At 69.3% G+C, this 57,671-nt stretch carries 52 protein-coding genes, 2 tRNA genes and 1 pseudogene (2 of these 55 cut by a window edge); 11 read left to right on the forward strand and 44 right to left on the reverse strand.

Features of this window, described 5'->3' with window-relative positions; all coding sequences use genetic code 11:
* Positions 1-882 carry the 5' portion of a 30S ribosomal protein S2 gene (gene rpsB, locus BMG523DRAFT_RS06540; protein ID WP_043590656.1) on the reverse strand. Its footprint begins 3 nt before the window's first position, so only the first 882 of its 885 coding nucleotides appear in the window; the start codon lies at positions 880-882; its stop codon lies off the left edge, out of view.
* 469 nt (positions 883-1,351) lie between these two features.
* On the opposite strand from rpsB, the gene BMG523DRAFT_RS25840 reads away from it, so the two are divergent.
* Positions 1,352-2,482, forward strand: a complete 1,131-nt coding sequence (locus BMG523DRAFT_RS25840) for a M23 family metallopeptidase (protein ID WP_235462913.1) — start codon at positions 1,352-1,354, stop codon at positions 2,480-2,482.
* Here BMG523DRAFT_RS25840 and BMG523DRAFT_RS06550 read toward each other — a convergent pair.
* The 26 genes from BMG523DRAFT_RS06550 to recG form a co-directional block, all read right to left on the reverse strand.
* Positions 2,467-3,552 (reverse strand): tyrosine-type recombinase/integrase, encoded by a 1,086-nt coding sequence (locus BMG523DRAFT_RS06550; protein ID WP_368671088.1) that lies wholly within the window; start codon positions 3,550-3,552, stop codon positions 2,467-2,469. The two genes, BMG523DRAFT_RS25840 and BMG523DRAFT_RS06550, sit on opposite strands and share 16 nt — an antisense overlap.
* A gap of 87 nt (positions 3,553-3,639) precedes the next feature.
* Complete coding sequence (gene dprA, locus BMG523DRAFT_RS06555; protein WP_043590682.1) at positions 3,640-4,980, reverse strand: DNA-processing protein DprA; 1,341 nt, start codon at positions 4,978-4,980, stop codon at positions 3,640-3,642.
* Between the two features lie 98 nt (positions 4,981-5,078).
* Positions 5,079-6,614: a YifB family Mg chelatase-like AAA ATPase gene (locus BMG523DRAFT_RS06560; RefSeq protein WP_043590659.1), complete on the reverse strand. Its 1,536-nt coding sequence runs from the start codon at positions 6,612-6,614 to the stop codon at positions 5,079-5,081.
* Positions 6,614-6,970 (reverse strand): YraN family protein, encoded by a 357-nt coding sequence (locus BMG523DRAFT_RS06565; RefSeq protein WP_011437962.1) that lies wholly within the window; start codon positions 6,968-6,970, stop codon positions 6,614-6,616. The genes BMG523DRAFT_RS06560 and BMG523DRAFT_RS06565 overlap by 1 nt, the downstream gene beginning before the upstream one ends.
* A gap of 300 nt (positions 6,971-7,270) precedes the next feature.
* Entirely contained in the window at positions 7,271-7,567 is a 297-nt protein-coding gene (locus tag BMG523DRAFT_RS06570; protein ID WP_011437963.1) for a DUF2469 domain-containing protein, read from the reverse strand.
* Entirely contained in the window at positions 7,564-8,286 is a 723-nt protein-coding gene (locus BMG523DRAFT_RS06575; protein ID WP_011437964.1) for a ribonuclease HII, read from the reverse strand. Before BMG523DRAFT_RS06575 ends, BMG523DRAFT_RS06570 begins: the two co-directional genes overlap by 4 nt.
* Positions 8,283-9,341 carry a signal peptidase I gene (lepB, locus tag BMG523DRAFT_RS06580; RefSeq protein ID WP_011437965.1) on the reverse strand — a complete coding sequence of 353 codons (1,059 nt, stop codon included), beginning with the start codon at positions 9,339-9,341 and terminating at the stop codon, positions 8,283-8,285. The genes BMG523DRAFT_RS06575 and lepB overlap by 4 nt, the downstream gene beginning before the upstream one ends.
* A gap of 184 nt (positions 9,342-9,525) precedes the next feature.
* Positions 9,526-9,882, reverse strand: coding sequence for a 50S ribosomal protein L19 (gene rplS / locus BMG523DRAFT_RS06585; RefSeq protein WP_011437966.1), 357 nt, complete (start codon positions 9,880-9,882; stop codon positions 9,526-9,528).
* Between the two features lie 220 nt (positions 9,883-10,102).
* Positions 10,103-10,915 (reverse strand): tRNA (guanosine(37)-N1)-methyltransferase TrmD, encoded by an 813-nt coding sequence (gene trmD, locus BMG523DRAFT_RS06590; protein ID WP_011437967.1) that lies wholly within the window; start codon positions 10,913-10,915, stop codon positions 10,103-10,105.
* 122 nt (positions 10,916-11,037) lie between these two features.
* Positions 11,038-11,577, reverse strand: a complete 540-nt coding sequence (rimM, locus tag BMG523DRAFT_RS06595) for a ribosome maturation factor RimM (RefSeq protein WP_011437968.1) — start codon at positions 11,575-11,577, stop codon at positions 11,038-11,040.
* A 47-nt stretch (positions 11,578-11,624) separates the two neighbouring features.
* Positions 11,625-11,858 carry an RNA-binding protein gene (locus tag BMG523DRAFT_RS06600; protein WP_011437969.1) on the reverse strand — a complete coding sequence of 78 codons (234 nt, stop codon included), beginning with the start codon at positions 11,856-11,858 and terminating at the stop codon, positions 11,625-11,627.
* Positions 11,859-12,305 (reverse strand): 30S ribosomal protein S16, encoded by a 447-nt coding sequence (gene rpsP, locus BMG523DRAFT_RS06605; protein ID WP_011437970.1) that lies wholly within the window; start codon positions 12,303-12,305, stop codon positions 11,859-11,861.
* A gap of 248 nt (positions 12,306-12,553) precedes the next feature.
* Positions 12,554-14,107 (reverse strand): signal recognition particle protein, encoded by a 1,554-nt coding sequence (gene ffh / locus BMG523DRAFT_RS06610; RefSeq protein ID WP_011437971.1) that lies wholly within the window; start codon positions 14,105-14,107, stop codon positions 12,554-12,556.
* A gap of 389 nt (positions 14,108-14,496) precedes the next feature.
* Positions 14,497-15,741 (reverse strand): signal recognition particle-docking protein FtsY, encoded by a 1,245-nt coding sequence (ftsY, locus tag BMG523DRAFT_RS06615; protein WP_043590661.1) that lies wholly within the window; start codon positions 15,739-15,741, stop codon positions 14,497-14,499.
* Between the two features lie 63 nt (positions 15,742-15,804).
* Positions 15,805-19,527 (reverse strand): AAA family ATPase, encoded by a 3,723-nt coding sequence (locus BMG523DRAFT_RS06620; RefSeq protein ID WP_043590663.1) that lies wholly within the window; start codon positions 19,525-19,527, stop codon positions 15,805-15,807.
* Positions 19,528-19,874: 347 nt separating this feature from the next.
* Entirely contained in the window at positions 19,875-20,072 is a 198-nt protein-coding gene (locus BMG523DRAFT_RS06625) for a hypothetical protein (protein WP_023840227.1), read from the reverse strand.
* Positions 20,073-20,285: 213 nt separating this feature from the next.
* A complete protein-coding gene (locus BMG523DRAFT_RS06630; RefSeq protein ID WP_035731396.1) occupies positions 20,286-20,597 on the reverse strand; it encodes an acylphosphatase in 312 nt (103 codons plus the stop codon).
* 407 nt (positions 20,598-21,004) lie between these two features.
* The gene (locus BMG523DRAFT_RS06635; protein WP_011437975.1) at positions 21,005-21,775 is read right to left on the reverse strand and encodes a DUF2786 domain-containing protein; all 771 of its coding nucleotides are present in this window, start codon (positions 21,773-21,775) and stop codon (positions 21,005-21,007) included.
* 206 nt (positions 21,776-21,981) lie between these two features.
* A complete protein-coding gene (mutM, locus tag BMG523DRAFT_RS06640) occupies positions 21,982-22,953 on the reverse strand; it encodes a bifunctional DNA-formamidopyrimidine glycosylase/DNA-(apurinic or apyrimidinic site) lyase (protein ID WP_011437976.1) in 972 nt (323 codons plus the stop codon).
* A 186-nt stretch (positions 22,954-23,139) separates the two neighbouring features.
* Positions 23,140-23,952, reverse strand: a complete 813-nt coding sequence (rnc, locus tag BMG523DRAFT_RS06645) for a ribonuclease III (RefSeq protein WP_011437977.1) — start codon at positions 23,950-23,952, stop codon at positions 23,140-23,142.
* On the reverse strand, positions 23,949-25,010 hold the full coding sequence (locus tag BMG523DRAFT_RS06650; protein WP_023840231.1) for a phosphate--acyl-ACP acyltransferase: 1,062 nt from the start codon (positions 25,008-25,010) through the stop codon (positions 23,949-23,951). Before BMG523DRAFT_RS06650 ends, rnc begins: the two co-directional genes overlap by 4 nt.
* Positions 25,011-25,016: 6 nt before the next feature.
* Complete coding sequence (gene rpmF, locus BMG523DRAFT_RS06655; protein ID WP_011437979.1) at positions 25,017-25,187, reverse strand: 50S ribosomal protein L32; 171 nt, start codon at positions 25,185-25,187, stop codon at positions 25,017-25,019.
* Positions 25,187-25,798 (reverse strand): DUF177 domain-containing protein, encoded by a 612-nt coding sequence (locus tag BMG523DRAFT_RS06660; RefSeq protein ID WP_011437980.1) that lies wholly within the window; start codon positions 25,796-25,798, stop codon positions 25,187-25,189. The genes rpmF and BMG523DRAFT_RS06660 overlap by 1 nt, the downstream gene beginning before the upstream one ends.
* 466 nt (positions 25,799-26,264) lie before the next feature.
* The gene (coaD, locus tag BMG523DRAFT_RS06665) at positions 26,265-26,753 is read right to left on the reverse strand and encodes a pantetheine-phosphate adenylyltransferase (RefSeq protein ID WP_011437981.1); all 489 of its coding nucleotides are present in this window, start codon (positions 26,751-26,753) and stop codon (positions 26,265-26,267) included.
* Positions 26,750-27,307, reverse strand: coding sequence for a 16S rRNA (guanine(966)-N(2))-methyltransferase RsmD (rsmD, locus tag BMG523DRAFT_RS06670; protein WP_011437982.1), 558 nt, complete (start codon positions 27,305-27,307; stop codon positions 26,750-26,752). Before rsmD ends, coaD begins: the two co-directional genes overlap by 4 nt.
* Positions 27,308-27,319: 12 nt before the next feature.
* Positions 27,320-29,515, reverse strand: a complete 2,196-nt coding sequence (recG, locus tag BMG523DRAFT_RS06675; protein ID WP_035958175.1) for an ATP-dependent DNA helicase RecG — start codon at positions 29,513-29,515, stop codon at positions 27,320-27,322.
* 252 nt (positions 29,516-29,767) lie between these two features.
* Here recG and rpmB point away from each other — a divergent pair, with 252 nt between their 5' ends.
* Together rpmB and BMG523DRAFT_RS06680 are read left to right on the forward strand one after the other, a co-directional pair.
* Entirely contained in the window at positions 29,768-29,956 is a 189-nt protein-coding gene (gene rpmB, locus BMG523DRAFT_RS22755) for a 50S ribosomal protein L28 (RefSeq protein WP_011437984.1), read from the forward strand.
* 138 nt (positions 29,957-30,094) lie between these two features.
* On the forward strand, positions 30,095-31,246 hold the full coding sequence (locus tag BMG523DRAFT_RS06680) for a D-alanine--D-alanine ligase family protein (RefSeq protein ID WP_023840234.1): 1,152 nt from the start codon (positions 30,095-30,097) through the stop codon (positions 31,244-31,246).
* 77 nt (positions 31,247-31,323) lie between these two features.
* On the opposite strand, the gene BMG523DRAFT_RS06685 is transcribed toward BMG523DRAFT_RS06680, so the two are convergent.
* A complete protein-coding gene (locus BMG523DRAFT_RS06685) occupies positions 31,324-31,938 on the reverse strand; it encodes a DUF3515 family protein (protein ID WP_011437986.1) in 615 nt (204 codons plus the stop codon).
* A 66-nt stretch (positions 31,939-32,004) separates the two neighbouring features.
* Positions 32,005-32,238 (reverse strand): Lrp/AsnC family transcriptional regulator, encoded by a 234-nt coding sequence (locus BMG523DRAFT_RS06690; RefSeq protein ID WP_011437987.1) that lies wholly within the window; start codon positions 32,236-32,238, stop codon positions 32,005-32,007.
* Between the two features lie 247 nt (positions 32,239-32,485).
* Here BMG523DRAFT_RS06690 and thiD point away from each other — a divergent pair, with 247 nt between their 5' ends.
* Positions 32,486-33,319 (forward strand): bifunctional hydroxymethylpyrimidine kinase/phosphomethylpyrimidine kinase, encoded by an 834-nt coding sequence (gene thiD, locus BMG523DRAFT_RS06695; protein WP_011437988.1) that lies wholly within the window; start codon positions 32,486-32,488, stop codon positions 33,317-33,319.
* A 109-nt stretch (positions 33,320-33,428) separates the two neighbouring features.
* Positions 33,429-34,850 carry a UDP-N-acetylglucosamine 1-carboxyvinyltransferase gene (gene murA / locus BMG523DRAFT_RS06700; RefSeq protein WP_011437989.1) on the forward strand — a complete coding sequence of 474 codons (1,422 nt, stop codon included), beginning with the start codon at positions 33,429-33,431 and terminating at the stop codon, positions 34,848-34,850.
* 42 nt (positions 34,851-34,892) lie between these two features.
* On the opposite strand, the gene BMG523DRAFT_RS06705 is transcribed toward murA, so the two are convergent.
* Both BMG523DRAFT_RS06705 and BMG523DRAFT_RS06710 read right to left on the reverse strand, forming a co-directional pair.
* Positions 34,893-35,903 carry an NAD(P)H-dependent glycerol-3-phosphate dehydrogenase gene (locus tag BMG523DRAFT_RS06705; RefSeq protein ID WP_011437990.1) on the reverse strand — a complete coding sequence of 337 codons (1,011 nt, stop codon included), beginning with the start codon at positions 35,901-35,903 and terminating at the stop codon, positions 34,893-34,895.
* Positions 35,900-36,157, reverse strand: a complete 258-nt coding sequence (locus BMG523DRAFT_RS06710; RefSeq protein WP_011437991.1) for a hypothetical protein — start codon at positions 36,155-36,157, stop codon at positions 35,900-35,902. The genes BMG523DRAFT_RS06705 and BMG523DRAFT_RS06710 overlap by 4 nt, the downstream gene beginning before the upstream one ends.
* 75 nt (positions 36,158-36,232) lie before the next feature.
* Between BMG523DRAFT_RS06710 and cofC the strand changes: the two are divergent.
* Positions 36,233-36,916, forward strand: a pseudogene (gene cofC, locus BMG523DRAFT_RS22760) (2-phospho-L-lactate guanylyltransferase); the annotation flags it as partial.
* 35 nt (positions 36,917-36,951) lie between these two features.
* On the opposite strand, the gene BMG523DRAFT_RS06715 reads toward cofC, so the two are convergent.
* On the reverse strand, positions 36,952-39,423 hold the full coding sequence (locus tag BMG523DRAFT_RS06715) for a bifunctional diguanylate cyclase/phosphodiesterase (RefSeq protein ID WP_043590665.1): 2,472 nt from the start codon (positions 39,421-39,423) through the stop codon (positions 36,952-36,954).
* Positions 39,424-39,737: 314 nt separating this feature from the next.
* On the opposite strand from BMG523DRAFT_RS06715, the gene BMG523DRAFT_RS06720 reads away from it, so the two are divergent.
* A complete protein-coding gene (locus tag BMG523DRAFT_RS06720; RefSeq protein ID WP_035731292.1) occupies positions 39,738-41,939 on the forward strand; it encodes an RNA degradosome polyphosphate kinase in 2,202 nt (733 codons plus the stop codon).
* A 21-nt stretch (positions 41,940-41,960) separates the two neighbouring features.
* Here the strand turns inward: BMG523DRAFT_RS06720 and BMG523DRAFT_RS06725 are convergent, their stop codons facing one another.
* From BMG523DRAFT_RS06725 to leuC, 3 genes are all read right to left on the reverse strand, one after another.
* Entirely contained in the window at positions 41,961-42,245 is a 285-nt protein-coding gene (locus BMG523DRAFT_RS06725; RefSeq protein ID WP_011437995.1) for an HU family DNA-binding protein, read from the reverse strand.
* Between the two features lie 517 nt (positions 42,246-42,762).
* Entirely contained in the window at positions 42,763-43,350 is a 588-nt protein-coding gene (gene leuD / locus BMG523DRAFT_RS06730) for a 3-isopropylmalate dehydratase small subunit (protein ID WP_043590667.1), read from the reverse strand.
* 83 nt (positions 43,351-43,433) lie between these two features.
* Positions 43,434-44,831, reverse strand: coding sequence for a 3-isopropylmalate dehydratase large subunit (gene leuC, locus BMG523DRAFT_RS06735; RefSeq protein ID WP_011437997.1), 1,398 nt, complete (start codon positions 44,829-44,831; stop codon positions 43,434-43,436).
* A gap of 91 nt (positions 44,832-44,922) precedes the next feature.
* On the opposite strand from leuC, the gene BMG523DRAFT_RS06740 reads away from it, so the two are divergent.
* Both BMG523DRAFT_RS06740 and BMG523DRAFT_RS06745 read left to right on the forward strand, forming a co-directional pair.
* Positions 44,923-45,630 (forward strand): IclR family transcriptional regulator, encoded by a 708-nt coding sequence (locus BMG523DRAFT_RS06740; protein ID WP_011437998.1) that lies wholly within the window; start codon positions 44,923-44,925, stop codon positions 45,628-45,630.
* A gap of 489 nt (positions 45,631-46,119) precedes the next feature.
* Positions 46,120-48,267, forward strand: a complete 2,148-nt coding sequence (locus BMG523DRAFT_RS06745; RefSeq protein WP_011437999.1) for a serine/threonine-protein kinase — start codon at positions 46,120-46,122, stop codon at positions 48,265-48,267.
* Between the two features lie 143 nt (positions 48,268-48,410).
* On the opposite strand, the gene BMG523DRAFT_RS06750 is transcribed toward BMG523DRAFT_RS06745, so the two are convergent.
* Complete coding sequence (locus BMG523DRAFT_RS06750) at positions 48,411-49,985, reverse strand: ATP-binding protein (protein WP_043590672.1); 1,575 nt, start codon at positions 49,983-49,985, stop codon at positions 48,411-48,413.
* A gap of 201 nt (positions 49,986-50,186) precedes the next feature.
* Here BMG523DRAFT_RS06750 and BMG523DRAFT_RS06755 point away from each other — a divergent pair, with 201 nt between their 5' ends.
* Entirely contained in the window at positions 50,187-50,462 is a 276-nt protein-coding gene (locus BMG523DRAFT_RS06755) for a hypothetical protein (RefSeq protein ID WP_023840241.1), read from the forward strand.
* Positions 50,463-50,581: 119 nt separating this feature from the next.
* Here the strand turns inward: BMG523DRAFT_RS06755 and BMG523DRAFT_RS06760 are convergent.
* The 3 genes from BMG523DRAFT_RS06760 to BMG523DRAFT_RS06770 all read right to left on the reverse strand — a co-directional run bounded on the left by BMG523DRAFT_RS06760 (position 50,582) and on the right by BMG523DRAFT_RS06770 (position 51,781).
* Positions 50,582-50,654: transfer RNA gene (locus BMG523DRAFT_RS06760), tRNA-Glu, on the reverse strand.
* A gap of 107 nt (positions 50,655-50,761) precedes the next feature.
* Positions 50,762-50,833: transfer RNA gene (locus tag BMG523DRAFT_RS06765), tRNA-Gln, on the reverse strand.
* Between the two features lie 168 nt (positions 50,834-51,001).
* On the reverse strand, positions 51,002-51,781 hold the full coding sequence (locus tag BMG523DRAFT_RS06770) for a fumarylacetoacetate hydrolase family protein (RefSeq protein ID WP_035941105.1): 780 nt from the start codon (positions 51,779-51,781) through the stop codon (positions 51,002-51,004).
* A 326-nt stretch (positions 51,782-52,107) separates the two neighbouring features.
* On the opposite strand from BMG523DRAFT_RS06770, the gene BMG523DRAFT_RS06775 reads away from it, so the two are divergent.
* Complete coding sequence (locus BMG523DRAFT_RS06775) at positions 52,108-52,371, forward strand: hypothetical protein (RefSeq protein WP_011438003.1); 264 nt, start codon at positions 52,108-52,110, stop codon at positions 52,369-52,371.
* A gap of 102 nt (positions 52,372-52,473) precedes the next feature.
* Here BMG523DRAFT_RS06775 and cimA read toward each other — a convergent pair whose 3' ends face one another.
* The 5 genes from cimA to BMG523DRAFT_RS06800 form a co-directional block, all read right to left on the reverse strand.
* On the reverse strand, positions 52,474-54,078 hold the full coding sequence (gene cimA / locus BMG523DRAFT_RS06780; RefSeq protein ID WP_023840242.1) for a citramalate synthase: 1,605 nt from the start codon (positions 54,076-54,078) through the stop codon (positions 52,474-52,476).
* A 235-nt stretch (positions 54,079-54,313) separates the two neighbouring features.
* Positions 54,314-54,991 carry a Crp/Fnr family transcriptional regulator gene (locus BMG523DRAFT_RS06785; RefSeq protein ID WP_035731281.1) on the reverse strand — a complete coding sequence of 226 codons (678 nt, stop codon included), beginning with the start codon at positions 54,989-54,991 and terminating at the stop codon, positions 54,314-54,316.
* A gap of 110 nt (positions 54,992-55,101) precedes the next feature.
* Positions 55,102-55,488 (reverse strand): cyclic nucleotide-binding/CBS domain-containing protein, encoded by a 387-nt coding sequence (locus BMG523DRAFT_RS06790; RefSeq protein WP_023840243.1) that lies wholly within the window; start codon positions 55,486-55,488, stop codon positions 55,102-55,104.
* A gap of 191 nt (positions 55,489-55,679) precedes the next feature.
* A complete protein-coding gene (gene ilvE / locus BMG523DRAFT_RS06795) occupies positions 55,680-56,606 on the reverse strand; it encodes a branched-chain-amino-acid transaminase (RefSeq protein WP_011438007.1) in 927 nt (308 codons plus the stop codon).
* Between the two features lie 242 nt (positions 56,607-56,848).
* Positions 56,849-57,671, reverse strand: the 3' portion of a protein-coding gene (locus BMG523DRAFT_RS06800; protein ID WP_011438008.1) for a 3-isopropylmalate dehydrogenase. Its footprint extends 206 nt past the window's final position; the window shows 823 of its 1,029 coding nt (coding positions 207-1,029); its start codon lies beyond the right edge, outside the window; its stop codon occupies positions 56,849-56,851.

The following is a 57,671-nucleotide window of genomic DNA, read 5'->3' on the forward strand; positions in this document are numbered from 1 at the left end:
GACCGCGGTGCCGACCGCGGCGTCCGGCCGTGTCCCGTCCGCGGGCTCCGCCGTCGCCGGCTCCACCGTCGCCGACTCCACCGCACCCGGGGCCTCGGCAGGTGCCTCACCACGCAGCAGGGCCTGCTCCCACTCGGCGAGCGGCTCCTCACCCGCGGACTGCTCGGGCTTGGCATCGGCAGAGCTCGAGGCGCCCGCACGGGCCATCAGACCGTCCGCGACCGCATCGGCGACCACCCGGGTGAGCAGGGCAGCGCTGCGGATCGCGTCGTCGTTGCCGGGGATCGGGTAGTCGACCTCGTCCGGGTCGCAGTTCGTGTCGAGAATCGCCACGACGGGAATGCCGAGCTTGCGGGCCTCACCGACGGCGATGTGCTCCTTCTTGGTGTCGACGACCCACACCGCGCTCGGCACCCGGCTCATGTCGCGGATACCGCCGAGGGTGCGCTCCAGCTTGACCTTCTCCCGGGTCAGCACGAGCTGCTCCTTCTTCGTGCGCACCTCGGTACCACCGGTCACCTCGATCTCCTCGAGCTCCTTGAGCCGCTGAAGACGCTTGTAGACCGTGGAGAAGTTGGTCAACATGCCACCGAGCCACCGCTCCTTGACGTACGGCATTCCGACCCGGGCCGCGTGTTCCTCGATTGCCTCCTGGGCCTGCTTCTTCGTCCCGATGAACAGGACCGTCCCACCGTGCGCCACGGTCTCCTTGACGAAGTCGTAGGCGCGGTCGATGTAGGACAGTGTCTGCTGCAGGTCGATGATGTAAATGCCGTTACGTTCGGTGAAGATGTACCGCTTCATCTTCGGATTCCAGCGCTTGGTCTGGTGCCCGAAGTGCACACCGCTCTCCAGCAGCTGCTTCATGGTGACGACGGCCATCGGACGTCGCTCCTTCCCGCCCGGCCTGGGCCGGGACGCCTCGGTTGTGACGGCGCCATCTGACGACGGCAGCCCCTGACGCCCGATTGGTCGTGGCCGCCGCTGTGCGGCGGACCGAGGAGACCCTTCCGATGATCAGATCCGGATCATCGACAGTGGGCGTGCGAACTGGGCCCGGTGGACGGGCCCTGCGATCGATGATACCCGCCGGGCACGAGGATCCATCGGACTACCACATCGGATCGGATCAACGGACCGGCCGGCGATGTCCACAGAGCGCGGGCATCGACAGCACCCGGCGGGAGTTATCCACAGATCACACGGCCGGTCTACCCAACGGCGTCAAAACGCCGCACCGTGGACGAGGCCGGTCCGCTCCCCCTTCGGACCGGCACAGCGGCGGCCGGACGAGCGGACCTGGACCGGATCCGGCCGCCGCGCCTCCCCCGGACCCGGAGGTGTCACCGTCATGCCCCCTTTGCCACGCTTCGACCCGCTCTGGCTCGTCATCCCGGCGGTCGCCATCCTGATCGCCCTGGGACGGCCCGTCACGATGCCGATCAAGCCACACGCCGACGGGCCACGCCTCGTCCTGGCGGCACGTGATCCGCAACGGAGCACCACCGCCTTGCCCGAGTCCTTGTCCGAGCCCGGGCGGTCTGCCCCGTCCGGTGCGACCGACTCCGCCGGTGGGCTCGGCCCCGGTGACGGGTTCGGTACCGAGCCCCGCCACGACGTCATCGAGCAGGCTCTGGGGGTCAGCCAGGTTCGGGCTGTGGTGAGGACCGCGGGCCCACCTCCTCTCAGGCTCACCCCCGGCACGTCGGCGGAACCCTCGACGACACCTGCTCCGTCCACGGCGCGGTCGACGCCGGCGGCACATCCGGCCCCCTCGCCCCCGGCCCCCGCGCCGAAGGCGACCTCGTCACCTCGACGACCGGCGACTCCCGCCGTCCGGCCTTCCTCCGCCCCACGATCCCTCCGGCCGGCGGCCCGCCGGGCCGGGGAACGAACGCGGCCGGCCGTGACCCCGCCGGCCGCTGGCCCGCTGGGCGGCGGAGAAGGGGACGAGCACCCGGACCCGCCACCCGGCGACGTCGGACCGGAGAACTCCGCGGCACCGCCGGCCCACGGCGGCGGGGTCCGGGCTCTGCGATGGCCGTTGTCGGGGGCCGTCACGGTGAGCCGCGGTTTCAAACGCCCGCCTTCGCCCTACGGACCCGGTCATCGCGGAGTCGACCTCAAGGCCTCTCCGGCCGCCCCGGTTCTCGCCGCGGCCGACGGGGTGGTGAGTTTCGCCGGGTCCGTGGCGAACCGCGGCATCGTCACCGTCACGCATGGCGACCTCCGCACGACCTACGAACCACTGACGCCGGCGATCAGCCCCGGAACCGCGGTCCGAGCCGGAGACCTGCTCGGCTGGATGAGCGATGGCCATCCAGGCTGTCCGGTGGCCGCATGCCTGCACTGGGGGCTTCTGCGCGGGATGGACTACCTCGATCCCCTGCTGTTCTTCCGCAGAACTCCGCCCCGCCTCCTGCCCCTCCTCCCAGCAGATCGCTCCCCTGGGTCCCCGGCCTTGTCTCAGGCTCGGGGGTGAGCCTGCTCGAAGGCCGCGCGCAACCGTTCCGGTGTCACATGGGTGTAGATCTGCGTGGTCGCGAGACTCGCATGGCCGAGAAATTCCTGGACGGAGCGCAGATCGGCCCCGCCTTCCAGCATGTGCGTCGCAGCCGAATGCCGCAGACCATGCGGAGTCAGGCCGGCCGGAGCGACACCGGCCGCCACCCTCGTCGTCAGAATCCGCCGTACCGTGCGCGGATCGAGGCGACCTCCGCGCAGGCCGAGGAGCAGCGCACGCCCGCTACGAGCGGTCATCAGCCGCGGCCGTCCCGTTGATCTCCAGGATCGTAGGGCGACCACCGCTGGCACACCGAACGGCACGCTGCGTTCCTTGCCGCCCTTACCGAGGACCCGCAGCAACCTTCGGTCGTCATCAATGTGCCCCAGGTCAAGACCGCACAGCTCGGACACCCGGATTCCGCTGCCATACAGAAGCTCGAGAACGAGTGCGTCCCGCAGCTCCACCGCCCGCCGTACGACCCGCTCGGAGTCTGCCGTCGAGTCCGGCAGCCCGGACGGCTGCGACGTGCCCGGGGGCGACACATCAGGCGAAGGGTTCTCAAGGAGCTGACGCGCGGCCGCGGCGGTGAGCACCTCAGGCACCCTTCTGACCGTACGGTTACCCACGAGCCGTGCGGCGACGTCGGTGTCGAGGAAGCCACGGCGCGCCGCATAGGAAGAGAAGACCCGGGCCATCGAGGCGCGCCGGGCCAGGCTTGCCGGCGCCGCCCCGGCGGCGCGCATCGAAGCGAGCCAGCTCCGCAAAAGCGCCAGATCGAGGTCGGCGAGGACCGAACAGCCCATCCGCTCCGCATGAGCGCGCAGGTTAGCGAGGTCGGCGGCGTAGGCACGCACGGTCTCAGGAGATCGGGCCAGCTCCGCGATGAGGTGGCGGAGAAAACCCGCGACCGCCGTGTCCCAGTCGGACTCGGGTGTCTCGACGATCTCGACTGGCCGGGCGTCTGATCCACACGTCGCTCGGGAGCGCTGCCGCGGCAGAAGCCGACCGTCGGCGGGCTCCTCGGCGCTCTCGCCTCGCAGGACCATGAGACGACCGTGGCAACATCGATGGTTCTCGTCAAGACGCCGCGGCGTCCGTGACACTGCACCCGGGGACATTGCATCCGGGCTGACTCAGGTCTCCCCGTCGGGGTTTTCGCCGTCGGGGTTTTCCCCGTCGGGTCCCGGATCCGCGGTACTGCGCGTCGGGGAACGATCCGCCTCGCCGTGGGCGGCACCCGGTTGGGTACCGGACCTCCTGCCGGACGTTGCGGGATGGGACGGGTTCGACGGCGCTCGGCCCAGATCCGTGAGGCGGTAACCGCCCGCCACGTTCTCGACCAGCCCCTCCACCGCGAGTGGGCCCAGCATCGCCAGCACCGCCTCGGGGCGCAGGCCGGTGCGGCGCGCCAGCACGGACACCCCGACGGCAGCGCGGGCCGGCATCGCGTCGAGAAGCTCGCGCACCGCCTCGGACAATCCGTCCCGCGGGCCATTCCCGCTCGCCGGCCGCTGTACGAGCGATCCGATACTCGCGATTTCCTCCCTGATGTCCTCGGCCCCGGTGACCAGAACCGTCTGTTCACGGAAGTCCCGGAGCAGCCGGTGACAGCCTGCGCTCATGGCGCTGGTCACCGGTCCCGGAACGACCATGACGGGACGACCGAGCCGACGGGTGTGGGCGACCGTGTTCAGCGCGCCGCTACGGTGGCCCGCCTCGACCAGGACCGTCCCCCGGGACAGAGCCGCGATGATGCGATTACGGGTGAGGAATCGGCGTCGGTACGGCGGCGTGCCCGGCGACACCTCGCTGACTACCGCCCCGGTACGGGCGATCTCCTCCAGCAGTTCCACATGGGCGGTCGGGTAGGGAACGTCAACACCCCCGGCGAGCACCGCCACCGTCGGTCCGGCTGCGGCCAACGCCCCCCGATGTGCCGCTGCGTCAATGCCGAACGCGGCTCCCGACACCACGGCCCATCCCTGTTCCGCCATCGCAAACGCGATCTCTCCGGCGAGGTGCAGCCCGTAGCTGGTCGCGGTCCGGCAGCCCACGACTGTGACCGCCCGGGGTGGGAGCTCGCTCAGGTTGACCGGACCGCGAACCCACAGAGCCAGTGGAGTGCCGATCACCGAACCATCCCCCGCGTCCCGAAGGCGGTCCAGGGCATCCAGTTCGAGGGGCCACTCGGCGTCCTGGGGACAGACCAGCCGGGCGCCGGCGCGCCATGCCGCGTCCAGGTCCCGAAGCGGATCGACACTCGGATGCGCCGCCCGGAGCGCGTTCCACACCTCGGACGCACCCCGACGCCTGACCTCGACGGCCGCGCGACGATGTTCCGGGCCGAAGACGCGAGCCAGGGCGACACGGGCCAACCGCTCGGGATCCGACCAGTCGCTGTCACCCGGTGCCACCCTCCCGGGCGCGGAAGCTGGATCCGCCCCCCGGGCATCCGGCGGAGTCGTCGAGCTCATGTCCCACTCCCTGAAGACGGCACCGGATGCGGCTTCTTCCTGCTGGGCGACACGGTTCACGTCACGGTCAGGAGCGTCCCCACGGGGGTCTCCCACGCTCATGCCGACCACCCGGGCAATCTCAGATCCAGAGCGGCACCGAACTGCTCGGGACCGGGCGTGCCCCGCCCGGCAAGATCGGCGAAGGTCCACGCCAACCTCAGGACACGGTCGAGACCGCGCGCGGTGAGCAGGCCTCTTTCGAATGCCCGCTCGGCCACGGCCGTCGCCCTCGCCGGCAGCGGCCACAGTCGGCGCATCGCCGGCCCCGGCACCTCCGCGTTGAGCCGCCACGGCGTTCCGGCCAGTCGGACCCGGGTCGCATCCTGGGCCGCGGCGACCCGCGCCGCGACAACCGCGGACGAATCACCCTGGCCACGGTCCGCCCATAGCTCCGCCCGGCTCGGAGCACTCAACGCCACCTGGATGTCGATCCGATCCAGGAGCGGCCCGGACAGACGGGCCAGATAGCGCCGACGGACCAGGCTCGGACATTCGCAGCCCGCCGCGCGCGGGCCGCGGGCCTTCGAACACGGGCAGGGATTCGCCGCCAGAACCAGCTGAAAGCGGGCGGGAAACCGGGTCGTCGCGCGAGCGCGGGCGATCTCGATCTCTCCGCTCTCCAACGGTTGACGTAGCGCATCGAGACTTTGACGGGTAAACTCCGCCGCCTCGTCCAAAAATAGGATGCCCCGGTGCGCCTGACTGGCCAGCCCGGGCCGGATCACCGTCGAGCCTGCCCCGACGAGTGCCGCCGGGGTCGCGCTGTGGTGCGGACTGCGATACGGCGGTCGGGTGACGAGCGGGCAGTCCGCGGGCAGTAGGCCGGCGACCGAATGGACCGCGGTCACCTCGAGAGCGGCCTCGGTACCAAGGTTCGGCAGCAACCCGGGCAGTCTGTCGGCCAGCATGGTCTTGCCACTGCCGGGCGGCCCCTGCATGAACAGGTGGTGGCCACCGGCCGCCGCGACCTCGACGGCCAGCCGGCCCCTGCTCTGCCCCGCCACGTCCGCCAGATCCCCGGCCTGACCGTCGGTGGAGGCAGCTTCGGTCGTGGGGGCCGCCACGGGCTCGGCGGCGATCTCTCCCCGCAGGAGCGCCAGCACACTGATGAGATCGACAGCGGGCTCCACCACCGCGCCCGGTACCAGCGCCGCCTCGGCGGCGTTGCCCGCCGGCACCACGACCCGTTCGACACCGGCAGCCACCGCCCGAAGTACCGCCGGGAGCACCCCGCGGACACCGCGCACCCGGCCATCCAGCGCCAACTCGCCGATGAGTACCCGACGGAGCAGGGCGGCGCGCGGCACCACGCCGGCCGCGGTGAGGATCGCCACCGCCATGGCCAGGTCGAAACCACTGCCCGATTTCGGGAGGGTGGCGGGGAACAACCCGAGCGTGATGCGCCGATCAGGCCACCGTTGGCCCGAGTTCACGATCGCGGCGCGAATCCGATCCCGCGACTCATGCAACGCGGCATCGGGCAGACCGATGAGAGTCAGCCGCGGAAGACCATCGGCGAGATCCGCCTCCACCTCGACGATGTGACCTTCGACCCCGACGACCGCCACCGCCCGGGCCCGCGCGAGAGCCATCAGAACGCTCCCCGGATGTGCTCGACACGAACCGGACCCGTCGAAGGACGGGACACCAGGAGGACGTCGAAACGCACCAAGGACGAGGCGTGGGGGTGCTCGGCGAGCCACCGGGCGGCCAGGCGTCTGATCCGAGCCGCCTTGCGACCTACGACGGCCTCGGCGGCCGATCCGTAACGCGTCCCGGATCGGGTCTTGACCTCGCAGAACACCAGGCTCTCACCGTCCTGCACAACGAGGTCGAGCTCGCCCTCGCGGCAGCGCCAGTTACGGTCGAGGATCTCGGCGCCGACCGCCGCCAGATGGCGGGCGGCGACATCTTCGCCGAACCTGCCCAGTGCGTCCTTTGCCCGCATCGCCGCTCCCGTTCGCCGGGGGACGGGTGCCCGCCGGTCGTGACCAGCGTGGACGTGGGCGGGCCGGAGAGCCATCCACATGATCGACATGTGGATGACGAGAGTTTCTCCACAGGAGCGAGCTGGGCGGACATCTCAGCGGGTCATCACGGACTTCGGTGACGGGTCGAATCGCACCGTCGATCCAGGCGACAGCCGACCGGAATGAGGTGCCGATCCGCCGAACATACCGCCGAGACGATCAAGATGCCGAGGCGATCAGGCAGCCGGGCCGGGAAAGCGTGACGCCGAGAGTCGGCGTCAGAGCTCGGCCTTGGTCAACTCCTCGACGTTGATATCTTTAAAGGTGACTACTCGGACATTCTTAACAAAACGCGCAGGCCGGAACATGTCCCACACCCAGGCGTCCCGCAAGATCAACTCGAAGAAGACCTCGCCGTCCGTGCTGTTCCTGACCTCGATCTGGTAGTCGTTCGCGAGGTAGAAGCGGCGCTCGGTTTCGATCACATACGAGAACAGCCCCACCACGTCGCGGTACTCGCGATAGAGCTGCAGCTCCATCTCGGTCTCATACTTCTCGAGGTCTTCCGCGCTCATACAGTCTCCGTGACGCCATGCCGGCTGGTCACAAGCACCCTGTCCTCCAGCCGCAACGATCGTGCTTCCCTCGTCGTCGCCGCATGCGCAGCCACGTTGACGTACGACATCCGATGCTCGTCACACGGTCCGCAGCGCGCCAGCGCCGCCGCGTGGGCCGCGGTGACGTATCCCTTGTGCTGCGCGAAATCGTACTCGGCATAGCGCGTGTGCAACGCACGCATGATCCGGTCCCTCGTCACCTTCGCCACGACCGAAGCTGCCGCCACGCACGCGACCACCCGGTCTCCCTTCACCACCGCCAACGACTCCACTCCGAAACCGGCGACCGCGAATCCATCCGTGAGCACGTAACCCGGGCGCGCAGACAGGCGCGCCACCGCGCGTCGCATTCCGGTGATGTTGGCCACGTGCAAGCCGACCCGATCGATCTCGGCCGCGGAGATGACGACGGTCGACCACGCCGCGGCGGCGGCCATCACGTCCTCGAAAACGCTCTCACGGATCTGCTCGGTCAGGAGCTTGGAGTCAGCCAACCGCGCCAGCCGCTGACGAGCCTCCGGAGCCAGAATCACCGCGGCGATGACCAGGGGTCCGGCGCATGCCCCACGACCCGCCTCATCGACCCCTGCGACCGGGCCGAGACCATGCCTGTTCAGGGCGCGCTCGTAACCGAACAGCCCGGCATCCCGGCGAAGAGCGACACCGTAGTGTCTCATGACGGACCGCGGCGGCGAGCCGTCCCTGGTGCGCGCGTGCGCGTGGATCCTCGTGGCATCCGGCGAGGCCGACGGGTGGCGGTCCACGCCGGAGGGATCAGCACGGCAAGGGCGAACAGGGATACGTCATCCGTGGCCGGGTAGCCCGGCAGCGGCACCACGGCGTCGCCGGTAGAAGACAGCGCGGCGGATGTGGTCGACCCGGCCGACGCACGAGGAGCCGGAGGCAGCACCGACGCGGCGGGAATCCCGGCGAAATCGTTCGGAACGCCCAGGAATCCGAACCGGCCAAGTGGCCAGACACGGACGAAGGCCCGTCCCACCACCGCATGCTTCGGGATCGGTCCGTTCTGCCGGGCATCCGAGGAGGCCCCGCGATGGTCACCCATCACCCACAGGTAGCCAGCCGGGACGGTCAGCGGACCGAACCGCTGATAGTCGTTCTGGTAGACGTACGGCTCGTCGAGCGGATGGCCGTTGACCGAGACTCTGCCCGCGGTATCGCAACACGCGACCGTGTCGCCGCCGACCGCTATGACGCGTTTGATGAAGTCGGTCTCGCTCGGGGCCCCGAGACCCAACAGGTTCTGCGCGCCACGAACGAACCTGCTGAACGCGTTGCTCGGCGGCGGGACGACGGACTCGGCATGATCGAATCCGGTTCCCTTGCCATTGAAGACGACGATCTCACCCCGGTGCACGTCGCGGAAGTGGTAGACGACCTTGTTGACGAGAACCCGGTCGTCAACCAGCAGCGTCCGCTCCATCGACTCCGAGGGGATCCAGAACGCCTGGACCAGAAAAGCCTTGATGAGCAGGGCGAGCAGAAAGGCGATCAGCACAAGGACCGGGAGCTCGCGGAGGAACGAGCCACGGCCACGGGTCCGCGCCGCCTCGGGCCGGGAAACCCGACGACCGGTGGCTTCCGGACCGTCGGGCTGTGCCTGGTCCTTCGGGCCGTCAGGCTCGGCCGCAGGGCTCGGCCACGCACCGTCCGGCTGACCGCCATCGGTTCTTCCCGGTACCCGAGGCCCACTGGGATCGGATGCATTCACGCCGCCACCTCGCAGAATCGACCGTCAAACCTCATCGGACCGGTCGACGTGCCACCAGCCGCACCTTGCGACAGCGTTGCGGACCGTGCCGCCTATCTTCGTCCATCAACGGCGGCGCCACCTGCACGGGCAACCGGCAAGTCGCGGATGGAGAATCCGGACGCGTCACGGGGTGGCGGTGGCCTCAGCGCGCGACCGGCTCACGCTTCTCCTTGATCTTGGCGGCCTTACCGCGCAGCTGACGCAGGTAGTACAGCTTGGCCCGTCGGACGTCACCACGGCTCACGATCTCGATCTTCGAGACGATCGGGCTGTGGAGGGGAAAGGTCCGCTCCACGCCTACGCCGAAGCTGACCTTACGGACGGTGAAGGTCTCCCGCACCCCGCCACCCTGGCGGCGGATGACGGCACCCTGGAAGACCTGGATGCGCTGACGGTTTCCTTCGACGACCCGCACGTGGACCTTGAGGGTGTCGCCCGGCCAGAACTCGGGCACGTCGGTCCTCAGCGACTCGGCGTCGAGGCTGTCCAGGGTGTGCATGGCAGTCGCTTCCTGAAGAGTTGAGATGGATGGTCCGCGGCCCCGGAACGCACCGAGGTGGACAATCCGTGGTCGAGGCCGACCCGGCCGGCATGGGTGGACGCAATCACCGCGAGGTGTCCCGCGGGAAAGACATGCGACCCGAGGCCGCCCGAACCGGTCACGAACCGACGGACACTGCATCCTACTGTGCCACACCCGGGAGAGAGAGCGGACCGCCCTACCCCTCGCCCGGCCCCTCGACGTCACGATGATGGATCAGGCCCGTCCCCTCGGTGGGGGCCGGCAGCATCCGCCCGGCCGCCTCGGCCGCGGCGGCAGCGAGTACGACTCGGTCCGCTTCGGCGAACTCGCGGTGTTCCAGGAGGTCCGGGCGCCGCAACAGGGTACGACGAAGCGCCTGGGAACGACGCCAGCGGGCGATCGCCTCATGATCGCCTGAGCGGAGAACGGGCGGCACCTCGGTCCCCCGCCATACCGGCGGACGGGTGTAGACCGGGCCCTCCAGCAAGCCGTCGGAGAAAGAGTCATCGGCGACTGAGGCGCTGTTACCGAGTACTCCGGGCAGCAGCCGCGTAACCGCTTCGAGAATCACCAGGGTCGCGGCCTCGCCCCCGGCCAGCACATAGTCTCCAATGGAGATCTCGTCATCGGCCCAGGTCTCGATCACTCTGGCGTCGATGCCCTCGTAGCGCCCGCAGCAGAACACCAGCCAGGGCTCGCGCGCCAGTTCTTCGGCGTGGCGCTGAGTGAACGGAGTCCCCGCCGGGGTCGGCACGACGACCCGGGGCCGGCTATCGGCCACTCGTGCGGTGATCTGCGACAACGCCGCGTCCCAGGGCTCGGGCCGCATGACCATCCCCGGGCCTCCCCCGTAGGGGGCGTCATCCACGGTGCGATGAACATCCGTGGTCCACATCCGCAGATCATGTGTATGGATCTGCAGGGTTCCGTGCTCCTGAGCCCGGCCCACGAGCGACAGACGCAGGGGCTCGAGATAGGCCGGGAAGATGGTGACGATGTCGGCGCGCATCGGCTGCTTTCAGAGATATCGGCTCTTTCAGAGATATCGGCTGCCTGCCCAGAAACCCGATCTACCCGCCAGCCGAAGACCGGGCCGAGGGCGCGCAGCCGACTTCCCGCCCAGGACCCGGGTTAATCGAGATCGAGCAGGCCGGGCGGCGGATCCACGACGATCCGGCCGGCGGGGGGGTCGACGGTCGGCACGATGTCACGGACGAAGGGGACGAGATGCTCGCCACCGTCCGGGCCGCCGATCGCGAGCAGGTCTCCCGCAGGGGAGTGAATGATGTCGGTGACGTGCCCCAACAACATGCCCGCCGTGGTCACCGCCCGCAGGCCGACCAGGTCCCGATCCCACCACATCTCCACGGCTTCGCCGTCACCGTCGGCGTCGTCGAGCGGCGATCCCGCCTGATCCGCGTCGATGGTCAGGAGCACGCCGCGCAGCGCCTCCGCGGCGCCACGATCGTCCACCCCGCGAAAGTGAAGCAACAGGCGGCCCGAGTGCCAATGAGCGCCGGAGACGGTGAGCGCAGTCCCCCCCCCTTCGCGACCGAGGACCGCCCCTACGACAAACCTGCGGTGGGGCACGTCGGTACGAATCTCGATCGTGACCTCACCGCGGATGCCATGCGGACGGCCGATCCGCCCGACGACGATCTCCTCAGCCACGACTTCTCGGGCAATCAGGACGAAGCTCGCGACAACGCCGACAGATCCTAACGATCCACATCGACGACGTCGATCCGAAGGCCCCGGCCTCCGACACCACCCATCACCGTGCGCAGCGCACGAGCGGTACGACCTCGCCGACCGATGACCTTCCCGAGATCTTCGGGGTGCACCCGCACCTCCAGGGTGCGTCCACGCCGACCGTTGTTCAGGTCCACCCGGACGTCGTCGGGGTGATCGACGATGCCTCGCACGAGATGTTCGAGGGCCGCCTCCAGCACCTACTGCCCCGCGGCCGGTGCGTCCGTGGCCGGGGCGGCTTCCGCTTCCTCTGCCGACCCGGACTTCTTGGCCTTCTTCGGCGTGGTCGCCGGCCGGTCCTCGGCGCCCGCGGCGGCCCGCGCGGCCGCCTGGAAGATCTCCCGCTTGTCCGCCTTTGGCTCGGCGACCTTCATCGGCGGGGGCGCCGGCAGGTTCTTGAACTTCTGCCAGTCCCCGGTGACCTTGAGGATCGCGAGGACGGGCTCGGTGGGCTGTGCACCGACCGAGAGCCAGTGCCCCACCCGCTCGGCGTCGACCTTGATGATGCTCGGGTCAGACTTGGGGTGGTACTGCCCGATGGACTCGATGACCCGACCATCCCGCTTGGTACGGGCATCGGCCACGACGATGCGGTAGTGCGGCTCGCGCATCTTGCCGAGACGCTGCAGTTTAATCTTGGTTGCCACGGTGGTCGAACGGCTCCAGACATGTCGATGACCACTGGTTTTCCATGGCTGCGCATGGAGCCCCGGTGGTGGGAAGCACCCGCGCCGGACAGCCACTCACACATCTCCCGCGCGACACCGCGAGGAATGAGGGCAGCCACACCGACGCTGGCAGGCAGGGCCTGTATTGAGCTTACAGTCTGCCAGATCGTGACCGCCGCACACGAGCGGGGAGCCCGTGCACCCGCCCCACGGCCGCATCGCGCGGGTCAACGGCCCCCGCGGGGGCCGCGCGGCGGCATCCCACCGAAGCCGTCCTGCTGCCGCATCAGCGCCGAGAGATCCGGCATGCCGTCCGGAAGCGCGGGGCCCTTCGCCGCCCGCTCCTGCGCAGTGGACTTCTGCGCCTTGGCCTGGGCCGCCCGTGCCGCCGGATTACCCTTGCGACTGGCTCCCTTGCCCTTCTTCGCGGCCTTGCGAGCCGAGGCGGCCTTCGCTCGACCCATCCCCCCCGGCATCCCCATGCCGCCAGCCATCTGTCGCATCATCTTGCGGGCCTCGGCGAACCGGTCCAGCAACTGGTTGACCTCGGTGACCGTGACCCCGGATCCACGCGCGACCCGAGCCTTGCGGGACGCCTGCAGGATCCTGGGATCACGCCGTTCCGTCGGCGTCATGGACCGAATGATCGCAACCACCCGATCGACGTCCCGATCGTCGACCTGCGCCAGTTGATCCTTCATCTGGCCCATCCCCGGCAGCATGCCGAGCAGGTTGCCGATCGGGCCCATCTTGCGGACCGCGAGCATCTGCTCGAGGAAATCCTCGAGAGTGAACTCGGAGGCGACCATCTTCGCCGCCATGGCCTCGGCCTGCTCGGCCTCGAACGCCTTCTCGGCCTGCTCGATGAGGGTGAGGACGTCACCCATGCCGAGGATCCGCGACGCCATGCGTTCCGGGTGGAAGACGTCGAAGTCGTCCAGGGCCTCACCGGTGGAGGCGAACATGATCGGCCGACCGGTCACCTGGGCGACCGAAAGGGCCGCACCACCGCGCGCGTCGCCATCGAGCTTGGTCAGGACCACGCCGCTGAATCCCACGCCATCGGCGAAGGCGCTCGCGGTCGCGACCGCGTCCTGACCGATCATCGCGTCCAGGACGAAGAGAATCTCATCCGGTGAGACGGCGTCGCGGATGTCGGCCGCCTGCCGCATCATCTCCTCGTCGACGCCGAGCCGCCCGGCCGTGTCGACGACGACCACATCGAAGACCTGCCGGTGCGCGTGCGCGAGCGCGTCGCGCGCGACGCGCACCGGATCCCCGACCCCGTTGCCGGGCTCGGGCGCGAAGACCTCCACCCCGGCCCGCGCCCCGACCACCTGCAGTTGGTTGACCGCGTTCGGACGCTGCAGGTCGGCCGCGACCAGCAGCGGGGTGTGACCCTGAGCCTTGAGCCAGCGCCCGAGCTTGCCGGCCAGGGTGGTCTTACCCGTTCCCTGCAGGCCGGCGAGCAGGATCACCGTCGGCGGGGTCTTGGCGTACCGCAGCGTCGTCGTGCCGCCGCCGAGGATCGCGACGAGCTCCTCATTGACAATCTTGATTACCTGCTGGGCAGGGTTCAACGACGCACTGACCTCGGCGCCGCGGGCACGCTCCTTCACCGCGGCCACGAAGCCACGGACGACCGGGAGCGCGACGTCCGCCTCGAGCAGAGCCACCCGGATCTCCCGCGCGGTGGCGTCGATGTCGGCATCGGTAAGGCGCCCTCTGCCACGCAGCGACGCGAAGACCTTGTCGAGGCGGCTGGAAAGGGTGTCGAACACGCGCACACACTCCGAGATCGCAGACGGACCGCAGGGACCAGCGTACGCACCCGACGACGAAGGCAGCACACCCCCGTGTCCGATCAACCGACGGCGTCACGCATCGGCCGATCGACGCGGACGCGACGTGCGCGGCCCGGCGAGGCATGCCCGCACGGACGCCGGCCTGGTCATTCACCTGCCGGGTCCGCCCTCTGCGCTGAGGAGGGCGAGACGCCTCGCCGGACGCTCACCCCCCAGCCAGGAGAACACCGAGGAACATGTCGCGGCTGACCGCGGAGCCCCACAGCTCCGCTCAGTGATGAAGCTTAGGTCACATGCCGAACGACCGGAAGGTCTTGACGCTGAGCACGTTGTGGTCTTCGTCGATCCGGCGGCCACTCGATCGATCAGCCGGCTTCGCCCAACAGCGCGTCGACGAACGCCTCCGGCTCGAAGGGAGCAAGATCGTCTGGACCCTCTCCCAAGCCGATCAGTTTCACCGGCATACCGAGCTCGCGCTGCACGGCGATGACGATCCCGCCCTTGGCCGTACCGTCCAGCTTGGTCAGCACGACTCCGGTGAGATCAACCGCCTGCGTGAACACCTGCGCCTGGACAAGCGCGTTCTGACCGGTCGTGGCGTCAAGCACGAGCAGCACCTCGTCGACCGGACCGTGCTTGCCCACCACTCTTTTAATCTTCGCCAGCTCGTCCATCAGACCTGCCTTGGTGTGCAGCCGGCCGGCGGTGTCGATCAACACGGTGTCCACGCCGCTCTGCGTGCCCTGTCGGACCGCATCGAACGCCACCGACGCCGGGTCACCCCCCTCGGCCCCGCGGACCGTGATCGCGCCGACCCGTTCACCCCAGGTCTGAAGCTGATCCGCGGCCGCGGCACGGAACGTGTCCGCCGCGCCCAGCACGACCGTACGCCCGTCCGCGACCAGCAGCCGCGCGATTTTTCCACAGGTCGTGGTCTTGCCCGTGCCGTTGACACCGACGACGAGCACGACGGCGGGACGATCCGGGGCCGTCGTGCGCAGCGATCGGTCGGTCGTCGTACCGATCTGGGCGAGCAGCTCGTCGCGCAGCATCTCCCGCACATCCGCGGGCGTGCGGGCACCGAGCACCTTCGTGCGTTCCCGCAGCGCGGCGACCAGCTCGGTGGTCGCCGTGACCCCGACGTCGGCGAGGAGCAGGGTCGCCTCCACGTCTTCCCACGCGTCCTCGTCGAGATTGTCGCCGGACAGCAGGGAGAGCAGTCCGCGACCGAGCGCGTTCTGCGAACGAGCCAGCCGCAGGCGCAGCCGGACGAGGCGGCCGGCTGCCGGCGGCGGTGCCTCCGGTGGGATCCGCTCCTGGACCGGGATCCCCGGCGCGGCCGGTATCTCGGCGGGCGGGGCGCCGACGCCATCGCTCTCCGTCGGGGATGGCGGCAGCACATCGGGAAGACCGATGTCGTCGACCGTCCTGGTCGCCGAATCGCGGGGTACCTCGGCGTCGTCACCGACCCCGGGACGGTAGTCGGCGCCCGGGCGCGGGCCTTCCTCGATGGATCGGCGGGGGCGTCGACGCAGGGCCGTGCCGGCCACCAGGCCCACGGTGGCCAGTACGACGACGGTGATGACGACGATCAGGATGAGGAGCTCCACGTACCGATCCTGACAGATGACGCCACAAGGCCGTGGCGCTCGCCCGGCGGGAGGGCGGCGGCGTCAGAGCGCCGCCCGCTCCCGCAGCCGCTGACTGATCACTGTCGTCACCCCGTCGCCCCGCATGGCCACGCCGTACAGGGCGTCAGCGATCTCCATCGTCCGCTTCTGGTGGGTGATGATGATCAGCTGCGACTTCTCACGCAGACCCTCGATGGCCTCGAGCAGTCGGCCGAGATTGCGGTCGTCCAGAGCTGCCTCGACCTCGTCGAGCACGTAGAAGGGCGAAGGGCGGGCCCGGAATATCGCGAGCAGGAGAGCGAGTGCGGTCAGTGAACGCTCCCCGCCGGACAACAGCGACAGACGCTTCACCTTTTTTCCCGGCGGCCTCGCCTCGACCTCGATGCCCGTGGTGAGCATGTCATCAGGATCGGTGAGCACCAGCCGGCCCTCACCGCCCGGGAACAGCGTCGAGAAGACGATCTCGAACTCACGGGCGGTGTCCGCGAACGCGACGGCGAAGACCTCACGCACCCGCAGATCAACCTCCTCGACGACCAGCAGAAGATCCCGGCGGGTGCTCTTGATGTCTTCGAGCTGCGCGGACAGGAACGCGGCCCGCTCCTGAAGCGCGGCGAACTCCTCGAGGGCCAGGGGATTCNCCCGCCCCAGCCGGGCCAGCTGCTTCTCCGCGGTGGCGGCCCGGGCGCTCTGCTCGGCTCGATCGAACGGCGCCGCGGTGCCGTCGGGCTCATCCGGCGGGACCAGCGTGTCCGGGCCGAACTCGGCCACCAGGTCATCGGCGTCGATACCGTGCTCCTCCAGAGCCTTGGCTTCCAGGGTCTCCACCCGCAGCCGCTTCTCCGCTCGGGCCAGCTCGTCGCGATGGGCGGCGTCGCGCAGCGCCGCGAGTTCGGTGGCCAGAGCGCGCCCCTGGTCACGCACCCCGACCAGCTCCGTCTCGGCGGCCTTGCGCAGTGCGTCGGCCTCCTCCCGCCCCGCCGCGGCGCGAGCCAGCGAATGGTCCAGTCGGTCGAGAGCGACCTGAGCCGCATCCCCCATCGCCGTCGCGACGGCCGCCTGCCGCTCGCGGACCTCGTGCCGACGGGCCGCCGCGGCCCGTGCCGCCCGCTCGTTCGCCGCCGCGCGGATCAGTCCGTCGGCGCGTCCCTGCAGGCCTCGCACCCGCTCCTCGCTGGTACGGACGGCCAACCGGGCCTCGACCTCGGCGGCGCGCACGGCGGAGGTAGCCGCGACGAGCCGGTCTCGTTCATCCGGAGCCCGCTCCCCCGCCTCCGGCTGCTCCGATGTCGCGGCGAGCGACGCCTCGAGCTCGGTCAACGCTCCGTATGCCCGATCACGGGCTGTTTCGGCCCGTGATCGGGCGCCCTCCAACCGGGCGATCTCGGATGCCGCGGCCCCTCCCGAACGATCGAGCCGCGCCATCTGCTCGGACAGCGCCCGGTGCCGGGCATCGGTCCCGTGCAGCGCCGCCAGTGCCGCGTCGATGGCGGTACGGGCCCGGGTCACCTCGGCACGCGCGGGCTCGAACGCCTCGTGGGCGGACTCGACGCGACGGGTCGCCTCCGCCACGCCGGCCTCGGCCTCGTCCGCCGCGGCCTGCAGTTCGATCGCGGACGGCGGGTTCGCGCTGCCACCGATAGAGAGGGGGGCACCGATGACGTCGCCGGCGCGGGTGACCACCCGCAGGTCGGGGCGCAACGCCGTGGCCCGCTCGGCCGCCGCCAGATCCTCGACCACGACAGTCCGGGCGAGCAGGGACGACACGGCGGTACGGAACCGATCGTCACCGATCTCCACCAGGTCCAGCGCGGCAACGGCACCGGCCGGGAGCGGACCGTCGGCGCTGGCCGCCCCCGGGACGATCGCCGCGCTGCCGTCAGGGCCGGCGCAGGCGTCAGGGCCGGCGCAGGCGTCAGGGCCGGCGCAGGCGTCAGGGCCGGCGCAGGCGTCAGGGCCGGCGCAGGCGTCAGGCTCATCCGCGACGGTGACGGCGGCCACCAGCGCTGCTCGGCCGGCATCCGTTTCCCGCAGCCACGCAAAGGCCGCCATGGCATCCCCCGACGTGCCGACGAGCAGGGCGTCCGCCGCCGGGCCCAGCGCCGCGGCGATGGCCGCCTCCGCGCCGGCGGTCACGCTCAGGACGCCGGCCAGCCGGCCGATCACCTCGAGGGTCGGATCCAGTGCCGGAGCCGAGTCCTCCGCCGTGTTCGAGGCGGTCTGCCCGGTCTGTGCGCCGGTAGCAGCCCTCAACAGTGCCGCGGCTCCGTCGGCCGGCGAGAGGGAGAGGTGCAGCGCGTCGCATCGCGCGGCCCAGGATGCGCGGTCACGTTCGGCGCTACGCTCCTCACCGCGCAGGACCTCGAGCCGCTCGGCGGCAGCGGCATGCACTGCCACGGCCGCGCTGTGCTGCTCGGCGAGATCCTCCCGTGCGCTCTCCATCCGAGAGAGTTCGATCTCGAGGGCCGAACGTGACGCCGAGGTCTCGGTCTCCCGCTCCCGCGCGGCGTCGAGTGCCTCGGTCGTCCGTGCTATCTCGTTCTCGGCACTGGTGGCACGGGACCTGGCGGCCTCCACCTGGCCGGCAAGGCGCGCGATCTCCTCACGGCGAAAAGACGCCGCGCGTGCCGCGGCGATCAGTTCCTTCTCCTCCTGAGCGAGCGCGGCCTCGAGATCGGCACGCCTGGTGACCACCTCGGCGAGCAGATCCCGATCACGCTCCAGCCGCTCGGTGAGGGCGATTTCCTGCTCCCGGACCGCCGTGGCCTCCTGTTCCAGTTCCTCGGGGTCGCGGCGCCCACGTACGTCGTCGGTCGCGGCACGCAACAGGCGACCCCGTTCGACGGCGAGGGAACGGGTGCCCCGCAGCCGTTCCCGCAGGGATGCCAGGGCGTACCAGGTCTCCTGGGCGCCGGTGGCGCGCGGAATGATCGCCGTCAGGTCGGCCTGCAGCTGCTCCTCACGGCGGGCGGCCGCGGCGTGAGCGGCCTCGGTGGTCGTCAGCCGCGCCCGCAATGCCTCCTCGTCCGCGAGGTCGGAGGTGATCGCGACCTGGGCACGATGGAGATCGTCGGCGAGAAGGCGCAGGCGGGCGTCCCGTAGCGAAGCCTGAATCACACCGGCCTTACGGGCGATCTCCGCCTGCCGACCGAGCGGCCCTAACTGCCGACGCAGTTCGGCGGACAGATCGGTGAGGCGGGTGAGGTTCGCCGACATCGCCTCGAGCTTGCGGAGTGCCTTCTCCTTGCGTTTACGGTGTTTGAGGACGCCGGCGGCCTCCTCGATGAACGCACGGCGATCCTCCGGGCGCGCGTGCAGGACCGCGTCGAGCTGGCCCTGGCCGACGATCACGTGCAACTCTCGGCCGATACCCGAGTCGCTCATCAGTTCCTGGATATCCAGCAGGCGACAACCGGTACCGTTGATCGTGTATTCGCTCTCGCCGCTGCGGAACATCAGTCGCCCGATGGTCACCTCGGTGTACTCGATGGGGAGCGCGCCGTCCGAGTTGTCGATCGTCAGGAGTACTTCGGCGCGCCCCAAGGCCGGGCGAGCGGGCGTGCCCGCGAAGATGACATCGGACATAGTGCCGCCACGCAGGGCCTTGGCACCCTGCTCCCCCAGTACCCAGGCGATGGCGTCAACGACGTTACTCTTGCCCGACCCGTTGGGCCCGACCACGCAGGTTATTCCCGGCTCGAGATGCAGGGAGGTCGAGCTCGCAAAGGACTTGAAGCCCCGCAGGGTCAGGTTCTTGAGATGCACCAGTCTCCGGAGCGCTGGAAGGGTTCACCGGCTCGACCCGGGATGGCCGGACTCAGCCGACGTTCGACAGAGCCATCCTAGTCGGCCACCCGAAGCACCCAGCAGGCTACGCTCCGAAAAAAGTACGAAGAAGGCGGGGAGTGAGGTTGCCCGGCTCTTCCTGGACATAGAGCCGCCAAAGTGATCCGAGACACACGGGCAACATCACTGGGCAGGGACGAGCCAGCCGGGAAAACGACCGATTCGACGATCTCAGCGATCATGACGCCCGTAGAAACGGAGTCTTGCCCACGTAACCGGGCATACCCACTACGAGGGGGCGCCTCCCCGAGGAACGCCCCGCCAGCTCAGCTGAACGCCGGTTCGGCGTCGAGCGCCCGGACATCCTCCGGCACGTCGACACCACCCACCAACGCCTCGTTAACCTCACGTACTCGAGCCAGTTCTGCCTCGAGCTCCGCTACTCGGGCACGAAGCCGACGCACCTCGCAAGAGAGACGCAAGTCGCCGCCGGAACCGACGTGGCCAAAAAGGGCCTTCGCCATAGTGATGGTCCTCCACGATGAGTGACCTAGTGGGTGTCAGACAGCACAAGATCCGAACAGATCAGAGTGCGCCCCAAACAATGACTCCAGGCTCCCATGTCGAGTGACCGAAAGTCAAGAGCATGCCACATGCTCCCGAGCCGGTCCGGTGAACATGCAAAAAGCGGACGGTCATACCCACGACAGTTCCGACAACGCAGCGTCTGCAACCAGTCACTTTCGTCGAAAGTCGGTCAGATCACTCTGCGCCACCTGCCACACAGCCTCCACCCTGTCCGTCCGCCCAGGGGTGTGACCCGTCATCAACAAGTGCAGAAGGTCACGACAGGCCGGCTCCGGCCCCTCCGCGACCACCTCGACCGCCCCGTCCGGGAGGTTGGTGGCGGATCCGACCAGGCCCAGGCGCCGGCCCCGGGTACGCACGTAGTCACGAAAGCCGACGCCCTGGACAAGGCCGGCGACCCGGGCAGTGAATCGGACCACGGCGTGTCCGGACTCCCTCTGCTCCGCGGATACATCGCTCATCAGCACGGTAGGGTACTGGCCATTGTGGATACCACATACTTCCCAGACATGGCAGGCCGGCCGAAAGAGACACGGCGGCAGGGTGATCATCGGCTGGAACGGCCGGACCGGCCACGTTTCCGCCGCCGGTCCGCTGCCGTGCTACTCGCGTGTGGAGCTCTCGGCTCGGCACTCCTTCTCAGCGGTTGCGGCCAGAACTTCTCTCAGGACGGCGGCACACTACCCGTCCCACGCGCGAGCACCGATGGTGACCGCCAGGTCACCCCGGAGCCGGTCGACAGCGCAGACAAGATTATTGGTCCTGGCTACGCCCCGCCGCGTACCGCAGGGCCTACCCAGACAGCGGTGCCCAATCTGCCGGGCGGCAAGCAGTAGTCAGTACCACGCGTAACTACTACCCATACGATTTACCTCATGCCGATCGCCGGTGAGACGCGGCTGGACACCCGGCTACCCAGGCCAAGATCAGCCCGCTCGCCGGCCTGGTAGCCCGCACGACCGCCGCTCCCAGAGAGCTGGCGTGTCCTTGGCGCTCGCAACCTGGGATAGGCTCTTGCCAGGTGCGCGTCCACCCGCTGGCTTCGATTCGCCAGGACGACGGCCACCGACGGCGTCGTCGAGGGCCGGTCCGATCCGTTCTCCCGGGTCTGCGTCTGCTGGGTCTGCGCCCGCTCCCGGGCCATCCGCTCCGTCCTGGTCAGTCTCTCCGCCACCGCCACCGCGAAGCCTGCCATCCACGACCGACGAAACGCCCGCGGGTCCTCCTGGCGTGGTGGACGGGCGAGGGCCAATCCCTGTGCCTGCTGGACCAGCAACGAGGTGAACAACATCTGCACGCGGTGGATATCCGCATCCATCCCGAACAGATGAGCGGAGTGCCCCGTCCCCACTGCACGCTGCTCGGTCCGGTACACGAGCCGGCAACCAAGCGGTGCGGCAATGCCCGCGAGCAACGAGATCTTGTCCCGGGCATAGGGCGGATCGACGGCCACCACCAGGTCAGCCGCCTCGACGCGGTGCGGCGACGCCTCCTCGACCAGCGCGCGGTCGATCCCGTACTGGGCGATCAACTCGGCCGCCTTGCTGTTATAGGTTTCGCGGGCGGCCTCGCTCAGCCCCTCCGCCTCCGCCATCGCCAACAGCTTCCGTATACGACCGAGCAGGGCATCCGGATTCATCGCGTCTCCGTCCATGTCGCGTCGGGGGCAGGCCAGCCAACCGACGTGCCGGATGATGCCTCACCGATCCCGGCAGCCCGGTCTCGGTCCTGGACGAGGCGATAACTGTGAACGCCGCGGCAGGTCTGGCTCCCCACCCGACTATCGCGGACGCCACGCCCGGCACCCCACCCGAGAGCCGCGGGATTCGAACGTGTGATCGAACCTTACCACCTGGCCCGTCTTGGGTGCGGCTGGCAGGTGGGGCAAGTGAAGCTCGACCGGTTCATGAAAGCGTCCCGGCGCACCGCGTCTCCGCATCGTGTGCACGGCCGACCCGCGCGGCCATACACCTGTAGCGACCGTTCGAACAGCCCGCTGACTCCGTCCGCCGACACGTACAGGCGGTCGAAGGACGTACCGCCCACCTCAAGAGCCGCGATCATCACCGTCCGCACGCAACCCAGCAGCCTGCCGACCTCCGCCCGGGTGAGGGTCTCGGTCGGCCGCGCGTAGTGCAGCTTCGCGGCCCACAGGGCCTCATCCGCGTAGATGTTCCCGACCCCGCTGACAAGTGTCTGATCGAGCAGGGCCCGCTTCACGCCGGTACGGCGTCGACGCATCCTCTCCGTGACGAGCCGCTCGTCGAAGGCGGGATCCAGAGGATCCCTGGCGATGTGCGCGACGGGAGCAGGCAGATCCGCTTCCCCCGTTGCGACCGCCAGGCCACCGAAGGTGCGTTGATCCACAAATCGCAGTTCGCGTCCTCCGTCCGTGAAGACGAACCGGATCCGCAGATGCTTCTGGTCGGGGGTGGCGGGTGGAACGACGAGCAACTGTCCGCTCATCCCGAGATGGGCGATCAGTGCATCCCCCTGGGCCGGATGACCTGGGGGCAGGGCGGGCGGAGACATCTCGGCCAGCACAGCAGCTGATTCCTCCTCCGGTGGTTCTTCTGGAACCACCGGAGCGCACGCCGCATGGTCTACCGGCGGCTGAAGTACCAGCCACAGATACTTGCCGCGGCGTCGTGCCGCCGTTATCCGGCGGCCGACGAGCAGCGCCGAGAAGTCGGCGGCACCGGCCAGATGACGGCGCACCGCACGAGGATGGTGGACGTCAACCGATGCGATGACGCGACCGACGACACCACGTTCCAGACCGCGGCGAACAACCTCTACTTCGGGGAGTTCTGGCATGATCTCCGGTCGTCGGGTCGGGTCAGTGGGATGACACCGGACCCTCGACGTGGCTCGATGAAGCTGTTGCCACCCCTGAAGCTGTTGCCACCACTGAAGCTGTTGCCACCACTGAAGCTGTTGCCACCACCGAGCCTGTCGCCAGCGCCCAGGAAGCGAATCGGGGCAGCTGATGATCAGCCACTCTCACAGACCCGAGACCTGATCGTGATCAAGGCTGCCGACGGCGGACTTCTCGTGATTTCCGCCGGCGACGTCCGCGCCCGAACCGTCCTCCCGCCCCAAGGCTGACCGTTCCTCGAGAACCGCGAAAGCCGCGGCGGCCGCCCGCTGCTCGGCCTCCTTCTTGCTTCCCCCTTCGCCCTCGCCCAGTGGCTCTCCCGCGATCCTCGCGTAGGCGGTGAATCGCTTCGCGTGGTCCGGACCGGCCTCCTCGACGATGTATTCGGGCGGCCCGAGAGCCAGCACCGCCGTCTGTTCCTGCAGTGAGGTCTTCCAGTCAAGCCCTGCGCCTCGGCCGGCGGCCTCGTCCAGCAAGGGATCGAAGAGACGGTGCACGAAACCGGAGGCCACGTCGAGGCCTGAGGACAGATAGACCGCCCCGATGATGGCCTCGAGGGTGTCGGCGAGAATGCTCGCCTTGTCGCGCCCCCCGGTGGTCTCCTCGCCCCGGCCCAGCAGCAGGTACGGACCGAGCCCGGTGGGTCCGATCCCCCGTGCCACGTCCGCGAGAGCCCGCATGTTCACAACCGAGGCCCGCTGCTTGGCGAGCTGCCCCTCGGGAAGATCCGGGTGGCGGATGAACAGTGCCGCCGTCACCACCAGACCGAGCACCGCATCGCCCAGGAACTCCAGGCGTTCATTGGTGGGCAGGCCGCCCTTCTCATAGGCATAGGAGCGGTGTGTGAGGGCGCGGTCGAGCAGCTCGGGGTCGATGGCGACCTCGAGTACCTCGATCAGGCCGTCCCGCGGCGGCGGGGGTGGCAGCTGGCGGGTCATCCGACCAGCCCGGCCAGGGCCCGGCGACGCGCCACCAAGATCGCCATCGCCGCTCTGGTCCGAGAGGCCAGGTCCGCATGGACCGCGACCGACGCCGCCCTCAGCGCCGCGAGCAGCCCGACTGCCTGGCTGTCGCCGGCTTCATCCGGTGCCCGCTCCGCGTGGACCGCGACACCATCGACCCCCAGCACGATCGTTCCCCCCCGCACATCAGGATCTTCCAACGTTCCCCATCCCGGATCCAGACCGGCCCTGGACAGGTGCCCCGTACCCCGATGAGATTCCCACCATCGCATCCCGCGGATGACGGACATCAGGACATCTCCGGTGAATCCGTCGGTGACCGCCACGTCAACTCCACGGCGATGATCGATCTTCTGGCCGTCGCCCGGCTCGCCCGTCCACGAAGGCGCGAGGAGCCGATCAGCCGTCAGCGGGCCGACATAGTGCAGATCGAGCGATCGGAGCAGCTCGTCGGCGGCTCGTCGCAAGGTGTCGGGAAGCGCTGGACGCGCCGTCAGAAGCCCGACTCGGGGAGCGTTGACGGCGAAGCGAACCGCGGCGTATGCACTGCCCGCGACCGCGAACTGGGCGAGTTCGTCCGCCGTCACATCAACCGTCGCCCCCGCGTCGCACAGCACGACGGGGGCGTTCGCCCCGCCGACAATCGAGGCGAGAGTGGCCCGTGTCGCCCCGGGGAGCAGACCGTAGGTGAACTGAGCCGAGGCGACCACGGCTTCGGCCGGGGCTGTCGAGACCATCGCATCGGCATGTCCGTCACGGACCAGGCGCGCCGCCACCCGGACGCCGGAGTCCCGACGTGCTCGCACTTCACGCAATGCCTCCGGGCCCGCCGAAACGCTGCGAGCGGCCGTGGCGAGCAGGACGCGCTCGCCTGGCACAATTCCCAGCCGAGCAAGGTCATCCCGGACGGTATCACCGGATGTCACCAGAGTGAGCACCAGATGCGGATCGGCGCCGAGCGCACTGGGCAATGCCTCGAGGAGAGGCCCGGAAGGCAACCCCTCCCCCACCAGGTCAACGGCGATACGTGTCACACCGGGTCAGACGTCAAGCACCTGACGGTCGTTGTACCGGCCGCACGTGCCACAGACGGTGTGCGGCCGGATCACGTGCCCCCGCGAGCACTTTGCGAGGGTCGGCACCTTGGCCTTCCACTGCGAACGCCGGGACCGGGTGTTGCTGCGCGAGGTGCGCCGCTTCGGGACGGCCACTATTCCTTCTCCTTGCTCTCATGAGGGTCGGTGCGACCCTTCTCGGTTCCCGTCGCTCCGCTGCCGGCCAGCGCGGACAGCGCCGCCCATCTCGGGTCGGATCGCGCATGGGAATGTCCAGGCTCGACATCGTCGAGACGCACCCCGCAGTCCACGCAGAGTCCCGCACAGTCCGGACGGCAGATGGGTGACAGCGGAAGGTTGAGTACCAGGGCATCCCGCACCACGGGCTCGATGTCCGCATGATCATCGATCAGTACCCGAGCATCTTCGTCGTCACCCAGGTCCACGGCTCGGTCAGGGTAGTAGAACAGCTCGCGAAACTCGACCATGCTGACCTCGGACACGTCGTCCAGGCAGCGCGCACATTCACCCCGAAGCGGCGCCACGACGCTCCCGCTGACCAGGACACCCTCGATCACCGATTCGAGACGCAGGTCCAGGGTGACGCTTGCGCCGGCCGGCACCCACATCATCTCGGTTCCGAGATCGGCGGGAAGTTCCGCCTGCGCCCGGACAAGCCGCATCGACCCGGGCCGACGACCGAGCTCACGGGTGTCCAGTACAAGGGGACCCCTCGGGGTCCGACGGCGAAAGTGGGATCCAGTCATGGCGGCAGTCGAATTCACATCTACGTCAATGTCAGGAAGGCCAGCCGAAACAGGGCCTTCGTGGTGGTGTAGCTACCCGGCGTCGCTGACGACTGAGGCAGCCCGACGTCAGCGGCACCCTGGACCCTCCCAGCGGCACCCCGGACCCTCCCAGCGGCCCGGACCCTCCCAGAGGATCGACGAACAGACTCCAGCCGGTCAACTACCGAGCCGGTCAACTACCAAGCCGGTCAGCTACCAACGCCGGTCAGCTACTACGGTCTCCTAGCCTATCCGATCGGTGCCGCGGACGATCCGATCAGGCTGCCGGGATCTCCGGACACCCGAGCCCGGCGGGCGGCGGACCTCCGCCTAGGAAGCCGCTCGGGTGCCGCTCGCCCCCCGCGACCGGCCCCGGAGCCCGGACAGTCCGGAACGGCGGGAGAGCCCGGCGGAAGTCGGTCGGCGGCTACCCACCCGGCGGGGGTTACTGAGCGAGGCGCTCACGGAGCTGTTTGAGTACCACATCCGGTACCAGCCCCGACACGTCACCTCCGTAACGCGCGACCTCCTTCACCAGACTGGAGGACAGAAAGGCATATTGCGGGTTCGTACTCATGAAAAGAGTCTCCACGCCCGCAAGCGAATTGTTCATCTGCGCCATCTGAAGCTCATAGTCGAAGTCGCTGACCGCACGCAGTCCTTTGACGATCGACTGGATACCCCTACTCCGACAAAAATCGACGATCAGCCCGTGGGACGCATCTACCAGGACGTTGGACGGCGCCATCGGATGATCACGCAGGGCCTCTCTGATGAGCTCCATCCGCTCGTCGACGGTGAACAAGGTGACCTTGTTCTTGTTGATCGATACGGCGACCACGACCTCGTCGAAGAGTCTGCTCGCTCGGACGATGATGTCGAGATGACCGTTGGTGATCGGATCAAATGAACCGGGACAGGCTGCCCTCCTCATGATCGAATACCGTACCAGAGAGCACCCTCCCCGTACCTCCGGTCGCGCAGCGCACACAACCCGTCAGGCCAGGCGACCGGGCCCGAGCGGTGCGATCTTTCGACAACGCAGACACCGTCCGCAGTCAACCAGGCGGCCGCCAGCAGCTTTGACAGCACTTCGCCGAGTTCCGAATCGCGCATCGCGTACGGCGGATCGAGGAAAACCACGTCGTAGGGATTATCCGAGGTGTTCTGCACCACACGCTCTACCGCGGCTTGCGCGATCTTCGCGCCCGACAGTCCCAGCGCTGTCACGTTCCGCCGCAGAGTGCGTATCACGACCGGATCGCGGTCGACGAGAAGAGCATGAGTGGCACCCCGAGACAGCGCTTCCAGACCGACCGCACCAGACCCGGCATAAAGATCGGCAATCCGAGCACCCCGCAGATCCAGACAGGTCGACAAGGTGTTGAACAACCCCTCACGGGCACGTTCCGAGGTCGGACGGGTGGTCGTTCCGGGTGGAACCACGAGCCGCCGACCACCCGCGGTTCCACTGATGATGCGCGTCATCGGGCCACCCGGTCATCCCTTCTCGAGGAAGGCGACACTGGTGTCGTCGAGAACCGCGTCGAGCAGCCGGCGCAGTGCGGGATGCCGGTCCAACCCGGGGTCGTCGTCAACCAGGCGACCGGCCTCCTCGCGTGCGTCGCGGATCAGGTCCTCATCACGAAGAAGTTCCAGGAGCTTCAGGGATCGTCGTCCGCCGGACTGGGCGGCCCCGAGCACATCGCCCTCTCGACGCTGCGCGAGGTCGAGACGGGCCAGCTTCGCCCCGTCGCTGGTGGCGGCGACCGCGCTGAGCCGCTCCCAGGCGGGGGATCCCGGCTCGGCCGCTGTATGCAGAAGACACCAGCCGGGCGCGGTGCCCCGGCCGACCCTCCCGCGCAGCTGGTGCAGCTGGGACACGCCGAACCTGTCCGCGTCCAGGACGACCATCACTGTCGCGTTCGGTACGTTCACTCCCACCTCGATGACGGTGGTGGCGACCAGCACGTCGACCTCGCCGGCCGCGAATCGGTTCATGGTGGCCTCCCGTTGCCCGGGTGCGAGACGACCGTGCAGCGGTTCAACCCTGAGGTCCGCAAACTCGCCATCCACCAACAGGGGCAGCACCTCACACACTGTCGCAGCTGGTCGGGACGCTCGCGAATCCGGACCGGCAGCCGAGGATTCGGCGGGATCATCCTCCCCGCCCCCGTCCTCCCCGCCCGCACCGATCCGGGGACACACGACATAGGCCTGATGCCCGGCGGCCACCTCGTCGCGGATTCGTCCCCACATTCGATCCGTCCAGGATCTCTGGCTCGCCGGCACCACGAACGTCCCGATGGGAGAGCGTCCCGCTGGCAGTTCGGTGAGCTCGGAGACTTCGAGATCACCGAACACGGTCATCGCGACCGTCCGGGGAATCGGTGTCGCGGTCATCACAAGAAGGTGGGGAGGACGTCGTCCACGCGCTCGCAGTGCGTCCCGCTGTTCGACGCCGAAACGATGCTGTTCGTCGACGACGATCAGACCAAGATCGTTAAAAATCACCTCATCGTGCAGCAGGGCATGAGTACCGACCACCAGACCGGTGGAACCGTCCGCGATCTCCGCCAGAGCCTCCCGCCGCGCACGCCCTCCCATCGATCCGGTGACCAGCGTCACCCGCGTGGCCCGATGATCGGCTCCTAGTTCCCCTGCCCGGGCCAGATCGCCGAGCATCTCCCGGAGGCTTCGGCTGTGCTGAGCGGCAAGAGTTTCGGTGGGCGCCAGGAGTACCGCCTGGCCGCCCGTGTCGACCACAGTGAGCATCGCCCGCAGGGCGACCAGTGTCTTGCCCGAACCCACCTCTCCCTGTAGCAGTCGATGCATCGGAACGGGCCGACCGATCTCGGCTGCGATCGTCTTCCCCACCTCGCGCTGGCCCGTCGTGAGGGGGAAGGGCAGATCGGCATCGAACGCCGCCAGCAGACCATCCGGACGCTGCGGCCGGGGTGTTGTCGCCAGCGCCTCCACCTCACGACGCCGCTGGGCCAACGCCACCTGCAACACCAGAGCCTCATCCCAGGTGAGGCGCCGACGACCGGAGGCGATCTCACCACGGTTCGCGGGCTGGTGAACCAGCCGGAAGGCCTCGGCCAGAGCGGGCAGGCGGTACCGGCTGCGGAGATCGTCCGGCAACGGATCCTCGACGGGATCGAGAGAGTCCAACGCCAGCCGGACGCACCTCGCCAGCGTCCAGCTCGGCACCTTGGCGGAGGCGGGGTAGATCGGAACCAGCGCGTTCGCGAACGGCGCACCGCTGACGGCTTCCCCGCTCTCCTCGGGTTCGAGGAGCTGGACCTCCGGGTTGGTCAGCTGACGCTGCCCGCGGAACTCGTCGACCTTGCCGGCGAACAGCGCGGTCGTCCCGGGACGTAGGTCACGCTCCCGCCAGCTCTGATTGAAGAAGGTCAGCGACAGTGAATGCCGGCCGTCCGTCACCGTCACGCGCACCATCGACTTCCGGGTGCCGCGCATCGGGCGGCGTTCCGTCTTCTCGACCCGGGCCTGGACCGTAACCGTCTCACCGACGACGAGGTCCGCGAGGTCCGTCAGCTCGCCTCTCTCATGGTACCGGCGGGGCAGGTGCCCCAGCAGATCACCGACCAGCCTCAACTCCAGACCATCGGCCAGGAGGGCGGCGGCACGCGCGCCGACGAGGGCCTTCAGGGGCGTGTCGAGGTCGACCACATTACCGATAGTGCACCGGAGCACCGACAGTACCGAGACCCACCGGCTCCCGCCGCATCATCTGGACCACAGAACTGGACCACAGAAGGTGGGGTAACCTCAAGCGGGCCGCCACTGCGCGCGTCCCCCGGCGGCGCCGTCAGGGTCGCGGGTTGCGTACGATTCTGGTTCTGACTCCCCTGACGTCCCGGGCACGCCTACCGGGACCAGTACTACTTCGACTTCGGCTACTACTTCGACGGAGTGTTTCTCGTGTCTTCGGTGTGTGACGTCTGCGGCAAGGGGCCGGGCTTCGGTATGTCGGTCTCCCACTCCCACCGACGCACGCGCCGTCGGTGGAACCCCAACATCCAGACCGTGCGCACGGTCGTGGGCGGGACCCCCAAGCGGCTGAACGTCTGCGCTTCCTGCATCAAGGCGGGCAAGGTCTCTCGCGCCTGAGCCCTCCGGGCCGGACGTTACTCCGGCCGGACGGGGCGTCACCGGACACAGGCCTCCCGTGGAGGTCGAGGCGGAGCGCGGCCACATCCACGTCGGGTACGCTGCCGGTCACCGACGCCGATCCGTTAGTGTCCCGGCATGGCAGGCTCCAGGCGTCGGATTCGGCTCGCCCTCCTGTTCGGTGGCCGCAGCACCGAGCACGCGATCTCCTGTATATCGGCCAGCGGTGTACTGCGAGCCCTGGATCGTGACGTCTACGACGTCGTCCCCGTCGGCATCGACACACATGGCCGCTGGGTCGTGCTGCCGGACGACCCGACCGCCCTCGCGGTGACGGGAGACCGACTGCCCGCCGTCGTCGCGGCCCACGGTGAGAGCGTCGTCCTGGCCGCGGATCCGACGACGCCCGGTCTGTTGCCGTGCCGCCCCCGCGGCGGCCTCGACTCTGTCAGGAACACCCTCGGGAGCAGCGACGCTCTCGGGAGCAGCGACATTCCCGGGGACATCGATGTGGTCTTCCCGCTGCTCCACGGCCCCTTTGGGGAGGATGGGACGGTCCAGGGTCTCCTGGAGATGGCCGGCCTGCCCTACGTCGGCTCCGGGGTGTTCGCCAGCGCGGCCGCCATGGACAAGCAACACATGAAGGCACTGCTGCGGGCCGCCGGCCTTCCCGTCGGCTCCTACGCCGTCCTGCGAGCCGGTGACACACTCACCGGGGCCGACCAGGAACGGCTGGGGCTGCCCGTCTTCGTGAAGCCCGCGCGCGGCGGGTCGAGTATCGGGATCAGCCGGGTCGAGGCCTGGGCGGACCTGGACACCGCGATCAAGGCAGCCCGCGCCAGCGACCCCAAGGTCCTGGTGGAGTCGGCGATCGTCGGCCGCGAGATCGAGTGCGGGGTCCTCGGAATTCTAGACGGCCCCGGTGCCGAGGCGAGTGTGCCCGCCGAGATCACCGTCACGTCTTCGGCCGGCTTCTACGACTTCGAGGCCAAGTACATGTCCGACGCCACCCACTTCGACGTCCCGGCCAACCTGTCCCACGCGGTACGGGAGGAGGTCCGGGGAGTGGCGATCGCGGCGTTCGAGGCCCTGGACTGCGCCGGGCTCGCGCGGGTTGACATGTTTGTCACGGCCGACGACCATGTGATCATCAACGAGGTCAACACGATGCCCGGTTTCACCCCTACCTCGATGTTCCCGCGGATGTGGGAGGCGAGCGGGGTCACCTATCCGCAGTTGGTGGACCGGCTCGTCAGGCTGGCCCTGCGCGACGGAGCGGGGCTGCGCTGACCGCCCGGCACCTGCGCCACCCGGGCCCGTGACGGCGTGGAGGCGTTCCGCCGGGCGGGAATGGCCGGGAGCTCGTCTCAGGATGTCGTCGACCTGCTGTGCGCCCGCACGGCGGGGGCGACCGAGACGAGTACCTCGAACGCCTGCACGTCGGCGGGCAGGGTGAGAACCACCTGGGGCTGCCGCGTGGGGGTGGAATAGCGCACCGTCGTGCCGCCCAGGTTCTCGGCGAACCACCCCACATCGTCCACGACGGACAGCATCGCATCGGGACGGTAGCTTGCCGGAAGACCGGGCGCGCCGCAGGTGAGCACCACCGGCGCCGCGCCGTAGGCCGCCGCCGTGGCCTGTGGGGGGTCCAGTGTCCGGCGGTCGAGGTCGTCCCCGAGCGACGGGGGAAGATCGTGGACCAGGTCCACGCACGACGAACGGACCGACTCCGCGGGAATCGGCACGTTGGTCAGCCGAATCGATCCGGGACCGCCGCATCCGACCAGCGCGAGCAGGACCCACGAGGCGACGAACACCGGATACCGACATGACCGCCCCGGCCGGCGCCCGCCCCGTGCCGGGCGTCGGCCCCGCTCGGCTTGCTCACCACCGGTGGCCATGTCCCGATTCTGGCGCGCCACCGACGTCACCGGTGGCCCGGCCCCGGCGGTGGGCGCGAGCCGGGAGCCGGGAGCGCCCACCGGGTCCCCCGTCCCGGAGCCGACCTGACCCACGTCGGGACGGAGGAGCTTCAGCGGCGGAGAAGCTCAGAAGTGAACGACCGGGCAGGTCAGCGTGCGGGTGATGCCGTCGACCGACTGCACTCTCGCCATGACCATCTTCCCGAGGTCATCGACGGTGGCCGCCTCCGCCCGGACGATGACGTCATAGGGGCCGGTGACGTCCTCGGCCTGGGTGACCCCGGGGATCTGCTCGATCTCCTTGGCAACCGAGGAGGACTTGCCGACCTCGGTCTGGATAAGGATGTACGCGTGGACCACAGACGCTCCCTCGTCGGACGTCGACAGCCCGTCGAGCAGAACTACGGGCCGACAGAAGGTAACAGGCAAACGGCCCGGATGAGAGCCTCCGAGGTCGAGGAATTTGCTCAGATCGGCCGACAGGGACCGACCGAGGGGTCGCCCGGCCTCATCCGGAACCCCAATCGTGGGGGTCAGCTGGCCGGCTCGGTACCCGGTTGTGATGGCAACCACGACGCAGCTACCCAGAGCGAAGAATAGGAGACACGTGAACGCTCGGAGCATCCGGAGCGAGCCGCCGCCGGAACCGAGCTCCGCCCCGCCCCGCGTACTGACGATCGCCGGATCGGATTCTGGCGGCGGCGCGGGCATTCAGGCAGATCTCAAGACGATGCTCGCCCTCGGCGTCCACGGCATGAGTGCGATCGTCGCGGTGACGGCACAGAATTCCCTGGGCGTCCATGGTGTGTGGGATCTCCCTCCGGAAGCGGTCCGAGCCCAGATCAGAGCGGTCGTGGCGGACATCGGGGTCGACGCGGTGAAGACGGGGATGCTCTCCTCCGCGGCTCTGGTCTCGCTGGTCGCCGCCGAACTCTCGCGGCTCGACGTACCCGTCGTGGTCGATCCGGTCAGCGTCTCCAAGCACGGCGACCCCCTGCTGTCCCCGGAGGCGGTCGAGGTGGTCCGTACGGAGCTCATGCCCCGCGCCACCATCGCCACACCGAACCTCGACGAGGTACGTCTGCTGACCGGGGTGGAGGTGCTGGACGTCGCCGACCTGCCCAGAGCCGCCGAGGCGATGCTCGCCCTGGGCCCGCGCTGGGTGCTGGTGAAGGGCGGGCATCTTCCCGGCGACGCGGTCGACCTGCTCACCGACGGGACCACCGAGGTCGTCCTCCGAAGCCCCCGCCTGGACCGGCGGCACACCCATGGCACCGGATGCACGCTGGCCTCCGCGATCGCCGCGCACCTGGCGCAGGGGCGTGGTCACGTCGAGGCCGCACAGGCCGCCAAGGCCTACGTCAGTGGCGCCCTGGCCAGCGGCTTTCCGCTCGGCGCGGGGATCGGCCCGGTAGACCACGGCTATCGTCACCGTAGGTAGCAGCCTGAGAGCCGGGCTCGGGCCGCGCCGGCGGCGTCTGGTTCAATCGCCCCGCCGCACGTGACCTGACGCACGTCACGCATCCGCATCATCACCGTGGAGGTAGCCCGTGGGGGCGCACAGCTCGGGAGTGGTACCATCCACCAGCACGGACCGACGGTGGTATCGCATCGTCGGCGGCGCTCCGCTCACCGGCTCGGTCGAAGCGTCCGGGGCCAAGAACTCGGTCACCAAGCTGCTCGTCGCCACCCTCCTCACGCCAGAGCCGTGCACCCTGACCCGGGTGCCTCGGATCGCCGAGGTCGACGTGGTCCTGGGCATGCTCGCCGAACTCGGCACCCAGGTGGAGTGGCTGGACGAGCACACTGTGCGACTCGCCACCGAAAAGATCATCGACGCGTCGCTGTCCGAGGCCTACTCCGGGGTCAACCGGATACCGATCCTGATGATGGGCCCGCTCCTGCACCGCGTCGGCGAAGCCGTGATCCCGCTGCCCGGCGGTTGCCGGATCGGCAAGCGTCCCGTCGACTTCCACCTCGCCGGCCTGCGTGCCATGGGTGCGGAGATCGTCGAGCAGCTGCGTTCCGTCCAGGTCAAGACGCTGGGTCTGCACGGCACCCATGTCGCGCTGCCGTTCCCGAGTGTCGGCGCGACCGAGAACCTGCTCCTGGCCGCGGTCCGGGCGCAGGGTACGACCGTCATCTCGAATGCGGCGGTGGAACCGGAGGTCATCGACCTCATCATGTTCCTGCAGCAGATGGGCGCCCTCGTCGACGTGGAAGTCGACCGCACGATCGTGGTGCAGGGGGTCGACGCACTGCGGGGAGCCACCCATGCCCCGATCCACGACCGCATCGAAGCCGCGTCCTTCGCCTCGGCCGCGGTGGCCACCAACGGCAGGGTGGAGGTGGTCGGTGCCCGCCAGGAACATCTGGCGACCTTCCTCAACCACCTCCGCCGGCTCGGTGGCGAGTTCGAGGTCACCCCGCGGGGCATGACCTTCTTCCGGGCCCAGCCGTTGACCGCGTCACATGTGCAGACCGACGTACACCCCGGGTTCATGACCGACTGGCAGCAGCCCCTGGTCGTCCTGCTCACCCAGGCCAAGGGTGCCTCCGTGATCCACGAGACGATCTACGAGGACCGGTTCGGATACACCAGACAACTGGCCGAGATGGGCGCCGACATCGCCCTGTCGACCCTGTGCCTCGGTGGGAAGGCCTGCCGGTTCGCGTCCCGGGACTTCGAGCATTCGGCGGTCGTGAGCGGGCCGACCTCCCTCACCGGCGGTGATCTGGCGATCCCCGACCTGCGCGCCGGCTTTGCCTACGTGCTGGCCGCGCTGGTGGCCGACGGCACCAGCATCATCCGCGGGACCCGTTTCCTCGAACGCGGTTACGAGGACCCGGTGGGTAAGCTGCGCTCGATCGGAGCGTTCATTGACACGCAGGCCGTGGGTTCGCCCCCGGCACCGACCACGCCCCGACCTGACCGGAACGACGGTGCTGCCGGGCCAGGCGCATGCAGGTGAGGCGCGTGCAGGCCAGGCGCATGCAGGTCAGGGACACGCAGGTCAGGGACGGAGCCGGTACTCCGGGCCCGGCTCCCGACTCATCAGATCCTTGACGGCCTCCATCGGGGGAAGACCCTCATAGAGGACCCGTTCGACCTGGCGGGTGATCGGCATGGCGACGCCCAGGTCATCGGCCATGGCGAGCAGGGGGCGGCAGGAGCGCACCCCCTCGGCGACCTGCTGCTGTTCGGCCTCCACCTGCGCGAGCGTGAGGCCACGCCCGAGTTTCTCGCCGAAGGTGCGGTTGCGCGAGAGCGGGGAGCCGCAGGTCGCCACGAGATCCCCCAGTCCCGCCAGTCCCGCGAATGTCATCGGATCGGCACCCAGCGCGACCCCGAGTCGGAGGGTCTCGGCCAGGCCGCGCGTCATCAACGAGGCGAGGCTGTTGGTGCCGAAGCCCATTCCCTCCAGCATGCCGGCAGCCAGTGCGATGACGTTCTTGATCGCTCCGCCCAGCTCGCAGCCGATCACGTCGGTGTTGGTGTAGGGGCGGAAATAGGGCGTCCAGCACGCCGCCTGGACGGCCTCCGCCGTGCTCGTCGAGGTACTGGCGACCACAGTCGCCGCCGGCTGCTCGGCGGCGATCTCGGGCGCCAGATTCGGACCGCTCACCACCGCGATCCGGTCCGGCGACACGCCTGTGACCTGCGTGATGACCTCGCTCATCCGCAACTGGCTGCCCACCTCCACCCCCTTCATCAGGCTGACGTAGACGGCGTCGGGCCCAATCAGGGGCGCCCATCCGGCGAGGACGGAGCGCAGCGCCTGAGACGGTACGGCCAGCACCACGAACTCCGCGCCGGCCAGCGCCTCCCCCGCGTCGGACATCGCGCGCACCCGGTCCGGCAGCTGGATCGCCGGCAGATAGCGCGGATTGACCTGGCGGGTGTTGACCGCCCGGACGATCTCAGGGTCACGGGCGACCAGGTTGACCCGTGCTCCGGCATCCGCGAGGACCTTCGCGAACACACTTCCCCAGGACCCGGCCGTAAGCACCGCGGCCCGTCTCACCTGGTTCCCCAGGAAACGTCCGGCCGAGCGGGGGGAGTGATCGCGACCCCGACGATGGGTACGAGGAAGGCGCCACCGATCGAGGCGTTTTCTACCTTGTGGCGGGAATCGACAATAATTGTGCCCTCCGGATGGATCGCGTGCCTGGTATCGACGCCCGGCCGGCTGGACACCTCGCATCGCGCCGCGTCCGCCGCGTCCTCACTCTGACCGTAGACGCCGATCTGGCGGGTACCACGCAGGATGCGCCGCATGCCGGGGACGCGCCACGGCTCCGGCGTTCAGCCCGCGCACGCAGGACCCGGCGCACCGCGGGGTCGGCATGGCCTATGGTCGCCTTCGTGTGGCTCCCACGAAACGGAGTGTCCTGGACGGTCGTGCTGCCGCTGAAGAACCTCACCCGGGCGAAGACCCGGCTGGACCGCCCCGACCGGAGCCGGCTGGCCCTTGCGATGGCCTTGGACACGGTGATGGCGGTACTTGAGTCCGAGACCGATCTGGTCGGCGCCGTGATGATCGTAACGAACGATCGGACGGCCGACCACGCCCTGTCGACTCTCCTCAATTCCCACTATATTGGCGCAGATCAACCGAATCTTTCCCCGGCTGCGAGGAGTGCTCGGCTCGTCGTGATTCCGGACGAACCCGACCGAGGTCTCAATCCCGCTCTGGTGCACGGCGCCGCGCTGGCCTCGGCCCGCTGGCCCACCCGTGCGGTGGCTGCCCTCTCCGCCGACCTTCCCGCGCTGCGCCCCCCCGAGCTGCATCAGGCGCTGTCCGAGGCGAGCCAGCACCGTCGAGCGGTTCTCGCCGACGCGACCGGAACGGGAACCGTTCTGCTGACCGCGTCGGCCGGCGCCACCCTGCAGCCCGCATTCGGACCACACAGTCACGCCACGCACCGTCGCTCCGGAGCGGTGGATCTGACGGGAACCCTCGGTGGCTCGGTACCGGGACTGCGACGTGACGTCGACACGCTGGCGGATCTGGCGCAGGCCCGGGACCTGGGGGTAGGCCGGGCCACCAGGGCGGCGCTGACCGCCGGGTATCACTCCCCGCTCGTGGCGGAGGACTCCGGCGGATCCGGCGGCGAATCGGGCACCTCGGCGGAGTCAGGGCTGTCCGTACCACCGGGGATCGTAGGCGGAACCCAGCGCCGGATCGTGAGCGACGCGAGCGGACCAGGTCGGGCGAAGAAGTATCCCTGACCCAGCTCGCAACCCAGCTCCTCGAGCTCGGCGATCTGTCCTTCCCGCTCGATGCCCTCGGCCACGACGACGGCACCGAGGGCGTGCGCGAGACTGATCATCGATCGACGCATCGTCGCCACCCGGTGTCCGTCCCTGGGCGGTGGTTCGAGCAGCGTCCGATCGAGCTTCACGACGTCCACCGGCAGTTGATGGAGGGCGGCCAATGTGCTGTGGCCGGCACCGACATCGTCGAGCGCGACCGCCACCCCCAGCGCACGAACCTCGTTCAACACCTCGCGTGCGCCGCGCAGATCGTCAATCCGGCTCGTTTCGGTGATCTCGACCACCAGCCTGCCCGGGTCGAACCGACTGGCCGCCAGCGCCTGGGCGACGCTGTCGAGCAGCGTGGTGTCGGCGATCCTGCTGGCTGAGACGTTCACGTGCAGCCGCAGTGCCGAGGCCGGGTACGCCACGGCGACCTCCGCGCAGGCCTGGGTGAGGACCATGTCGTCGAGGGCGCCGACGATGCCGCCGTCCTCCGCGGCCGCGACAAAGGTGCCCGGTGGCACCGGTCCACGCCCCGGCTCCGTCCATCGGGCGAGGGCCTCCAGGGCGACCGGACTGCGATCGCGCAGCCGCACGATGGGCTGGTAGTGCACGTCGAAGCCGGCCGACCGTCCTCCCCTGCGCAGGGCGGTGGCCAAGGCGTCGGCGAGGTGCGTGCCGGCGCTGGGCGGGCACAGTCCGGGCCGGTAGACCACCAGACGGTTCTTTCCCGTTCGTTTTGCCGTGTGGACGGCCGTGTCGGCCCGCCGGAGCAGCGCCTCGGTGGTCTCCTGGGTCCGGCACGCGACGACCAGCCCCACACTCCCGCGGACCGGCCAGAGGTGACCGGCGGCCTGCGCCGGCTGGCGCAGCGCGGCCAGGACCCGTTCGGCGACGGTCTCGGGCAGTTCCCGCCCACCGTCCAACAGCACGGCGAACTCGTCGGAGCCGAGCCTCGCCACGGTGTCCGACGTGCCTACGCAGTGTCGTAGCCGTTGCCCGACCGCGCGCAGCAGATGATCACCTGCGGCGTGCCCGAGGCTGTCGTTGACGACCCGGAAGTCGTCGAGGTCGCAGTACAGGACGGCCACGTCACGGCCGTCGTGGCGGCTCGCGGCGAGGGCGTCGGTGAGCCGCTGGTGGAACAGGGTGCGGTTGGCCAGCTCGGTCAACGGGTCATGGGATGTCCAGTGCCGCACCTCGTGCTCGGCCTCGCCGACCCGGCTCGCCAACCGCTGACTCACCCGCAGGGTCGTCAGCTGCCGGACGAGGACGGTGAGGACGAGCGTCGCACCCCCGATAATCTCGACCGGATCGAGAATGACTCCGCCGTGGGCCCGCCCCAGCAGAAGCGCCGCGACCACGGCCGCGGCGACATAGGGGACCGCCGGCCACAGCCATCCGAGCAGTTCGCCGTGAACGGGCCACCGGCGAGACCGGCGGCCGTCCTCCCGGCCGTTCTCCCGGCCGTTCTCCCGGCCGTCCCCCCGGCCGGCACGCGATGCCGCAAGGACGATCAACAGGGCACCGGCGACCGAGCAGGAACCCGTCATCGTGGGATCCCTGCCGTCGAGCTGAACGATCCATACGCCGGCGACCGCGAGGCACACCAGTCCGGTTCCGGCGATCGCGACGGCGGGCAGGTCCACCGGTTGCCGGAAGCCTGCCACGTGCAGGAATGCGATGATCAATAGCAGCACGACGATCGGATGCGCAACCGCGAGGAGATGCTCCACCGGCTGCGGCGGGCGGGAGGAGTCCACTTCGTCGATCCCGGCGAGCACCCCGGACCAGGCGAGCAGGAACAGGGAGTTGCCGAGTATGACCTCGTCGAACGCGGTGGCCGGACTGGCGCGCGGGTAGGCGGCGGCCACCCCCTCGCCGCCCGCCCCGGCGACGCGGGTGAGCCGCGAGGAACTCGGCGGCCAGCGGTGGGTGCCCCCGGCGAGGCCGGCCATCCCTGCCGGCGCCAGCACGCCCGCGCGCGGTCGTGATCGACGCGCCCGACCCGCGGGAACAGCCGCGAAGGCGGCGAGTGCGAGGACCGGCATGGCGAGTTGGCCGGCGTCGGTGAGATACCCGGCATCCGTCGCCGTCCGCCCTCCGACCGATGCCCCGTCCCAGCGGTGCAGCATCCATCCGGCCTGTCCAACCGTCCAGGTCGCCAGCGCGAAGGACAGCCACACCAACCAGCGGCCCCGTACTCGACCGAGACGGCGACCGGCCCGGGCACAACTCAGTGTCGCGGTCAGGCCCGCGGCGATCGCGGCGGCGTCGACGAGCATCCCTCGTCCCGCCCTCCTCCCCCTGTGCTGGCCGCCTGGGGCAGTCGGCCGCCTGGGGCAGAGGGATCCGACCGGACCACGGAAACGGCCCGCTACATCACGATAAGGTACAAACGAGCGCGACGGCGCTTCTCGGCACCGTAGCGCGTGATCGCTATATCACAAAGAGTAGGCGAATACTTCGCGTGCCGCGCGGTCTCTGCCAGTGTCCGGATCGGGGTCAGACCGGCGATGCGGGTCCCGCCCGGCCCCCGCTGCCAGAGATGCCACATCGATGCTGCCGAGTCCATCGGGGACTGGCACCATCTACAGGCATGAGCGAGCTGATGGCGACCCGTCCTGAACAGCCTCAGCGCAAGGCCCGCAGTGGCCTGCTCGAGCCCCTGGAGGCGCCGCGTCAGCCGGCGCCGTCCGACCTGCCCGCCGGCCGCTTCATCAACCGGGAGGCGTCCTGGCTCGACTTCAACGCCCGGGTCCTCGCGCTCGCCGAGGACGTGTCCACGCCCCTGCTGGAGCGCGCGAAGTTCCTAGCGATCTTCGCCAGCAACCTGGACGAGTTCTACATGGTCCGGGTCGCGGGGCTGATGCGACGCGAGGCGACGGGACTGGCCGTCCGCTCCGCCGACGGGCTGACCGCCCGGGAACAACTCGATCTCATCAGCACGATGACGGCCGAGGTCACCCGGCGGCATTCGCGATGCTTCACCGACGAGGTGGGGCCGTCGCTGGCCCATGCCGGGATCAGCATCCGGTTCTGGCCCCAGCTGACCGAGACCCAGCGTGATCAGCTGCACCACTACTTCCACGAACAGATCTTCCCGGTGCTCACTCCCCTCGCCGTCGATCCGGCGCACCCCTTCCCCTACATCAGCGGGCTGTCGCTCAATCTGGCCGTCCAGGTCCGTGACCCGGGCGGGGAGGTCGACCGCTTCGCCCGGGTGAAGGTGCCCCAGAACGTTCCTCGGCTGGTCCCCGTAGCGGTGGAGCCTACCGACACGGCCGGTGTCCCGGGGGGTCTGGCCCCCCAGGCGAGCGCATGCTTCGTCCCGCTGGAGGAAGTGATCGCTGCCCATCTCTCCCAGCTGTTCCCGGGCATGGAAGTGATCGACTCCCATCTGTTCCGGGTCACCCGCAACGCCGACCTCGAAGTCGAGGAGGACGAGGCGGAGGATCTGCTCCAGGCTCTGGAGCGCGAGCTCGCCCGGCGCCGGTTCGGTCCCGCCGTCCGCCTGGAAGTGGACGCCGACATCGATGATGATCTGCTCACCCTGCTGATGCGGGAGCTGGAGATCACCGAGCGCGAGGTACATCGGGTCGCCGGCCTGCTCGACCTGTCGACCCTGTGGGCTCTCTACGACCTCGACCGCCCGGAGCTGAAAGATACGCCGCGGGTCCCGATCACACATCGGCGGCTGACGACCGATGACGGCGAGACACCGGACTTCTTCAGCGTGCTCCGGGAGGGCGACATCCTCGTCCACCACCCGTACGACTCGTTCACCACGTCCGTTCAGCGGTTCATCGAGCAGGCGGCGGCCGATCCGCATGTTCTCGCCATCAAGCAGACGCTCTATCGCACGTCCGGGGACTCCCCCATCGTGGATGCCCTCATCGGCGCGGCCGAGGCGGGAAAGCAGGTCGTCGTCCTCGTCGAGATCAAGGCCCGGTTCGACGAGAGCGCCAACATCCGCTGGGCCCGCGAGCTGGAACGGGCCGGCTGCCACGTGGTCTACGGTCTCATCGGCCTGAAGACCCACTGCAAGACCTGCCTCGTGGTACGCCAGGAACGCGGCGGCCTGCGCCGCTACTGCCATGTGGGTACCGGCAACTACAACCCCAAGACCGCTCGGCTCTACGAGGACCTCGGGCTGCTGACCGCCGACCCGGGCGTGGGCGCGGATCTCACCGACCTGTTCAACGTCCTCACCGGCTACAGCCGACAGACGGAGTACCGCTCGCTGTTGGTCGCCCCGCAGCACATGCGGGACGGCATCCTGCAGCGGATCGAAGCCGAGGCCCAGGCTGCCCGGGGGGGCGGGGAGTCCGGGATCCGCATCAAGGTCAACAGCCTTGTCGACGAACAGGTGATCGACGCGCTGTATCACGCCTCCATCGCCGGGGTACCCGTGCACTGCCTGGTCCGCGGGATCTGCGCCCTACGTCCCGGAGTGCCGGGCCTGTCGGAGACGGTCCACGTGCGCTCGATCCTGGGGCGGTTCCTGGAGCACAGCCGGGTCCTCGAGTTCACCTCGTCTGGCGAGTTCTGGATCGGCAGCGCGGACATGATGCACCGCAATCTCGACCGCCGTATCGAGGCACTCGTGCGCGTCCCGCACCCGGACCGGCGAGACACCCTGCGGCAGATGCTCGACCATGCGTTCTCCGACGAGGTGTCCGCCTGGGTGCTGCAGTCCGACGGCCGCTGGGAACGACGCACGACCGGGCCGGACGACGTTCGCCTGTCGGACTACCAGCACGACCTGATGGCCGACGCCATGCGGCGCGGGCACCGGTAAGCCCGGCGCCCGCACCGATGGTCAGTCGTTGCTCGCCGAGACGCTCGACTTGAACTCGGAGCCGGGCCGGAACTTCGGCACGACCGAGGCAGCGACGTGCACGGGCTCACCCGTCGCCGGGTTACGACCTGTGCGGGCGGCCCGTTCCACCCGCTCGAACACGCCGAAGCCGGTGATGGTCACCTTCTCTCCGCTCGCGACGGCCTCCTGAATGGCGTCGAACACCGCGTCGACGGCCTTGGTGGCGTTCGACCGCCCGCCCTCGATCTGCTGGGCGATGCGGTCAACCAACTGGGACTTGTTCACAACAACCTCCGGACGCCCCCCGCGGGCGCGGGGTGGGGAGCAGATCGGGCATCACACTGCGCTGCACCGTAGGCATCTCCACTGTCGAGGGCAATTCCCGTGAGCGTGTCGCGTCACACAAACCCGCACGTCAACGGGTTCGCTCCGGTGGGCGACGGGATGCGTAGGGTCCGGGCGACATAGCCCGTTCGGCAGATTAATTACGTTCAGTAGCGAGAATTGCCTTCTGGTTTGGGCGCAATGTCACCCTTTGGTAGCCGGATGCCCCCGACATCGCTGATGCCACTCCGATGGGTAGCTACCCGGAAGCCGGCCGCGACAGTCGCTTCATCCCCACAGAGATGGGGAACGCCCCCCCGGCGCACCCGCCACCCATCCCACCTTCCTGAATGTGAGATCCGACACGCACCACCGTGAACCCCCGACCGAGAGCGGATCCGACTCCGTCCCCGCGGATGGTGCGGTGCTCGGGAACCGGCGCACCCGGACGCCGGTGGCCGGGTGACAGCCCCGGGCGTTAGGCGGTGGTCGGCGACCAGGCGGGCCGACCGGCCTCGAAAGAGGTGATCATATCTTCGTAGCGAAGGGTCAGCCCGACGTCGTCGAGCCCCTCCATCAACCGCCAGCGGGTGAAGTCGTCGAGGTCGAAGGTGGCCACCAGCCCCGCGCCCCGGACCTCGCGCGCGACGAGATCGACAGTGATCTCGATCGTGGGATCGGCCTCGACCGCGGACGTGAGTGCCTCGACCGTCTCAGCCGACAGCTGCACCGGCAACAGGCCGTTGCCGAGGGCGTTGCCGCGGAAGATGTCCGCGAACCGGGGCGAGAGCACGGCACGGAACCCGTAGTCCTGCAGCGCCCAGACGGCGTGCTCCCGCGAGGAACCGGTGCCGAAGTCCGAGCCGGCCAGCAGGATCGACGCCGCGGCGTACGCTGGTTCGTTCAGCACGAAGCCGTCGTCGGCGCGCCACTGCGCGAACAGGCCGGCGCCAAATCCCGTCCGCTCGATCCGCTTGAGCCACTCACTTGGAATGATCTGATCGGTGTCGACGTCGCTGCGGCGCAGCGGCACCGCGCGCCCGGTGTGAATCGTGAACGCCTCCATCGCGGAAACGCTCCCCTCTCAAAGAAGTCGTGGATGAACGACGGTCGCCGTCGTGCGTGGACCGACGATCCACGCCGGGCGCGCTACAGATCCGCCGGAGCGGTCAGCCGACCGGTCACGGCGGTGGCCGCGGCGACCGCGGGCGAGACGAGATGGGTGCGCCCACCCGGCCCCTGCCGGCCCTCGAAGTTGCGGTTCGACGTCGAGGCACTGCGCTCGCCGGGCCGAAGCGTGTCGGGGTTCATGCCGAGGCACATCGAACAGCCGGCGCTGCGCCACTGCGCTCCCGCCGCTCGGAAGACCTCGTCGAGCCCCTCCGCCTCGGCCTGCGCCTTCACCGCCATGGAGCCGGGAACGATCAGGACCCGGACCCCCTCGCTCACCCGCCGGCCGCGCAGCACGTCGGCGGCGGCGCGCAGGTCACTCAGGCGCCCGTTGGTGCACGATCCGATGAACACCGTGTCGACGGTGACGTCGGACAACGGGGTGCCGGGGGTGAGGCCCATGTAGGTCAGCGCTCGTTCGACCGAGGCCCGCGCGGCCGCGTCCGGGTAGTCGGCGGGCGCGGGAACCAGCGATCCGAGCGGTGCGGCCTGGCCCGGGTTGGTTCCCCAGGTGACGTAGGGCGTGAGGCTCGCGGCATCGATCACGACCTCCCGGTCGAAGACCGCGTCGGAGTCGGAGGCGAGGGTGCGCCAGTAGGCCACCGCTTCCTCCCAGGCAGCACCGGTGGCGACACGCGGCCGCCCGGCGAGATACTCGAACGTGACGTCGTCGGGCGCAATCATCCCGGCGCGCGCGCCGGCCTCGATGGACATGTTGCAGACCGTCATCCGGCCCTCCATCGACAGGGCCCGGATCGCCGCACCGCGGTACTCGATGACGTGGCCGGCACCACCGCCGGTACCGATCCGCGCAATGATCGCCAGGATGAGATCCTTCGCGCTGACCCCGACGGGCAGGTCGCCCGCCACGGTGATCGCCATCGTCTTCGGCCTGCGCTGCGGCAGCGTCTGGGTCGCGAGGACGTGCTCGACCTGGCTGGTGCCGATCCCGAAGGCCAGCGCCCCGAACGCGCCATGGGTGGAGGTGTGGCTGTCACCGCAGACGATCGTCATGCCGGGCTGGGACAGCCCGAGCTGGGGGCCGACGACGTGCACGATGCCCTGGCCCGGGTCGTTCATCGGGTACAGCCGCACGCCGAACTCGGCGCAGTTCTTCCGCAGCGCCTCCACCTGGGCCGCCGAGATCGGATCGGCGATCGGCGCCAGCGTGTCGGTGGTGGGGACGTTGTGATCCTCGGTAGCGAGGGTCAGCTCCGGACGCCGCACGGGCCGCCCGGCCAGCCGCAGGGCCTCGAACGCCTGCGGCGAGGTGACCTCGTGAACCAGGTGCAGATCGATGTACAGCAGATCCGGTTCACCGTCGGCGCGCCGCACCACGTGGGCGTCCCAGACCTTTTCCGCAAGTGTGCGCCCCATGGGCAACCCATTCTCCCCTCTTCTGGCGTGGTGATGAGTTTCCCTCTCCCACAGCTTGTTGTCTCATGATGTGGGATGACAGTATCAATGTGTGAAACAGCTTAGCGGAGTCGGAGTCCTGGACAAAGCAGCCCTCGTGCTGACCGCCGTCGAGGCGGGACCGGCGTCACTGGCTGATCTGGTGGCCCGAACCGGGCTCACCCGCGCGACGGCGCATCGGCTGGCACAGGCTCTCGAGGTCCACCGCCTGCTCGGCCGGACCGCCGACGGCCGCTTCGTCTCCGGGCCGCGGCTCGCCGCGGGGACCCCGACCCCCTTGCCGTGGGACCTGCTGGATCGGGCCGGCCGGGTTCTCGCCGAGCTTCGTGAGGTGACCGGAGAAAGTGCCCAGCTCTATGTGCGGCGCGGGGCCCTGCGCCACTGCGTCGCCGCCTCCGAACGCGCCAGCGGCCTGCGCGACACCGTGCCCGTCGGCGCCGCACTCCCGATGACCGCGGGGTCCGGTGCTCAGGTCCTCCTCGCCTTCGCGGCGCATCCCGAGCCGGAACTGCTCGCCGGAGCCCTGTTCGACGAAGCTGTCCTCCGCCGGGTGCGCGATCGTGGCTGGGCGGAGAGCATCGGGGAACGCGAGAGGGGGTTGGCGTCCGTGTCCGCCCCGGTGCACGATGGCACGGGAACGGTGATCGCGGCAGTGTCCCTGTCGGGACCGGTGGAGCGGCTCACCCGGTCGCCGGGGCGCCGGCACCGCGCGGCGGTCCTCGCCGCGGCGGCCCGGCTCTCGACACCGGCCGTCGGCTGACACACCACTCGTCTATATCCACTCGCCTGCATCCACCCGCCACCAACCGCCGGCCACCGGACGTCGGCCACCAACCGGTGGACCACCGCAACTTTTCCCCGGCCACAAAACACGCGACCGGACCTTTTCGTCGGCCGTTCTTGCCATTCGCCATTTTGAATCCCCCATTCGGACCCCACGCCCGCGACTGCCCGGGCTACATCTGCCGGTGGCGGGCGGCGGCTCCACCGCGCAGGGGTATCCCCCGCCGCGCGGCTTCGCCGCCCTACGTCGTAGCCTGTTCGAGTCGTCCGTCTCGGATGATCGGAACAGTAGGCCGGATGACCCATGCGGGTATTGGCATCTAGTGCAAGCGATACAGCTCGCCCGCGCACTGGTGCGCTCGTCCGGATGACGCTGCGGGCTCCGCCCACGGGCCGCCGCCGCCCGCAGCGGCGCCGTCGTAGGTTCGGCCGCCCCGGGCGGCGCCAAAGAAGGGGACAACGCGCGGTGCGCAAACTGGGTTCGCGGTACGTGCTGCACGAGATACTCGGGCAGGGTACGACCGGCCAGGTCTGGCGGGGCGCCGCCGTCTCGGACGGTGCTCCCGTGGCCATCAAGGTGCTGCGCCCCGAGCTCGCCGACGATCCCGAGATCGTGGAGCGCTTCCTGCGTGAATGGGACCTTCTGATCGACCTCGACAGCCCGGATCTCGTCGCCGTACGCGATCTGGTGAACGAACCCGACGTGCTCGCCATAGTCATGGATCTGGTTGACGGTCCCGACCTGCGGACCCATCTGCGCGAGTTCGGGCCTCGACCGGTGGAGGAGGCGGTCCGGCTCGTCGTCGGCACCCTGTGGGCGCTCGACAGCGTGCACGCCGCCGGCGTCGTCCACCGGGACGTCAAACCCGAGAACATACTCATCGACACTTCCGATCCGGCTCATCCGATCGTGCGCCTGACCGACTTCGGGATCGCCCAGATGATCAATGGTTCGTCCCGGACCAGCGTCACCGGGCCGATCGGGACCCCGCTCTACATGGCTCCCGAGCTGAGCACGGGCGCGCCACCCACCCCGGCAGCGGACGTGTACTCGGCGGGAGTCGTGCTGTACGAGCTTCTCGCGGGTTCGCCGCCGTTCGACTCCCCCAACCCGGCCGAGCTCCTGCAGGCGCACCGCGAAAAACAGCCCCAGCCCATCCAGGGTGTGCCGGCGCCGGTGTGGGGTGTGCTGGCCGGAATGCTCGCCAAGTCCCCGAGGGGGCGGCCCGTGAGCGCCGCCGACGCGGCCGAGGACCTGGTCGAGGCGCTCGAGGCCAGCCGTTGGGGGGGCGGCTACGCGTCCAGGCCAGGCAGCCATGCCGAGCATGACAACCGAATCCAGCTCTCCGCACTCGCCGGCGCGTCCGCGGCCCGAAGCGCGGATCATTCCCCCGCCACGGGAACGCAGCGCGTGGTGCGCTCCGCCGCCGTGGCCGCGGCGGGGGGCGCGGGATGCGTGGTCGGGGCGGGCGGCGCGGTCGGCGCAGCCGCCTGGTCCGACCTGGAGCACACGCAGATCGCGGGCAGTCCGCTGACCACCACCACGCAGGCCGGTGGCACGCAGGCCGGTGGACGGGAGGGCGGCGTCGAGCGCACCCGGATGGCCCCGGCCACCGGCGGCCGGGGAGGGTGGGACGGTGACGCCCCGACCGGCATGCAGCCGGCGCTGCGGGTCCCGGCCCGCTCCGACGCCCCGGCCGCGGACACGAACACAGTCATGTCGGCGATCCCGGCGAACCACCAACCCGGCCCCCCGATCGGTGGGGCCGCGGCCGCCTCGCGGGCGGCTGCCGACCGGCGGCGGCGTAGCCGGATCGCGGCGGGTGCGGGCCTTGTCGTCGCCCTCGTCGCCGGTGCCGGCGGCTGGGCGCTCGCCTCCAGCGGGGGCACCGGCGCGGAACTGAGCGCGGACGGTCCCGGCGGGGTGTCCGCTGCGGCGGCCTCGGGCGGTTCCGGCTTCGGAACCAGCGGAGCCGCTCCGGGCGTGGCCGTTGGGGTCAACCCGACGAGCCTCTCCGGGGGCGGGGCGACCCCGCGGCCCAGCGCGAAGGGATCTCCCTCTCCCGGCGCCGGCACGGCGCCTGCGGCCAGCCCCACGGGGGCCACGCCGACGAACAGCCCGACGGCGCGGAGCAGCCCGTCCCCGTCACCCACCGACGACGGCACGGCGACCGTTCCCAACACCGAGGGCAGCTCGTTCACCACGGCGGAGAACACCCTGAAATCGGCGGGCTTCACGAACCTCAGTAAGGCCTTCGGGTGCTACGGCGCCGGTGCGGTCGACACCGTCGCGCACCAGTCCCCGAAGTCGGGGAAGATTGCCAAAACAGCCACGATTAACCTGCAGGTTGAGGATTGCGCGCAGGTACCCGGCGTCATCGGAATGACCGAGTCGGACGCCAAGTGGCAGCTCACCCTCGCCGGTTTCACCTCCACCGCGGTCAACGGGTCATGCAGCAACAGCGAGACCAGCAAGGTGTCGGCGTACTCCCCCACCGGACAGCGTCCACGCCATTCCACGACGGTGACGTTGACCCTGGCCTGCACCAAGCCCCCAGCGTCCGCCCCGGCCCCGACCCCCACATCGACATCGACATCGACGGCCAGGACCTGAACGCCTGACCATCGGGCCGCCGGCGGGGCAGGTCCCGGCGCCTTCCCGGCACGGGGATCAGCCCGGCGCGGGGATCAGCCCGGCGCGGGGATCAGCCCGGCGCGGGGATCAGCCCGGCGCGGGGAACGGTCTTCCCGCCCCGCTCAGCCGAAACGGTCCATGGGCAACGAGCGGATGTCGTCCCGGGAACCAGCGAGTGGCCCGCCGGTAAGCCGTGGCTTACCCGGCTCCTCGTCAACCCGGATACTGCGCGGCAGGGGCATCGGAACCGGCAGTTCCGCCTCAGGCTCCGGCGCGAGCGCCGCCAGGCTGGTCGCCGCCCACAGGTCCACCTCGACGATGATCTCGCCGTTCTCCGAGGACATCCGCAGCCGTCCCCCGTGTACCTCGACGAGGCGTCGCACGACATAGAGCCCCATGCCGGCCCCGTCCGTGGGGCGGGTCGCCGTGCTGTCCCGCTGGGTGAACGGTTCGAAGAGCTGGCGGATGGTGTCGGGGTCGAGATCGGGCCCGGGATTGCGGACGCGCAGGACGACCTCGTCGCCCACCCGGCCGGCGATGAGCCGTACCGGCGCTCCCGGCCAGGAGTGCACCAGCGCGTTGTCGACGAGGTTCGCGACCACCTGGATGAGGGCCTGCCGGGCCATCCGCACCGGCAGCTCTGGCGGAAGATCCACCGTCACGCTGCTTGGCGACCCGGCGTACGAGAGCGTGGCGAGCACGTGCCGGACGACCTCCGGCAGATCGGCGATGGTGGTCTCGTCCGTGCCGGTGGCCGTGGCGGCCGTGAGCATGTTCTCCAGCAGGCGGGAGAGGCGATCGGAGTAGTTCACCGCCGCATCGAGCAGATCGTCGAGCTGGGTGTCCGAGAGCCGGTCGCGACGGCGCTTGATGGTCAGCAGGTTTCCGCGGATACCGGTCAGTGGCGTGCGGAACTCGTGCGACACCGTCGCAACCAGGTCGCTGCGGATCCTGTCGGTCTCCTCCAACCGGGCCATCAGGCTCTGCTGACCCTCGTAGAGCTGCTGCCGGTAGTGCTCCACCCGGCGGCGGGACTGCTCGTTGTAGTGCCAGAAGACCATCTGTGCGCAGGCAAGGGCGAAGATGAAGCCGGCGTGCAGGCCGGCCACCAGCCAGGCGTTGTCCAGCAACTCCCCGTCGGCCGAGATGATGTTGCCGATCGCCAGATTGGCGACGAACACGAAGGCGATCGCCAGCAGGTAGACGGTCCACTCCTCGTAGAGCGCGATCAATGCGACGACCACGAAGAAGTGAAAGTACATCGGGGTGAGGCCGCCCGAGAGATGGACGAGGACGACCGAACAGCACAACAGCCCGAGGCTGGCGGCCAGGGCACGGACCCGACGGCGGCCGGGCACCACCGCGGAGGCGAACAGCAGCGCCGGCAGACTGGCCGCCAGAAAGCCGTGCACGAGGCTCAGGTCGCGCCAGATCGCGTAACAGACGATGACCGGCGGGTGCATCGCCAGCACCAGGCACATCAACGTGTGACGGGCTGTCCAGTCCTCGATGGGCAGACCGCGGCCCTGGGGAAGCAGCGAGGTGATGCGCCGGGCAACTCCCGGCAGGACGTCCACCTGCTCCGGTGCCGATCCCGGCGGACGCAGCCGACCAGCATGGCGGGCGGCGCGCCCCACATGCGCACTACCATGCCGACGCCGTGCGCGTTCGGGTGTCGATGGACTGACGGTGGACATCCGCGCAAGTTTGTACCGATCCGGTGCTGGAGCACCATGGTTGTCAAGGGTGGTGTCGCATGGCGACAGTGCCCAGGTTTGACTAGGCCATCTGCACCACCTGGTACCGGGCTCAACGGAGCATGGCGCGGACCTCGCTCTCCCCGCCAGGCTGTGGTCCGCGGGGTGGCCCCGAGACGGCCCCCCATGGAGGAGGACACCGTGCCCTCAGTGGCCCTGACAGCCTCGACCGCTTCCGCGATCGCCCCGTCGACCGCGGGTCGGATCGGCCCGCCGCAGCCGGGTGCCACCGACGATCCCGCGCTGACCGCCGTCATGGCCCGAGCCGCGCGCCCCCAGCTGCGCCTGGTGGCCTCGACCCCGGACACCGAGATCGAAGTGGTCCACGGCCGCGGAGGCCCGGCGTCCTGCGGCTGCCGCGCGTGCACGATGGCCCGCCACCCCGCGGCCATGCTGCGGTTCGAGGTTGTGCGGTAGGCCCGGATCGCGCCCGACATGACGATGGCCCCCGGAGAGGAATCCGGGGGCCATCGATGGTCTTGGTGCGAGGGCGCATCTCTCACCCTCTGCGAAGAATCAAAGATAAAATCACTGTGTAGCCCCGACCGGATTCGAACCGGCGCTACCGCCTTGAGAGGGCGGCGTCCTGGGCCGCTAGACGACGGGGCCAAGACTCTGGTTCTTACTTACGCGCTTACGCGCGTATCACACCATACAGCCGTGTCACACTATACAGCATAGCGGCCAGTTTCAACCGAGCGGTAGATCTGGTGCAGCTGGGGTACCAGGACTCGAACCTAGACTAACGGAGCCAGAATCCGTTGGGCTGCCAATTACCCCATACCCCATGGGCCCTGTCCGGGCGCTGCCTACTGTACCTCATGCAGAGGGCACATCAGCGCGCCGGGGTGCCGATGTACGCCGGTCATCCCCGTCACGTCCCGTGGCTGGGGCATCGGGAACGACCGGCAGCCACCCGATCCACGGCCACCCGGCGGAGGATCGCACCGCGGGCGCTAGCGAGCCGTCACCGGGTTAGTGAGCGTCCCGATGCCCTCGACTGTCACCGCCACCGTCTGCCCCGGTGACATCGGCCCCACGCCCGCGGGCGTTCCGGTCAGCAGCACGTCGCCGGGTAGCAGCGTCATGGCCGACGACAGGTAGGCGATCAACGAGGGGACGTCGCGCAGCAGCAGGCCGGTTCGGGAGCTCTGGCGCAGTTCGCCGTCCAGGGTGGTGCGGATGGGCAGATCCGCCGGGTCGAGATCCGTCTCGATCCAGGGACCGAGGGGGCAGAAGGCGTCATGGCCCTTGGCCCGGGTCCACTGGCCGTCCGCCTTCTGCTGATCGCGAGCGGTCACGTCATTGGCGCAGGTGTAGCCGAGCACCACCTCGAAGGCCCGTTCCACCGGGACGTCACGGCACAGCCGGCCGATGACGATCGCCAGCTCGCCCTCGAAGTCGACCCGCTCGCTGTCCGACGGAAGGATGATCGGATCGCCCGGGCCGGCGACACTGGTGGAGGGCTTGAGGAAGAGGATCGGACGCTGCGGCGGGGTGTCACCGCCCATCTCCTGGACATGGTCGGCATAGTTCTTGCCCACGCAGAGCACCTTGCTCGGCAGCACGGGAGCGAGCAGCCGCACGTCGCCGAGCCCCCGGCGGACGCCGGTGAAGGAGAACGGACCGAACGGATGCGGGGTGATGCCGCGGATCACGGCCGTACCCGCCTCGATCGACCCCTCCACGACCCCGAACCCAGGCTCCGAACCATCGGTAAACCTCGCGATACGCACCCCCAAACCGTACCGAGCCCGCGGAAGGCGCTGACACGACCGGCCGGTGGGCGGCCCCGCCACGCCGCGGGTATGACTTGTATGACCGACATGACCACGGCCGGGGCCTGATCAGGTTCGCCAGAACGGTGACGAGTGACCGAGAATCAGGCCAGAATCCGCGCCTGGTCCACCGCCTGGTCCACCGCCTGGTCCACCAGCGGATGGCGGCCACCCGGTCCCGCTGTCCTGTACTGACCAGAGCCGACGCGGACGGCCGACATCACCGCGGAGCTACCCGGCAAGCTACCCGGCAGAGGACCGGCAGAAGAAAGGAAAGGAAGACGGTGAGCGAGACCGACACCACCCCCGTCTACGACGTCGGCGCACCCGAGCCGAAGCCGATCGACGAGGAGCTGAGCGTCAAACTGGGCCACCTGGCCGAAGACGCGATCCTGCGGGGTAAACCCAACGGCGACGAGCGGTGCGACAACTGCCTGTACTACCTGGACACCGACAAGGACATCGCCTACTGCTGGCACCCGAAGCTGCGCGTTCTGGTCGGCGGCGACTGGTGGTGCCAGTGGTGGGAGGAGATCCCGCAGGACTGACCGCACGTAGCCGGCGGACCGGCCCGCGGCGGCGGGCTGCTCCGCGGGCGATACGCCGGGCCCCACCCCCGGGCGCGGCCCGCCCGGGGGTGGGGCCCGGCGTCAGGGCGCGACCGGGTCCGGGCTCTCCCCCTGCCGCCGCAGTCCGTAGTCGACAGCGTCCTCCAGGGCCGCCCAGGAGGCTGCGATGATGTTCTCGTCCACGCCGATCGTGTCCCAGCGCTCGCGGCCGTCGCTGGTTCCCAGCAGGACCCGGGTCACCGCGCCGGTCCCCTGCTTGCCGTCGAGGATCCGAACCTTGTAGTCCACCAGGTCCAGATCGGCCAACCCCGGATACGCCTTCTCCAGCGCGTTGCGCAGTGCCGTGTCGAGAGCGTTGACCGGTCCGTTCCCCTCCGCCGTCGCGACGTGGCGTTCGCCGTGCGAGGTGAGCTTCACCGTCGCCTCGCTGGCCACCTCGCCGCCCGGACGCTGCTCGACGATGACGCGCCAGGATTCGAGGGTGTAGAACCGCTGCCGGCCGGTCACCTCGTCGCGCAGCAGGAGTTCGAAGGAGGCCTCCGCGGCCTCGTAGACGTATCCGGCTGCCTCCCGCTCCTTGACCAGGTCCACCACCCGTCCGAGCGCCTCACGCTGGTTCGACAGGTCGAGGCCGAGCTCACGGCCCTTCAGTTCGATGGTCGCCCGACCGGCGAGTTCCGAGACCAGCATCCTCATGTCACTGCCCACGACCGCCGGGTCGATGTGCTGGTACAGGTCCGGATCGACCTTGACGGCACTGGCGTGCAGGCCGGCCTTGTGCGCGAAGGCGCTGGCCCCGACGTACGGCCGGTGCGGGTCGGGCACGGAGTTGGTGACCTCGTCGATCGCGTGAGAGACCCGGACGAGCTCACGCAGCCGCCCGGGCGGCAGCACGGCCCGGTCCAACTTGGTCTCCAGGCCCGCGATGACGCTCAGCAGGTTGGCGTTCCCGCACCGCTCGCCGTAGCCGTTTGCGGTGCCCTGCACGTGGGTGACGCCGGCCTCCACCGCCACCAGGGTGTTCGCGACCGCGCAGTCGGCGTCGTCGTGGCAGTGGATACCGAGCCGGGCGCCGGTTGCGGCGAGGACATCGGCGACGACCGCGCCGATCCGCGTCGGGAGCATGCCGCCGTTCGTGTCGCACAGCACGACGACCTCGGCACCGGCCTCGGCCGCAACGGAGACGACCTCAAGAGCGTAGTCGGGATACACCCGATGGCCGTCGAAGAAGTGCTCGGCGTCAACGAACACCCGCTTTCCCTCCGCGCGCAGATGCGCGACGGTGTCCCGGATCATCGCGAGGTTCTCGGCCGGGGTGGTGCGCAGGGCACGTTCGACATGGCGCAGATCCGACTTGGCGACCAGGCAGACCACCGAGGTCCCCGCGTCCCGAAGCGCCGCCACCTGGGGGTCGTCCGCGGCGGCGCGGCCCGCCCGCCGGGTGGCCCCGAAGGCGGTCAGCACGGCGGTCGTCAGGTTCAGTTCGCCGCGCGCCCGGGTGAAGAACTCCGCGTCCTTCGGGTTCGATCCCGGCCAGCCGCCCTCGATGAAACCGACGCCGAGATCGTCCAGGTGACGGGCCACCGCGAGTTTGTCGCCGACCGAGAGCGACAGCCCCTCCTGCTGGGTACCGTCCCGCAATGTCGTGTCATAGACGTGCAGGGAATCGGGATCGTATGGCCGCACGGGGCGCCCCTCCGCAAGGATCTTGGGTCGTTCCGCCCCGGCCAAGCCGAGCGGTCCGGACAACCTCCGGCACGCCGAACCGAGCAGAGTTCGGGAACCTGGGGCCGCCACGCGCCCGGTCCCAGGGGTCAGCGACCGAAGCGCGCGACGGAGACGGGTTCGCCGCCGGGTGACAAGCCTACGATGTAACAGGCCCGACATGTGACGGGTGTGGCGTGCGCCATAGCGGAGGATCTCAGTCCCCCGCGAACCGACGTAGCCGGTCGACCTGCAGGATCGTGATGGTCTGACCTTCCGAGAGGATCCAGGTCCTCCGCTCGAACTCGCGCAACGCCTGGTTCACCGACTGGCGGGAACCGCCGAGCAGCGAGGCGATCTCGGTCTGTGTGAGGCCGAGTTCGATCACTGGACGCCCTGCCTCCCGCATCCGCAGCAGGAGCAACTTGGCCACGCGTCGCGGCAGATCGAGGAAGACGAGGTCGGCATTCGCTCCGGTGAGGCGTCGCACGTGCGCCACCAGTGCTCGGATGAGCTGCTCGGCGACGGCCGGTCGTTCCCGCACGAGTTCCCACACCGCGGTGCGGTCGAGAACCAGCGCGGTACTCGGTTCGAGCGCCTCGACGCCGGCGGACCGGGTCCCCCCTTCGACGATGTTGAGTTCTCCCAGGGTTTCCCGTGGCCCGACAATGTTCAAAACGTGATCACGGCCGTCATCGGCCTTCGTGAGCACCTTCAACCGTCCGGAGGCGACCACCAGAAGGGTGTCAGCGGGTTCGCCTTCCGTGAAGACAACCTGTCCACGCCGGAAACGTCGCGTGACGGCTCGTGTGGCGAGCCGCAACAGGTCCTCCTCCTGCAGTTCCTTCAGCAGCGTGGTCGCTCGGAGCAGGGCGACCGCCTCGTTGTCGTGCATGCGGTGACCGTAGCGCCGTCCGCCTGCCTCATGTTCCCCAACTACCCCGGACGACGGGATCGGATGCGGCGGCAGACCGCAAGCATTCCCGGCGTACGACACAGTCGACATCATACCGTAACATGATGACTACTCCAGCAACGTACCACGTCGCGCATGGAGAGGATTCCGGCTACGCCACCACCCGAGGTAACGATAAGGTGCCGAAAACCACCTCGCAGCATCGCGGCAGCCGCCTCGTCCAAGGACCACTCCGGATCCGCGAAGACGACATCGCGGGTGAGATGGTCACCCGCGATCTCGACATCCGGATCCTGAGCCGCGGCGATCGACCGCAGAACGTCCCGTTCGGTCAGGATCCCGTAGCCCTCGCTGTCCGCATCGTGGACGACCGCGGCACCGACCTTGCGCGCCGCCATCAGCCTCGCCGCCTGGCGAAGCGTGTGCCCCGGGCCGATCATGAGAACAAGGGAACTCATACCCTCCGAAACCCGCACGACGCCCTCCCGACGCTTGTGCATTCGTGAAAACTGCTACTCGCGACGGTAGGCCCTGCCTGCCGTGTTGACCAGAGCACACGATGCTTCGGCATGGGCATTATGTGAGCCCGGCCACGCGGGGCCGGGCTCACGGCCCTGGCCGGGACGCGGGGCAACGTGGAACGCCCGCGACGACGCCGGCCACGGCGTTATTGCTGGACGAACTCGTTCCACTCCTGGTATCGGTCCAGTTCCCCTCGGGTCGCGCGGTGGAAGATCTCCAGCAGCTCCCGGGTGACGGGGCCCGGCTTCCCGCTCCCGACCTGCCGGTCGTCCACCTCGACGATCGGCACGATCTCGGCCGCCGTGCCGGTGAAGAACGCCTCGTCAGCCAGATAGAGGTCGGTGCGCACGATGTGCTGCTCGATCACCTCGTACCCCTGGTCGGCGGCGATCCTCATGATCGAGGCGCGGGTGATGCCACCGAGCGGACCGTCCGTGAGGAGCGGAGTGATGACCTTGCGTCCGGAGACGATGAAGACGTTTTCCCCGGTGCCGTCGGCGATGTGGCCGTTGGGGCTGGTCAGAATTGCCTCGTCGTAACCGGCCTTGACCGCCGCGACCTTCGCCAGGGACGAGTTGAGGTACTGCCCGGACGCCTTGGCCGCCGGCGGCGTGATGTTCGGGTCGTTCCGCTTCCAGGAGGAGATCATCGCGCGGACGCCGTTCTCCTCCGCCTCCTCGCCAAGGTAGGCACCCCACGGCCACACCGCGATCATGACCTCGACAGGAGAGGGCAACGGATTGAGCCCCATCTCACCGTAACCGAGGTGGATCAGCGGCCGGATGTAGCAGGAGGCGATGTCGTTCACCGCGATGGTCTCCTTCGTCGCCGCGACGACCTGCTCCGGCGTGAAGGACGGCTCCATCACATAAATCTTGGCACTGCGGTAGAGACGGGCGATGTGGTCCGTCAGCCGGAACACGGCGGGCCCCTGGGCCGTCTCGTAGCAGCGGATGCCTTCGAACACACCCCACCCGTAGTGCAGGGTCGGGTTGAGCACGTGGATGCGGGCGTCGTCCCAGTCGACGAACTCTCCACTCATCCAGATCTTCGAGGTTGGGGTGATAGGCACGGCGACTCCAGGCCAAAGTGCGACGAAGCGAACAGGAGATGACGAATCCGCCGATCTTCGCCGTGGTGGGGCCCTGTCGGCTGCCGTCTTACCGGATCTACGGCTCCCGTAGAGAATAACCACGACGCACCTGGACCGGAAGGGCCCCGCGGCGATCAACCATCCGGCCTCCACCGGCGGCGTGGCGGGGTGACGAGAAGACCGGCGTGGCGGGGTGACGAGAAGACCGGCGTGACGAGAACTCAGCCCGCAGCCCGCGCGGCAAGGTCCTCGCCACGTTCCCGGGTCGACGGCTGGGCCGCTCCCGCGGCGGCACGATCCGCCAGGGAGGAGGCGACGGCGGCCTCGACCTTCGCCGCCTCCTCGGCGTGGCCGAGATGATCGAGTAGCATCGCCACCGAGGCGACGGTGGCCGTCGGGTCGGCGAGTTGCCTGCCGGCGATATCCGGGGCGCTGCCGTGCACGGGCTCGAACATGCTCGGGTGGACACCGGAGGGATCGAGGTTGCCACTGGCGGCCAGGCCGATCCCGCCGGTGATGGCCGCGCCGATGTCGGTGAGGATGTCACCGAACATGTTGTCCGTCACGACGACGTCGAACCGACCCGGATCGGTCACGAAGAACATCGAGGCCGCGTCCACGTGCTGGTAGTCGACGCGCACGTCGGGGAACTCGGGCGCCACCTCGGCCACGGTGCGCGACCACAGGTCGCCGGCCTTGGTCAGCACGTTGTTCTTGTGCACGAGAGTCAGGTGGCGACGCTCGCGTCGATCGGCCCGCCGGAACGCGTCGCGCACGACGCGCTCGACGCCGTACCGGGTGTTGAGGCTCTCCTCGGTCGCCACCTCATGGGGCGTCCCCTTCCGGAGCACACCCCCCGCGCCCGCGTACGGCCCCTCCGTGCCCTCCCGCACCACGATCATGTCGATGGCCGGATCTCCGGCCAGCGGCGAGCGGACTCCCGGATAGAGCCGCACCGGCCGGAGATTGACGTGATGGTCGAACTCGAACCGCAGCCGCAGCAGCAGGCCACGCTCGAGGACACCGCTGGGCACGCCGGGATCA

It is taken from the genome of Frankia sp. BMG5.23 (assembly GCF_000685765.2).
In the GTDB taxonomy this organism is placed as follows: domain Bacteria; phylum Actinomycetota; class Actinomycetes; order Frankiales; family Frankiaceae; genus Frankia; species Frankia casuarinae.

Excerpts from the sequence above, each read along its gene's own strand:
- BMG523DRAFT_RS25840 (WP_235462913.1), top strand. The coding sequence starts at position 1,352 with ATGCCCCCTTTGCCACGCTTCGACCCGCTCTGGCTCGTCATCCCGGCG.
- BMG523DRAFT_RS06550 (WP_368671088.1), bottom strand. The coding sequence starts at position 3,552 with ATGGTCCTGCGAGGCGAGAGCGCCGAGGAGCCCGCCGACGGTCGGCTT.
- dprA (WP_043590682.1), bottom strand. The coding sequence starts at position 4,980 with ATGAGCTCGACGACTCCGCCGGATGCCCGGGGGGCGGATCCAGCTTCC.
- BMG523DRAFT_RS06560 (WP_043590659.1), bottom strand. The coding sequence starts at position 6,614 with ATGGCTCTCGCGCGGGCCCGGGCGGTGGCGGTCGTCGGGGTCGAAGGT.
- BMG523DRAFT_RS06565 (WP_011437962.1), bottom strand. The coding sequence starts at position 6,970 with ATGCGGGCAAAGGACGCACTGGGCAGGTTCGGCGAAGATGTCGCCGCC.
- BMG523DRAFT_RS06570 (WP_011437963.1), bottom strand. The coding sequence starts at position 7,567 with ATGAGCGCGGAAGACCTCGAGAAGTATGAGACCGAGATGGAGCTGCAG.
- BMG523DRAFT_RS06575 (WP_011437964.1), bottom strand. The coding sequence starts at position 8,286 with ATGAGACACTACGGTGTCGCTCTTCGCCGGGATGCCGGGCTGTTCGGT.
- rplS (WP_011437966.1), bottom strand. The coding sequence starts at position 9,882 with ATGCACACCCTGGACAGCCTCGACGCCGAGTCGCTGAGGACCGACGTG.
- trmD (WP_011437967.1), bottom strand. The coding sequence starts at position 10,915 with ATGCGCGCCGACATCGTCACCATCTTCCCGGCCTATCTCGAGCCCCTG.
- BMG523DRAFT_RS06625 (WP_023840227.1), bottom strand. The coding sequence starts at position 20,072 with ATGGCGAAGGCCCTTTTTGGCCACGTCGGTTCCGGCGGCGACTTGCGT.
- BMG523DRAFT_RS06630 (WP_035731396.1), bottom strand. The coding sequence starts at position 20,597 with ATGAGCGATGTATCCGCGGAGCAGAGGGAGTCCGGACACGCCGTGGTC.
- BMG523DRAFT_RS06635 (WP_011437975.1), bottom strand. The coding sequence starts at position 21,775 with ATGAATCCGGATGCCCTGCTCGGTCGTATACGGAAGCTGTTGGCGATG.
- mutM (WP_011437976.1), bottom strand. The coding sequence starts at position 22,953 with ATGCCAGAACTCCCCGAAGTAGAGGTTGTTCGCCGCGGTCTGGAACGT.
- rnc (WP_011437977.1), bottom strand. The coding sequence starts at position 23,952 with ATGACCCGCCAGCTGCCACCCCCGCCGCCGCGGGACGGCCTGATCGAG.
- BMG523DRAFT_RS06660 (WP_011437980.1), bottom strand. The coding sequence starts at position 25,798 with ATGACTGGATCCCACTTTCGCCGTCGGACCCCGAGGGGTCCCCTTGTA.
- coaD (WP_011437981.1), bottom strand. The coding sequence starts at position 26,753 with ATGAGGAGGGCAGCCTGTCCCGGTTCATTTGATCCGATCACCAACGGT.
- rsmD (WP_011437982.1), bottom strand. The coding sequence starts at position 27,307 with ATGACGCGCATCATCAGTGGAACCGCGGGTGGTCGGCGGCTCGTGGTT.
- BMG523DRAFT_RS06680 (WP_023840234.1), top strand. The coding sequence starts at position 30,095 with ATGGCAGGCTCCAGGCGTCGGATTCGGCTCGCCCTCCTGTTCGGTGGC.
- BMG523DRAFT_RS06710 (WP_011437991.1), bottom strand. The coding sequence starts at position 36,157 with ATGCGGCGCATCCTGCGTGGTACCCGCCAGATCGGCGTCTACGGTCAG.
- BMG523DRAFT_RS06715 (WP_043590665.1), bottom strand. The coding sequence starts at position 39,423 with ATGCTCGTCGACGCCGCCGCGATCGCCGCGGGCCTGACCGCGACACTG.
- BMG523DRAFT_RS06720 (WP_035731292.1), top strand. The coding sequence starts at position 39,738 with ATGAGCGAGCTGATGGCGACCCGTCCTGAACAGCCTCAGCGCAAGGCC.
- leuD (WP_043590667.1), bottom strand. The coding sequence starts at position 43,350 with ATGGAGGCGTTCACGATTCACACCGGGCGCGCGGTGCCGCTGCGCCGC.
- leuC (WP_011437997.1), bottom strand. The coding sequence starts at position 44,831 with ATGGGGCGCACACTTGCGGAAAAGGTCTGGGACGCCCACGTGGTGCGG.
- BMG523DRAFT_RS06750 (WP_043590672.1), bottom strand. The coding sequence starts at position 49,985 with ATGTCCACCGTCAGTCCATCGACACCCGAACGCGCACGGCGTCGGCAT.
- BMG523DRAFT_RS06785 (WP_035731281.1), bottom strand. The coding sequence starts at position 54,991 with ATGCACGACAACGAGGCGGTCGCCCTGCTCCGAGCGACCACGCTGCTG.